The 57671-nt window shown below is 60.5% G+C and carries 50 protein-coding genes and 1 pseudogene (2 of these 51 cut by a window edge); 28 read left to right on the plus strand and 23 right to left on the minus strand.

All coding sequences use genetic code 11. From position 1 onward, the window contains the following. The 4 genes from fhuC to hrpB all read right to left on the minus strand — a co-directional run. Positions 1-546, minus strand: the 5' portion of a protein-coding gene (gene fhuC, locus ACORQT_RS20600) for a Fe3+-hydroxamate ABC transporter ATP-binding protein FhuC (RefSeq protein ID WP_033644707.1). The gene continues 252 nt to the left of window position 1, outside the view; only the first 546 of its 798 coding nucleotides appear in the window; the start codon lies at positions 544-546; its stop codon lies off the left edge, out of view. Positions 547-593: 47 nt separating this feature from the next. Next, a complete protein-coding gene (gene fhuA, locus ACORQT_RS20605; RefSeq protein ID WP_033644706.1) occupies positions 594-2792 on the minus strand; it encodes a ferrichrome porin FhuA in 2199 nt (732 codons plus the stop codon). A gap of 251 nt (positions 2793-3043) precedes the next feature. Then, on the minus strand, positions 3044-5536 hold the full coding sequence (mrcB, locus tag ACORQT_RS20610; protein ID WP_033644705.1) for a bifunctional glycosyl transferase/transpeptidase: 2493 nt from the start codon (positions 5534-5536) through the stop codon (positions 3044-3046). A 118-nt stretch (positions 5537-5654) separates the two neighbouring features. Continuing rightward, a complete protein-coding gene (gene hrpB / locus ACORQT_RS20615) occupies positions 5655-8093 on the minus strand; it encodes an ATP-dependent helicase HrpB (RefSeq protein WP_204317241.1) in 2439 nt (812 codons plus the stop codon). 190 nt (positions 8094-8283) lie between these two features. Here hrpB and thpR point away from each other — a divergent pair, with 190 nt between their 5' ends. From thpR to folK, 6 genes are all read left to right on the plus strand, one after another. Then, a complete protein-coding gene (gene thpR / locus ACORQT_RS20620) occupies positions 8284-8826 on the plus strand; it encodes an RNA 2',3'-cyclic phosphodiesterase (RefSeq protein WP_164057082.1) in 543 nt (180 codons plus the stop codon). Then, positions 8823-9530, plus strand: a complete 708-nt coding sequence (gene sfsA, locus ACORQT_RS20625) for a DNA/RNA nuclease SfsA (RefSeq protein ID WP_004937572.1) — start codon at positions 8823-8825, stop codon at positions 9528-9530. The genes thpR and sfsA overlap by 4 nt, the downstream gene beginning before the upstream one ends. Positions 9531-9713: 183 nt before the next feature. Continuing rightward, positions 9714-10169 (plus strand): RNA polymerase-binding protein DksA, encoded by a 456-nt coding sequence (dksA, locus tag ACORQT_RS20630; protein ID WP_004937569.1) that lies wholly within the window; start codon positions 9714-9716, stop codon positions 10167-10169. A 195-nt stretch (positions 10170-10364) separates the two neighbouring features. After that, positions 10365-11276 (plus strand): tRNA glutamyl-Q(34) synthetase GluQRS, encoded by a 912-nt coding sequence (gene gluQRS / locus ACORQT_RS20635; RefSeq protein WP_033644703.1) that lies wholly within the window; start codon positions 10365-10367, stop codon positions 11274-11276. Between the two features lie 61 nt (positions 11277-11337). Beyond that, entirely contained in the window at positions 11338-12885 is a 1548-nt protein-coding gene (gene pcnB / locus ACORQT_RS20640; RefSeq protein WP_164057114.1) for a polynucleotide adenylyltransferase PcnB, read from the plus strand. After that, the gene (folK, locus tag ACORQT_RS20645; RefSeq protein WP_164057081.1) at positions 12885-13385 is read left to right on the plus strand and encodes a 2-amino-4-hydroxy-6-hydroxymethyldihydropteridine diphosphokinase; all 501 of its coding nucleotides are present in this window, start codon (positions 12885-12887) and stop codon (positions 13383-13385) included. The genes pcnB and folK overlap by 1 nt, the downstream gene beginning before the upstream one ends. 5 nt (positions 13386-13390) lie before the next feature. Here the strand turns inward: folK and qseC are convergent, their stop codons facing one another. Both qseC and qseB read right to left on the minus strand, forming a co-directional pair. Then, positions 13391-14749: a quorum sensing histidine kinase QseC gene (qseC, locus tag ACORQT_RS20650; RefSeq protein WP_042785354.1), complete on the minus strand. Its 1359-nt coding sequence runs from the start codon at positions 14747-14749 to the stop codon at positions 13391-13393. Continuing rightward, on the minus strand, positions 14746-15408 hold the full coding sequence (gene qseB / locus ACORQT_RS20655; RefSeq protein ID WP_033651337.1) for a quorum sensing response regulator transcription factor QseB: 663 nt from the start codon (positions 15406-15408) through the stop codon (positions 14746-14748). Before qseB ends, qseC begins: the two co-directional genes overlap by 4 nt. A 166-nt stretch (positions 15409-15574) precedes the next feature. On the opposite strand from qseB, the gene panB reads away from it, so the two are divergent. From panB to panD, 3 genes and pseudogenes are all read left to right on the plus strand, one after another. Then, positions 15575-16369 carry a 3-methyl-2-oxobutanoate hydroxymethyltransferase gene (panB, locus tag ACORQT_RS20660; RefSeq protein ID WP_004937548.1) on the plus strand — a complete coding sequence of 265 codons (795 nt, stop codon included), beginning with the start codon at positions 15575-15577 and terminating at the stop codon, positions 16367-16369. Positions 16370-16392: 23 nt separating this feature from the next. Further along, positions 16393-17248: pseudogene (gene panC / locus ACORQT_RS20665) on the plus strand (pantoate--beta-alanine ligase). 145 nt (positions 17249-17393) lie between these two features. Next, positions 17394-17774: an aspartate 1-decarboxylase gene (panD, locus tag ACORQT_RS20670; RefSeq protein ID WP_004937544.1), complete on the plus strand. Its 381-nt coding sequence runs from the start codon at positions 17394-17396 to the stop codon at positions 17772-17774. A gap of 34 nt (positions 17775-17808) precedes the next feature. Here the strand turns inward: panD and ACORQT_RS20675 are convergent, their stop codons facing one another. The 3 genes from ACORQT_RS20675 to ACORQT_RS20685 form a co-directional block, all read right to left on the minus strand. Continuing rightward, a complete protein-coding gene (locus ACORQT_RS20675; RefSeq protein ID WP_164057078.1) occupies positions 17809-19089 on the minus strand; it encodes a polysaccharide deacetylase family protein in 1281 nt (426 codons plus the stop codon). Between the two features lie 177 nt (positions 19090-19266). After that, complete coding sequence (locus ACORQT_RS20680) at positions 19267-20037, minus strand: ABC transporter permease (protein WP_033644696.1); 771 nt, start codon at positions 20035-20037, stop codon at positions 19267-19269. Next, positions 20034-20957: an ABC transporter ATP-binding protein gene (locus ACORQT_RS20685; protein WP_164057077.1), complete on the minus strand. Its 924-nt coding sequence runs from the start codon at positions 20955-20957 to the stop codon at positions 20034-20036. Before ACORQT_RS20685 ends, ACORQT_RS20680 begins: the two co-directional genes overlap by 4 nt. 211 nt (positions 20958-21168) lie before the next feature. On the opposite strand from ACORQT_RS20685, the gene can reads away from it, so the two are divergent. Further along, positions 21169-21825 carry a carbonate dehydratase gene (gene can, locus ACORQT_RS20690; RefSeq protein WP_015379031.1) on the plus strand — a complete coding sequence of 219 codons (657 nt, stop codon included), beginning with the start codon at positions 21169-21171 and terminating at the stop codon, positions 21823-21825. Between the two features lie 37 nt (positions 21826-21862). Here the strand turns inward: can and hpt are convergent, their stop codons facing one another. Beyond that, entirely contained in the window at positions 21863-22399 is a 537-nt protein-coding gene (gene hpt / locus ACORQT_RS20695) for a hypoxanthine phosphoribosyltransferase (RefSeq protein WP_048234659.1), read from the minus strand. A gap of 98 nt (positions 22400-22497) precedes the next feature. Beyond that, positions 22498-24183 carry a multicopper oxidase CueO gene (cueO, locus tag ACORQT_RS20700; protein ID WP_164057076.1) on the minus strand — a complete coding sequence of 562 codons (1686 nt, stop codon included), beginning with the start codon at positions 24181-24183 and terminating at the stop codon, positions 22498-22500. Positions 24184-24402: 219 nt separating this feature from the next. Between cueO and ACORQT_RS20705 the strand changes: the two genes are divergently transcribed. The 3 genes from ACORQT_RS20705 to speD all read left to right on the plus strand — a co-directional run bounded on the left by ACORQT_RS20705 (position 24403) and on the right by speD (position 26559). Next, the gene (locus ACORQT_RS20705) at positions 24403-24750 is read left to right on the plus strand and encodes a YacC family pilotin-like protein (RefSeq protein ID WP_033644927.1); all 348 of its coding nucleotides are present in this window, start codon (positions 24403-24405) and stop codon (positions 24748-24750) included. 123 nt (positions 24751-24873) lie between these two features. Then, positions 24874-25737: a polyamine aminopropyltransferase gene (gene speE, locus ACORQT_RS20710; RefSeq protein WP_016930071.1), complete on the plus strand. Its 864-nt coding sequence runs from the start codon at positions 24874-24876 to the stop codon at positions 25735-25737. A gap of 27 nt (positions 25738-25764) precedes the next feature. Further along, positions 25765-26559 (plus strand): adenosylmethionine decarboxylase, encoded by a 795-nt coding sequence (gene speD, locus ACORQT_RS20715; RefSeq protein WP_004937510.1) that lies wholly within the window; start codon positions 25765-25767, stop codon positions 26557-26559. A gap of 32 nt (positions 26560-26591) precedes the next feature. Here speD and yacL read toward each other — a convergent pair whose 3' ends face one another. The 6 genes from yacL to pdhR all read right to left on the minus strand — a co-directional run bounded on the left by yacL (position 26592) and on the right by pdhR (position 37360). Beyond that, on the minus strand, positions 26592-26954 hold the full coding sequence (gene yacL / locus ACORQT_RS20720; protein ID WP_004937507.1) for a protein YacL: 363 nt from the start codon (positions 26952-26954) through the stop codon (positions 26592-26594). Between the two features lie 139 nt (positions 26955-27093). Further along, positions 27094-29691, minus strand: coding sequence for a bifunctional aconitate hydratase 2/2-methylisocitrate dehydratase (acnB, locus tag ACORQT_RS20725; RefSeq protein ID WP_033644692.1), 2598 nt, complete (start codon positions 29689-29691; stop codon positions 27094-27096). Between the two features lie 515 nt (positions 29692-30206). Continuing rightward, positions 30207-31631, minus strand: coding sequence for a dihydrolipoyl dehydrogenase (gene lpdA / locus ACORQT_RS20730; RefSeq protein WP_033644926.1), 1425 nt, complete (start codon positions 31629-31631; stop codon positions 30207-30209). 232 nt (positions 31632-31863) lie between these two features. Continuing rightward, entirely contained in the window at positions 31864-33753 is a 1890-nt protein-coding gene (gene aceF, locus ACORQT_RS20735; protein ID WP_164057075.1) for a pyruvate dehydrogenase complex dihydrolipoyllysine-residue acetyltransferase, read from the minus strand. A gap of 13 nt (positions 33754-33766) precedes the next feature. Then, a complete protein-coding gene (aceE, locus tag ACORQT_RS20740; RefSeq protein ID WP_033632104.1) occupies positions 33767-36430 on the minus strand; it encodes a pyruvate dehydrogenase (acetyl-transferring), homodimeric type in 2664 nt (887 codons plus the stop codon). Between the two features lie 165 nt (positions 36431-36595). Next, complete coding sequence (gene pdhR, locus ACORQT_RS20745; RefSeq protein ID WP_004937490.1) at positions 36596-37360, minus strand: pyruvate dehydrogenase complex transcriptional repressor PdhR; 765 nt, start codon at positions 37358-37360, stop codon at positions 36596-36598. Between the two features lie 631 nt (positions 37361-37991). On the opposite strand from pdhR, the gene ACORQT_RS20750 reads away from it, so the two are divergent. Further along, the gene (locus tag ACORQT_RS20750; RefSeq protein WP_004937488.1) at positions 37992-39368 is read left to right on the plus strand and encodes an amino acid permease; all 1377 of its coding nucleotides are present in this window, start codon (positions 37992-37994) and stop codon (positions 39366-39368) included. A gap of 63 nt (positions 39369-39431) precedes the next feature. On the opposite strand, the gene ACORQT_RS20755 is transcribed toward ACORQT_RS20750, so the two are convergent. From ACORQT_RS20755 to ACORQT_RS20765, 3 genes are read right to left on the minus strand one after another with little or no spacing between them, the layout of a single operon-like run. Then, the gene (locus tag ACORQT_RS20755) at positions 39432-40667 is read right to left on the minus strand and encodes a cytochrome c (protein WP_042785361.1); all 1236 of its coding nucleotides are present in this window, start codon (positions 40665-40667) and stop codon (positions 39432-39434) included. Beyond that, complete coding sequence (locus tag ACORQT_RS20760) at positions 40664-41218, minus strand: (2Fe-2S)-binding protein (RefSeq protein ID WP_015379038.1); 555 nt, start codon at positions 41216-41218, stop codon at positions 40664-40666. The genes ACORQT_RS20755 and ACORQT_RS20760 overlap by 4 nt, the downstream gene beginning before the upstream one ends. Next, positions 41215-44004: a xanthine dehydrogenase family protein molybdopterin-binding subunit gene (locus ACORQT_RS20765; protein ID WP_164057074.1), complete on the minus strand. Its 2790-nt coding sequence runs from the start codon at positions 44002-44004 to the stop codon at positions 41215-41217. The genes ACORQT_RS20760 and ACORQT_RS20765 overlap by 4 nt, the downstream gene beginning before the upstream one ends. Positions 44005-44212: 208 nt before the next feature. Between ACORQT_RS20765 and ACORQT_RS20770 the strand changes: the two genes are divergently transcribed. Continuing rightward, a complete protein-coding gene (locus ACORQT_RS20770; protein WP_047573692.1) occupies positions 44213-44797 on the plus strand; it encodes a nucleotidyltransferase family protein in 585 nt (194 codons plus the stop codon). Positions 44798-44805: 8 nt separating this feature from the next. Beyond that, the gene (locus tag ACORQT_RS20775) at positions 44806-45858 is read left to right on the plus strand and encodes an XdhC family protein (RefSeq protein WP_108681985.1); all 1053 of its coding nucleotides are present in this window, start codon (positions 44806-44808) and stop codon (positions 45856-45858) included. On the opposite strand, the gene ACORQT_RS20780 is transcribed toward ACORQT_RS20775, so the two are convergent. Both ACORQT_RS20780 and fumA read right to left on the minus strand, forming a co-directional pair. Next, on the minus strand, positions 45782-46648 hold the full coding sequence (locus ACORQT_RS20780; protein WP_042785365.1) for a helix-turn-helix domain-containing protein: 867 nt from the start codon (positions 46646-46648) through the stop codon (positions 45782-45784). The two genes, ACORQT_RS20775 and ACORQT_RS20780, sit on opposite strands and share 77 nt — an antisense overlap. Before the next feature lie 152 nt (positions 46649-46800). Beyond that, positions 46801-48447: a class I fumarate hydratase FumA gene (gene fumA / locus ACORQT_RS20785; RefSeq protein ID WP_033644683.1), complete on the minus strand. Its 1647-nt coding sequence runs from the start codon at positions 48445-48447 to the stop codon at positions 46801-46803. Positions 48448-48796: 349 nt separating this feature from the next. Between fumA and ACORQT_RS20790 the strand changes: the two genes are divergently transcribed. The 6 genes from ACORQT_RS20790 to ruvX all read left to right on the plus strand — a co-directional run bounded on the left by ACORQT_RS20790 (position 48797) and on the right by ruvX (position 53001). Further along, positions 48797-49309: a SprT family zinc-dependent metalloprotease gene (locus tag ACORQT_RS20790; RefSeq protein ID WP_164057073.1), complete on the plus strand. Its 513-nt coding sequence runs from the start codon at positions 48797-48799 to the stop codon at positions 49307-49309. A gap of 101 nt (positions 49310-49410) precedes the next feature. Next, the gene (endA, locus tag ACORQT_RS20795) at positions 49411-50106 is read left to right on the plus strand and encodes a deoxyribonuclease I (protein WP_025304243.1); all 696 of its coding nucleotides are present in this window, start codon (positions 49411-49413) and stop codon (positions 50104-50106) included. Between the two features lie 69 nt (positions 50107-50175). Then, positions 50176-50907, plus strand: a complete 732-nt coding sequence (rsmE, locus tag ACORQT_RS20800) for a 16S rRNA (uracil(1498)-N(3))-methyltransferase (protein WP_025304244.1) — start codon at positions 50176-50178, stop codon at positions 50905-50907. 10 nt (positions 50908-50917) lie between these two features. Further along, positions 50918-51868: a glutathione synthase gene (gshB, locus tag ACORQT_RS20805; RefSeq protein ID WP_164057072.1), complete on the plus strand. Its 951-nt coding sequence runs from the start codon at positions 50918-50920 to the stop codon at positions 51866-51868. Between the two features lie 147 nt (positions 51869-52015). Then, on the plus strand, positions 52016-52579 hold the full coding sequence (locus tag ACORQT_RS20810; protein WP_004937452.1) for a YqgE/AlgH family protein: 564 nt from the start codon (positions 52016-52018) through the stop codon (positions 52577-52579). Continuing rightward, positions 52579-53001: a Holliday junction resolvase RuvX gene (gene ruvX / locus ACORQT_RS20815; protein ID WP_015379046.1), complete on the plus strand. Its 423-nt coding sequence runs from the start codon at positions 52579-52581 to the stop codon at positions 52999-53001. The genes ACORQT_RS20810 and ruvX overlap by 1 nt, the downstream gene beginning before the upstream one ends. Here the strand turns inward: ruvX and ACORQT_RS20820 are convergent. Continuing rightward, a complete protein-coding gene (locus tag ACORQT_RS20820) occupies positions 52998-54020 on the minus strand; it encodes a type IV pilus twitching motility protein PilT (protein ID WP_164057071.1) in 1023 nt (340 codons plus the stop codon). The two genes, ruvX and ACORQT_RS20820, sit on opposite strands and share 4 nt — an antisense overlap. 20 nt (positions 54021-54040) lie before the next feature. Between ACORQT_RS20820 and ACORQT_RS20825 the strand changes: the two genes are divergently transcribed. The 6 genes in view from ACORQT_RS20825 to hemW are tightly spaced (at most 31 nt apart) and all read left to right on the plus strand, a layout consistent with a single transcriptional unit that may run on beyond the window. Beyond that, a complete protein-coding gene (locus tag ACORQT_RS20825) occupies positions 54041-54748 on the plus strand; it encodes a YggS family pyridoxal phosphate-dependent enzyme (RefSeq protein ID WP_033644673.1) in 708 nt (235 codons plus the stop codon). Positions 54749-54767: 19 nt separating this feature from the next. After that, entirely contained in the window at positions 54768-55589 is an 822-nt protein-coding gene (proC, locus tag ACORQT_RS20830) for a pyrroline-5-carboxylate reductase (protein ID WP_033651322.1), read from the plus strand. Between the two features lie 31 nt (positions 55590-55620). Continuing rightward, positions 55621-56175: a YggT family protein gene (locus tag ACORQT_RS20835; RefSeq protein WP_042785370.1), complete on the plus strand. Its 555-nt coding sequence runs from the start codon at positions 55621-55623 to the stop codon at positions 56173-56175. Continuing rightward, positions 56172-56462: a DUF167 family protein YggU gene (gene yggU / locus ACORQT_RS20840; RefSeq protein ID WP_004948014.1), complete on the plus strand. Its 291-nt coding sequence runs from the start codon at positions 56172-56174 to the stop codon at positions 56460-56462. Before ACORQT_RS20835 ends, yggU begins: the two co-directional genes overlap by 4 nt. A gap of 17 nt (positions 56463-56479) precedes the next feature. Continuing rightward, complete coding sequence (locus ACORQT_RS20845) at positions 56480-57073, plus strand: XTP/dITP diphosphatase (protein WP_033651321.1); 594 nt, start codon at positions 56480-56482, stop codon at positions 57071-57073. Then, a protein-coding gene (gene hemW / locus ACORQT_RS20850; protein WP_033651320.1) for a radical SAM family heme chaperone HemW crosses the window boundary here: on the plus strand, positions 57066-57671 show its 5' portion. 537 nt of this gene lie beyond the right edge of the window; 606 of the gene's 1143 nt are visible here — the first part of the coding sequence; the start codon lies at positions 57066-57068; the stop codon falls past the right edge of the window. The genes ACORQT_RS20845 and hemW overlap by 8 nt, the downstream gene beginning before the upstream one ends.

Here is a 57671-nt window from a genome sequence, read left to right on the forward strand (position 1 = left end):
GTGCGCGATGTCCAGCGCCGACGTCGGCTCGTCGAGCAACAGGCAGCGGCTGTCCTGCGCCACCATCATCGCCAGCCAGGCGCGTTGGCGCTCGCCGCCGGAAAGGCTGTCCACCAGGCGGTGGGCGAACGGCTTCAGCCCCACCAGTGCGATGGCCTCTTCCACCTGTTGGCGATCGTTGGCGCCAAAACGTCCCAGCGCGCCATGCCACGGATAGCGGCCGACGGCCACCAGCTCGCGCACCGTCATGCCTTCCGCCGCCGGCAACTGCTGCGGCAGGTAGGCCACCTGGCGGGCGAAGGATTTGCTGTCCCACTGCGCCAACGGCTGCCGATTGAGCAAGACCTGACCGCCGCTGGGCGCATGGTGCCGCCCGAGCAGTTTCAACAGGGTGGATTTACCGGAACCGTTATGGCCGATCAGGCCGCAGACTTTGCCCTGAGGAAAACGGAGCGACAGCGGTTGCAACAGCACCCGGCCGGGAACGGCGAAGCTGGCGTTATCCAGCGCGAACGTCGCGCCGGGATTAAGAAGTTTGTCCTGCATAGATCCTGCTTTTTCCGGGGCGACGCGCCGCCGCCCCGGCTATCCGGTTAGAAACGGAAGGTTGCGGTGGCGACCACCTGGCGTTCTGCGCCCCAGTAGCAGGCGTAGTCGCGGTAGCAGCTCGATACGTAAGTCTTGTCGAACAGGTTGTTGATGTTGACGCCCACGGACGAGCCCGGCAGGCCAAAGCGCGCCAGATCGTATTTAATGGTGGCGTCCACCAGCGTGTAGTCCGGCACCTTGAAGGTGGTGTTATCGCTGTTGAAGCTCGAGCTGGAGCCAACGTAACGCACGCCGGAACCCAGCGTCAAACCGCTCACCGCCGTTTCGTGGAAGGTATAATCCGCCCACAGCGACGCCATGTGTTTCGGCACTTCGACGGTCGGTTTGCCCTGATAGGTGTTGTCCTTGGTGTACTTCGCATCGGTGTAGGTATAGGAGGCGATCAGGTTGACGTTGGCATTCAACGCCGCCTTGGCTTCCAGCTCCACGCCGCGCGAACGGATCTCGCCACTCTGCACGCTGAACTGCGCGTTATCCGGATCCGGTGTCAGGTTGTTGTTCTTGGTCAGCTGATACAGCGCGCCGGTCAGCACGATTGGGCGATCCTTCGGCACGTATTTCACGCCGGCTTCATACTGCTTGCCGATCGAAGGTTTGAACGTACTGCCCCCTTGCGTCGTGCCCAAATTCGGCTCAAACGACTCGCTGTAGCTGAAATACGGCGTCACGCCGTTGTCGAACAGATAGTTCAGGCCGCCGCGCCAGGTGAACTGCCGGTCGGTCTGCTGGCTCGTCGAACTCGCATCACGGTTGTAAGCGGAGGTCTTCGCCCAGTCATAGCGCCCGCCCAGCGTCAACAGCCACTGATTCCACTCCCCTTGCTCCTGCACATACAGGCCGGTTTGCTCCTGACGGTTCAGATAATGGTAGGGGAAGTTGATGTTGACCGCGTCATTCCCGTATTGCGGATGGGTCATGCTCAGCCCGTCCGCTGTGCCAAATGCGGCATTGATATCGTTACGCATGCGCATGTAGTCCACGCCGAACAACAGCGTGTGGTCGATATCGCCGGTTTTCACCTTCGCCTGCGCCTGAGTATCCACCGAGAAATTGTTCAGGTGCTCTTTCGACTGAACATAGGCGCGGTTAATCGTCGTCGGCGTCGCAGCAGAAACGCCACTGCCATAAATACTCTTCATGTCGGTGTCCAACTGCAGATAGCGCAGGTTCTGGCGCACCGCCCAGGTATCGTTGAAGGCGTGTTCGAAGCTGTACCCGATCATCCGCTGCTTGCGGGAGGTATAGTTGCTGGCTTCGCCTTCGTTGAAATCGGTCGGCAGCTTACCGCCGTTCGGCAACGGGATCAGCGTGCCCTGCTTCGGCAGCCAGCCGTAATAACCGGTATAGGGATCGTTTTGAATGTTGGCCAACAGCGTGAAGTTGGTCTTGTCATCCGGGCGCCAGCTAAAGGACGGCGCGATCGCATAGCGCTTCTCTTTGCTCATGTTTTGCTGCGCATCGCTGTCTTTCGCCAGGCCGGTCAGGCGATAGGAGTAGATGCCCTGATCGTCCAGCGCGTCGCTGAAATCGAAACCGGTTTGGAACAGGTTATCGGTGCCCATCTTGAACTGGATTTCGCGCAGCGGCTCGGTGGTTGGCCGCTTGCTGACCAGGGCGACCAGGCCACCCGGGTTGCTTTTGCCGTACAGCACCGAGACCGGGCCGCGCAGCAGCTCGGCGCGCTCGAGGAAATAAGGATCGATGGACGCTTCGCTGTAGTTGTCGCCCAGCAGCCGCAGGCCATCCAGATACTGGGTGGTGTTGGTGGCCGGGAAGCCGCGGATCGCCACCGCGTCATAGGTCGTGGAGCTGCCGCGGCTGGCGAATACGCCCGGCGCATAGGCCAGCGCGCCTTTCACCGTATCCGGCTGGCGCATGTCCATCTCTTCACGCGTTACCACGGAAACGGACTGCGGGTTCTTCTCGATCGGCGTATCGGTTTTGGTGCCGGTGGCGCTGCGCTTGGCGACATAGGTGCCGACCGGCCCCCAGGCGCTTTCCTGCTGGGCGGTGTTGCTGCTGCCCACAACGGTAATCGTGTCTTCCTTGGCGGCCGGCTTGGCGTCGGCGGAAAAAGCCGGCATCGCCAGCGTACCCAACGCCGCAGCGACGGTGATCGCTAACGCGCTGACGGGGAGACGGCCCTGCTTGGCCGCGGATGATGAAAGACGCTTGGTCAGCATGATTTATTTCTCTGATGAATTATTAAATGACGAATGTAAACGATAATAATTATTATAAGCGTCGCATTTTATGCAGAAGCCAAATTAAACTGCAAGCCGAATTCATAGGGCAAATAGGTTAAGGATTAGGCGTTTAGCCTTGCAGTTAACAGGGAAATAAAACGAGCGGAAAAATAAAAAAGCCCGCAACCAAGGTTACGGGCTTAATAACAAAGCAAAAATTTTCGCCGGGGCCGACGCCCCGGCAGCGATTACTGACCGAACATATCCTTGATCCAGCCGGCGACGCCATCGCCATCTTTTTGCTCACCCGCCGCCGGTTGCTGCTGTTGCTGCACCGCCGCCTGGCTGGCCTGACACAGTCCCTGCGGATTGTCGGTCCAGACCGGGATGGTGCGCCAGCTGCCGCCGCCGCAGATAAAGTTGCCGGCGGAGTCGATGCTCATCTGGTTAATGCCTTCCGGCGGCTGCAGCATCAGCGGCAGCGGCGTCTGATTTTCCAGATAGCGGCGATACAGGGTCAACGCGCCGTTGGCGCCGGTCAGCTTGGCCGGGCCGTTGTTATCGCGCCCGACCCAGGCGATCGCCACTTCCTTGCCGTCGATGCCGGCGAACCAGCTGTCGCGCAGATCGTTGGTGGTACCGGTTTTCGCCGCCAGGTTGTAGTTCGGGAACTTCACTGACAGCGAGCGGGAGGTCCCGCGCGCCACGCCCTGCTGCATCGCGTACAGCGTCAGGTAAGCGGCCTGCGCCGGCACCATGCGCTCCGCCTGCGGGAAGCTCTGGTACAGCACCGTGCCGTCTTCGGCGATCACCGAACGCACCGCCGACAGCGGCGCACGGTTACCGCCGCTGGCGATGGTCTGGTATTCCTGCGCCACTTCCATTGGCGTCAGGCCGATCGCCCCCAGCAGCATCGAAGGCACCGGATTGATCTCCGCTTTCGGGATCCCCAGGCGTTGCAGCGTGGCGCTGATCTGATCCAGCCCAACCGACAGGCCGAGGTTCACCGTCGGCACGTTCAGCGAGTTGGCCAACGCATCCACCAGCATCACCTGACCGCGGAATTTGCGATCGTAGTTGTTCGGCTGCCAGACGGCGCCGTTCGGCTGTTTCAGCGACAGCGGCGCATCCGCCAGCCAGGTGTTGAGGCGGTATTTGTCCGGCTCGGACAGCGCGGTCAGGTACGTCGGCGGTTTGGCCAGCGAGCCGACCAGGCGTCGCGCCTGCATGGCGCGGTTGAAACCGGCGAACTGCGGGTTGGCGCCGCCGACCATGGCGCGCACTTCACCGCTGAAGCGATCGACGATCACCATCGCCGCTTCCAGATCCTGCAGGTGACGCGCAGCGCGCAGCGCCGGGATGCCGTCTTCAACCGCTTTTTCCGCCGCGTCTTGCGACACCGGATCCAGCGTGGTGAAGATCTTCACGCCGGACAGGTCATTCACCTTATCGCCCAGCTTGGTCTGCAGTTCCTGACGCACCATCTGCATAAACGCCGGCTGCGGCGTAATGACGCCGCCTTTCGGCTGCACGCCCAGCGGACGCGCGCTCAGCATGTCATACAGCTCGCCGTCGATCACGCCCTGGTTCTGCAGCAGTTTGAGCACCAAATTGCGGCGTTCCAGCGCCAGTTTCGGGTTACGCCACGGGTTGTACAGCGACGCGCCCTTGACCATGCCGACCAGCAACGCCTGTTGATCGAGGCTCAGCTCATCCACCGGGCGGCCGAAGTAATACAGGCTGGCCAGCGGGAAGCCGCGGATCTGGTCGCTGCCGCTCTGGCCGAGGTATACCTCGTTCAGATACAGCTCCAGGATGCGGTCTTTGCTGTAACGGTAATCCACCAACAGCGCCATATAGGCTTCGTTGGCCTTACGCCACAGCGAACGTTCGTTGGTCAGGAACAGGTTCTTCACCAGCTGCTGCGTCAGGGTGCTGCCGCCCTGCACCGCGCGGCCGGCGGTCAGGTTGGCCAGCACCGCGCGGCCGATGGAGTACGGGCTGATGCCGTCATGCTCATAGAAGTGGCGGTCTTCCGTGGCGATCAACGTATCCACCAACAGATCCGGGAAACCGGAGCGCGGCACGAACAGCCGCTGTTCGCCGTTCGGCGACTGCAGCATGGTGATCAGACGCGGGTCGAGGCGGAAGAAGCCGAAGCTGCGGCCGCTGTCCAGGTTTTCGATCTTCGCCAGGCGGTTATTCTGGAAATCGAGGCGGGCGCGGATCTGCCCTTCTTTACCATCCGGGAAGTCGAACGGACGGCGCAGCATCTCGATGCTGTTGGCCTGCACGGTAAACTCGCCCGGACGCGTCATGCGGCTGACCTGGCGGTACTGCATGCCTTCCAGCAGGTTAACCATCTCCTTCTTGCTGTACGGCATGCCCGGTTCCAGGTTGACCATGCGGCCGTACACCGCCGCCGGCAGCTGCCAGACTTTGCCGTCGATGCGGCTGCGGATCTGCGAGTCCAGGTAGACGCCATAGATCGCCAACAGGACGGCGAGCACCAGGATCAGTTTGATAAACAGGCCGAGCCAGCGGCGTTTTTTACGCGGCGGAGTCGCTTTCACCTTACGCGGCATGCGTTCCTCCTCCTCTTCATACTCGTCATCGTCATACTCGTCTTCTTCGTAATCGTCATAATCGTCGTCTCGGCGACGGCGCGGCGGCTTGCGCGACGCGGTGCTTTTTGGTTGTTTTCCTTTGCGCCCGATGGGCTCGCGGTCATCCCCAGCCATGGCTGTTGTTCTCCGAGCTTGCCGACACTGCCGGCCATAATGAGTCGCTTAATCTGTGCCGACGCCGTGGCGCTGAACAGAAGAAACATCTGAATTCCAAACCTTAAACGATCGCGGCCTACTGATATTTCTTCGTTCGGCGCGTCGGGGCCGCCGTGGCCGGATCGTCCGGCCACACGTGTTTCGGATAGCGGCCCTTCATCTCTTTTTGCACCTCGCGGTAGGCGCCTTGCCAGAAGGCCGCCAGATCGCCGGTGATTTGCAACGGCCGGTGCGCCGGTGAGAGTAACTCAAGCACTACCGGGATGCGACCCTCCGCCAACATCGGGCTGCGCTGCTCGCCGAACATTTCCTGCAAACGCACCGCCAGCGCCGGCGGTTTGCCGGCCTCATAACGGATCGGCAGGCGGCTGCCGGTCGGCACAGTGTAATGAGTGGGTAATGCATTATCCAGCCGCTGTTTTTGCTGCCAGTCCAACAGCCGGGACAACGCCTCGGCGAGGTTGACCTGCTTCAATCCGCGCAGATCGCGCACGCCGTTCAGCGACGGCAGCAGCCACTGCTCCAGCGCCGCCAGCAGCGGTTCTTCGTCCATCGCCGGCCACTCCGCCTCCGGCAGCCAGGCTTGCGCGCACTGCAGGCGTACCCGCAGTTGTTCAGCTGCACCCTCCCAGTTGAGCACCGCCAGTCCCTGCGCGCGCACCCAGTCGAGCAGCGCCTGCTGCAGCTCTTCGTCCGCCGGCTTGGCCAGCGGCTGCGCGCGCAGCGTCAGACGGCCGATCTGCTGGCGTTTCCAGGCGCGCAGCGTCCCCTTCTCTTCATCCCACTCCACCGCCGTGCGTTGCATGACCATCGCCGGCAGCTGCGCCGCCAACGCCTCGATATCGACCGGCAACGCCAACAAAATACGCGCATCCGGGCTGTTGTGGCCCTGCAACAGGTTGGGGACAATCAACCAGGGCGCGCGCGACAGCGCCTCGTCCTGGTTCATCGCCGCGCCCAGGCCGTTGGCCAGCAGGTAGCGGCCATCCTGACCGCGACGCTGGGCGATGCGATCGGTAAATGCCAGCGCCAACAGCCGCGGCGCCAAATCGGCGTCAACTTGCCCCGCACGTTGCGGCAGACGTTTGGCCAACTGCGCGGCGCGCTGCCGCCAGTTCGGCTGCGGGCGGCTCAGCCAATAACCGATATCCATCTGTCCGCCGCGCGGCAGTTCTTCCAGCAATGCCGCCAGCAACGCGGCCGTCGCCAGGCCGTCGGCGCTCAGCGCCGCGCCGGCGACCAGCATCGCCGCCAGCCGCGGTTCACATCCCAGAGCGGCCATTTGGCGCCCCGGCGCGGTGAGTTTGTCGCCGTCATCCGTGGCCCCCAGCCGGTGCAGCAACGCCCTGGCCGCCGCCAATGCCGCTGCCGGAGGCGCGTCAAGCCAGATCAGCTGCGCCGGATCATGGCACCCCCACTGCAGCAGCTCGAGCCAGAAGCCGGTGAGATCGCTCTGTAAAATTTCCGGCTCAGCATGTTCCACAGCGCGCTCCGCCTGCTCTTTGGCGAACAGATGCCAGCAAATGCCCGGTTCCAGACGCCCGGCACGCCCGGCGCGCTGCACCATCGAGGCCTGACTGATGCGCTGTGTCGCCAGCCGCGTCAGACCGTTGCGCACGTCGTAACGCGCCACGCGTTCCAGGCCGCTGTCCACCACCAGCCGAATGCCCTCGATCGTCAGGCTGGTCTCGGCGATGTTGGTCGCCAACACCACTTTGCGGCGGCCCGGCGCCGCCGGCTGAATCGCTTTTTGCTGTTGCGCCAGAGGCAGAGCGCCATACAGCGGGCAAAGATCGGTATCACTCGCCACTTCGCCGGTCAAACGCTCCAGCACCCGATTGATCTCCGCTACGCCCGGCAGGAACAGCAGCAAAGACCCCGGCTGTTCGGCCAGCATGCGCTTCACCGCCGCCGCTACGCCATCCTCCAGCCGCTGATGGCTGGCCAACGGCTGATACAGGCGTTCAACCGGGAAACTGCGCCCCTCGGACACTACCACCGGCGCCTGCGGCAGCAGCTGCGTCATACGGGCGTTATCCAGCGTGGCCGACATGATCAGCAGTTTCAGATCGTCGCGCAGCCCTTGCTGCACGTCGAGCAGCAGCGCCAGCGCCAAATCGGCCTGCAGACTGCGTTCGTGAAATTCATCGAGGATCACCAGCGACACGCCCTGCAGCTCGGCATCCTGCTGCAGCATGCGGGTGAGAATGCCTTCCGTCACCACTTCCAGCCGGGTCTGCGGCCCGCTTTTGTTTTCGGCGCGCATGCGGTAGCCCACGGTCTGGCCGGGCTCCTCCCCCAGTTGCTGCGCCAGGCGATAGGCGACGTTTTTCGCCGCCAGCCGCCGCGGCTCCAGCATGATAATGCGCCCCGGCAACCCGGCCTTAGCCATGATTTGCAGCGGCAGCCAGGTGGATTTACCGGCGCCGGTCGGGGCGTGCAACAGCACCTGCGGGGCAGACTGCAGCGCAGCCAGCAACTCATCGAGCACTGCGCTGACGGGCAATGAAGACACTGAATTCTCCGTAGTGGTTAGCGTTAAACGGCGTACAGTGTAGCATTAGCTTTATCCCCGTAACCTTTCAAACTGTTGCCGCGTTAGCTATAGTACGGAGCTCATTCGTGCGCCGCGCCCCTCGCGGGGCCGCTGCCAGTAACGTTTACCGCTGTTCCCGACCGTATTGTCATGCATTTGCCGAGCCCTTATGTCCAATTCGCGCCGCCTGTTTTTCGCCCTGTCCTTGCCTGACGCCCTGCAACAGCAGGTGGTCCGCTGGCGCGCCAAGGCGTTTGCACCGGAGGCCGGTCGGCCGGTGGCGGCGGCCAATTTGCACCTGACGCTGGCGTTTCTCGGCGAAGTCAGCGCACAGAAAGAACTGGCGCTGCGTAAGTTGGCCGGCCGTATCGCTCAACCCGGCTTCAGCATGCGGCTCGACGATCTCGGCCATTGGCCGCGCCCCGGCGTGGTCTGGCTCGGCACCCGCCGCGCGCCGCGCGGGTTGCTGCAGCTGGCCGAGCTGCTGCGTTCGCAGGCCGCACGCAGCGGCTGCCATCAAAGCGCGCTGCCGTTCCATCCGCACATCACGCTGCTGCGCGCCGCCACCCAGCCGGTGGCGATCCCGCCGGCGACGCCGGGCTGGGCGTTCAGCGCCGACGCCTTTTCCTTGTATGAATCGGTGTTCGAAAACGGCCGCACCCGTTACCAACACCTTGAACAGTGGCCGCTGGCCAAGCAGGCATCCCCATGATTTTTTCTCCACCGCTGCGCTCCGCCACGCTGATCAAACGTTACAAACGCTTTCTGGCTGACGTGATCACCCCGGAAGGGGAAACCTTTACGCTGCACTGCGCCAATACCGGCGCCATGACCGGCTGCGCCACGCCCGGCGACACCGTGTGGTACTCCACCTCGGACAACCCCAAACGCAAATACGCCCACAGCTGGGAGCTGACCCATACCCAACAGGGGCACTGGATCTGCGTCAATACCCTGCGCGCCAACGCGCTGGTGCGCGAGGCGATCGAACACAATTTAATCAATGAATTATCCGGTTACAGTAAAATTAGCGGCGAAGTGAAATACGGCGGTGAAAACAGCCGTATCGATTTGTTATTACAGGCAGAAAATCGGGTTAACTGCTATATTGAAGTTAAGTCAGTCACATTACTGCAACAACAACGTGGTTACTTTCCTGATGCGGTAACGCTCAGAGGGCAAAAGCACCTGCGTGAGTTGCTCAGCGTGGTTGAAAGCGGGCAACGGGCGGTATTGTTCTTTGCCGTGTTACACAGCGGTATTGAGCAGGTCGCACCGGCACATCATATAGATGAGCGCTATGCGGCGCTGTTGGCACAGGTCCGGCAGTTGGGAGTGGAAGTGGTTTGCTATGGGGCAAAATTATCACCTGACGGTATTTATCTCTGCGATAAGCTGCCGTTTTTTATCGATTAGCGCAGCCGGGTCCCTATAAATAGACAACCGGCCAGCACGATCGCCAAATACGCCTTCCTTCACACGATTGTCAAGCGGGCGACAGGAATAATTGCCAACCTACCTTCCTTCTGTTATTTATAGCGGCCTGTTTTTCCCCCGCATTGGGGATTCGATAGTGCGTGTGTATGTAGGAGAAGCAACATGCAAGAAGGGCAAAACCGTAAAACCTCGTCCTTGAGCATTCTCGCCATCGCTGGGGTGGAGCCGTACCAAGAGAAGCCGGGCGAAGAGTACATGAACGACGCCCAGTTGTCGCATTTCAAGCGCATTCTTGAAGCGTGGCGCAACCAGCTCAGGGACGAAGTGGACCGTACTGTATCGCATATGCAAGAAGAGGCAGCCAACTTCCCTGATCCGGCCGACCGCGCTACTCAGGAAGAAGAGTTCAGCCTTGAACTGCGTAACCGTGACCGTGAACGCAAACTGATCAAAAAGATCGAGAAAACGCTGAAGAAAGTGGAAGACGATGATTTCGGCTACTGCGAATCTTGTGGCGTGGAGATCGGTATTCGTCGCCTCGAAGCGCGTCCGACCGCCGATCTGTGCATCGACTGCAAGACGCTGGCTGAGATCCGCGAAAAGCAGATGGCCGGCTAATACCGCTACTCTACATGATTGGAACTGCATCAAGGCGGCAAGAATGCGCATGCCGATGAGCTTACTCAAGTAAGTGATTCGGGTAAGCAGGCGCAGCTAACACAGATGCAGTTTCAAGCATAACGAGTATGTTACCGCTGCGGCGTGCGCATCCGCGTGCGCCGCACAGAGAAAAGGGAACCCCTCCCCTCTGATATGCAAGAAAGTCATTATGTGGGGCGCTTTGCCCCATCGCCTTCCGGGGATCTGCATTTCGGCTCGCTGATTGCCGCTCTGGGAAGCTACCTTCAGGCTCGCGCCCAACGCGGGCAGTGGCTGGTTCGCATCGAAGATATCGACCCGCCGCGCGAAGTCCCCGGCGCCGCCGCTCGCATCCTGTCCGCGCTGGAACATTATGGTCTCCACTGGGACGGCCAGGTCATCTATCAATCCCAACGTCACGACGCCTATCGCGCCGCGCTGGATCTGTTGCAGCGCCAGGGGCTCAGCTATTACTGCACCTGCACCCGCAGCCGCATCCAGCAAATCGGCGGATTGTACGACGGCCACTGCCGCGATTTGCAGCTCGGCCCACAGGGCGCCGCCATCCGCTTGCGTCAGACCGCGCCCGTTTACCGGTTTCACGATCGCCTGCAGGGAGAATTGCACGCCGATCCGGCGCTGGCGGGTGAAGACTTTATCATTCGCCGCCGCGACGGGCTGTTCGCTTACAACCTGGCGGTGGTGATCGACGACCATTTTCAGGGCGTGACCGAGATTGTCCGCGGCGCCGATCTGATCGAACCGACGGTGCGCCAAATTGCCCTTTACCGCCAGCTGCAGGCGCCGGTGCCCGCCTATGTGCATCTGCCGCTGGCGCTGGGCGCCAACGGCATCAAACTGTCGAAGCAAAACCATGCGCCGGCGTTGCCCGCTGGCGATCCGCGGCCGGTGCTGATCGCCGCGCTGAAATTTCTGCGCCAACCGCTGCCGGAAAGCTGGCAAGATCTTGACCTGCCATTATTATTGAGCTGGGCGATCGAACACTGGCGGTTGGAAAACGTGCCGCGTCAGGAGGCTATCCCTCTGGATGAAAACACGCCGGCATTCTCAAAGGAGCCATGGTGAGCTATGATTAGCCGCTATTTTTTGTTAGCTCCATTTTTATCAGTCACTATCGAGGTGTACCATTTTTACCCGAGTAGCCAACTTCTGTCGTAAGGTACTGACCCGCGATGACAAGCTGCCCCGCGACGACGCGGCGGCCGGCGATAAAAACGTAGTCCGCGAAGAGCGTGCCGCGGCGCCAAGCCGCCCTGCGCCGCAGCCGCGCGCCGCCGATAACGGCAGCAACGCCCCTGCCCGCCGCTCAACGCCGCGCAAGCGTCCGCCTTTCCCCCTCGCCGAGAGCAACGACTCGATGACCGTGATCCCGCGCGAACAGCACTCGATTTCGCGCAAAGACATCAGCGAGAATGCGCTGAAAGTGCTTTATCGCCTGAACAAGTCAGGCTACGAGGCTTATCTGGTCGGCGGCGGGGTGCGCGATCTGTTGCTCGGCAAAAAGCCGAAAGACTTCGACATCACCACCAACGCCACGCCGGAGCAAGTGCGCAAGCTGTTCCGCAACTGCCGCCTGGTCGGCCGCCGCTTCCGTCTGGCGCACGTGATGTTCGGGCCGGAGATCATCGAAGTGGCCACCTTCCGCGGTCACCACGAACAGAATCAGGAATCCGACAAGAATTCCTCCCAGCAGGCGCAAAACGGCATGCTGCTGCGCGACAACATCTTCGGTTCGATCGAGGAAGACGCCCAGCGCCGTGATTTCACCATCAACAGCCTGTACTACGGCGTGGCGGATTTCACCCTGCGCGATTACGTCGGCGGCCTGAACGATCTGAAACAAGGCGTCATCCGCCTGATCGGCGATCCGGAAACCCGTTACCGTGAAGATCCGGTGCGCATGCTGCGCGCGGTGCGCTTCGCCGCCAAGCTGGATATGCGCATCAGCGAAGAAACCGCCGAGCCGATCCCGCGTCTGGCCTCGCTGCTGCATGAGATCCCACCGGCGCGTCTGTTCGAAGAATCCCTCAAGCTGCTGCAGGCGGGTTACGGTTTCCAGACCTATCTGAAGCTGTGCGAATATCAGCTATTCCAACCGCTGTTCCCGCTGATCGCCCGCAACTTCACGCCGAACCACGATACGCCGATGGAGCGCATTCTGGTGCAGGTGCTGAAGAACACCGATCATCGCCTGCAGAACGACATGCGCGTCAACCCGGCCTTCCTGTTTGCCGCCATGCTGTGGTACCCGCTGCTGGAGCACGCGCAGAAACTGGCGCAGGAAAGTGGTCTGGCGTACTACGACGCCTTCGCGCTGGCGATGAACGATGTGCTCGACGAGCAGTGCCGCTCGCTGGCGATCCCGAAACGCATTACCACGCTGGTGCGCGATATCTGGCAGCTGCAGCTGCGCCTGTCTCGTCGTCAGGGCAAACGCGCGCACAAACTGATGGAACATCCGAAATTCCGCGCCGCCTATGATTTGCTGGCGCTGCGTGCGGAAGTGGAAGACAATCAGGATATGCTGCGTCTGGCCGAGTGGTGGGGTGAGTTCCAGGACGCCACGCCGGCGCGGCAGAAAGCCATGTTGAGCACCCTGGGTGACGATCCGGCGCCGCGTCGCGCGCGTCAACGCCGTCCTCGTCGCCGGGCACCGCGTAAAGAAGGGGCATAATGATCCGCGTTTATATCGCGCTGGGCAGCAACCTGGCGCAGCCGCTGCAACAGGTTAACGCCGCGCTGGAGGCGCTGGAGCATCTCCCGCGCACCCGGCTGATCACCTGTTCTTCGTTTTACCGCACCAAGCCGCTGGGGCCGCAAAACCAGCCGGACTTTCTCAACGCGGTGGTGGCGCTGGATACCCTGTTGCCGCCCGAACAGCTGCTCGACCATACCCAGGCGATAGAACGCAATCAGGGGCGCGTGCGCAAGGATGAACGTTGGGGGCCGCGCACGCTCGATTTAGACATCATGCTGTACGGCGACAAGGTGATCCATACCGATCGCCTGACCGTACCGCATTACGGCCTGAAAGAGCGCGAATTCATGCTCTACCCGCTGGCGGAAATCGCCCCCGATCTGATTTTCCCCGATGGCGAACCGCTCGCCAGCTGCCTCAAGCGCGTGCCGGAAAACGGCATGGCGCTGTGGCACTCGTCAAAACCGAAATCCTGACCCGCCTACAGCGCCAGCCGCGCGACGAACCCGCCTGTCGGGCGATTGGCGAAACTGACCTGTAAACCATGCAAGCCGGCGATACGCTGCACGATCGATAACCCCAGCCCGCTGCCGGTTTGCTCCTGTCCCGGTGGGCGATAGAAGCGTTCCCCCAACCGCGCCAGATGCTCTGTCGTCACCCCCGGCCCCTCATCCTCTACCGTCAGCGAGCGCTCGCTCAACGTCACGGTGACCGCGCCGCCCTGCGGGGTGTAACGCACCGCGTTGTCCAGCAAGTTGCGCAATAACAGTGACAGCAGCAAGGTCTGCCCCTGACGCACCGGCGGCGTTCCCTGCTGTTCATAACGCAGCGTCACGCCCGCCGCATGAGCCAGCCGATCCTGTTCCGCCAGGGTCATCATCACCAGTTCGTTCCAGTCAATGGGCGCCAGCTCGGCCAGATCCGACAGCGAATCCAGCCGCGACAACGTCAACAGCTGATCCACCAGCCGGGTGGCGCGATCGATGCCGACCGTCAGATTGTCCAGCGCGTGCTCGCGCATCGGCGCATCGTCCCCCGCCAACTGCACCACTTCGGTCTGCACCCGCAATGCCGCCAGCGGGCTGCGCAATTCGTGCGCGGCATCGGAGGTGAAACGCCGCTCCCGCACCAGCAACGCATTGATGCGGGCGAACAGCGCGTTGAGCGCATCCACCAGCGGGCGCACCTCGGTTGGCACCTGGCGCGCATCCAGCGGCGTGGCGTCATCGGGCGCGCGCCGACGCAAACCGGCGGCCACCGCACGCAGCGGCCGCAGCTCGCGCCCGACCATCAGCGCAATCAGCAACATCAGCACAGGCAGCGTCGCCAGCCAGGGCACCAATTGGCCGGTCACCATGCCCAGCGCCATATCGCGCCGGTAATCCCACTCCTGGCCGACCACGATGCGGTAGCGCCCGTCGGGGCTGGTCAACCATACCAGGCGCCAACTGTCGTCATCGCCTTTGCGTTCGCCGTCGGTAAAACCTTCACGCTCCCCGTCAAACAGGAAGTCGGCACCGTTCTCGCCGTCGTTGAGCAGCATCTTGCCTTGGCGATCGAAGATGGCGAACGCCAGCGCGTCATCATCTTGCTCGCCCCGTTTGCCATGATGCACCAGCTTCTTGGTTTTCGGCAGGCTGCGCGCGCTTTCATCGGCCAGCAGATCGCCGAGGTTGGCGGTCGCCAGCCGCTTGGCGAACAGCATCTGCTGGGTGTCGAACACTTCGTTGATGGTATTGCGCGACATCACCCAGGCCACCACGCTGGCAGTGCACCAGGTCAGCAGCGCCAGCAGGCTGAAAATCAGGATCAGACGCAGCCGCAGGCTGAGGCGCTTCACGGGGCATCCCCCAGCGTATAGCCCACACCGTGGATAGTACGGATGAAGCCGTTGCCCAGCTTGCGCCGCAGGTGGTGAATATGCACCTCCACCGCGTTGCTGCTCACCTCGTCGTCCCAGTTGTACAGCTTCTCCTGGATCAACGGCCGCGCCAACACGCGCCCTTTGTTGTGCAGAAACAGCTCCAGCACCGCCAATTCGCGCGGCGTCAGCGTCACCGGTTCGCCGTTGCAACTCACGCTGCGGGTGGCGCTGTCGAACACCACGTTGCCGTGCGTCAGCTGTGGCATCAGTTGGCCGTGACGACGGCGGATCAGCGCCTGCAGGCGCGCCGCCACTTCGGCCAGCGCGAACGGTTTGCACAGATAGTCGTCGGCGCCGCTTTGCAACCCGCTGACCCGTTGCTCCAACGCATCGCGGGCGGTAAGGATCAGCACCGGCACATCCTGCCCGGCCTGGCGCCACTGGCGCAGGAGATCCAGTCCATCGAGGCCCGGCAGGCTGAGATCGAGGATCACCGCGTCATACGGCGCGCTGCCCAGGGCGTTTTTACCAACCGCGCCGTCGGTGAACCAGTCCAGATTGAAGCCGAGTTTGGTCAGCCCGGCCTTGATGCCGTCCCCGATCAGTTTGTCATCTTCGATCAGCAGAATTCGCATGAGTATCCCTTTTGAGTCATGACGCCATTGCACCACAAGGTTCTTAAGAACCGCTTAAGCATGGCGATCCGCGCTACCCACCCCGATCGGGTTACAGTAGAATGGCTGCACTTTTTTGCAGCCTGGGCCTGCGTAAGCCGCACGGCCCGTTTCAGGAGACGTTGTGATGAAACCCACCACCGTGACCCATTTGCGCCAGTGGAAACAGGAGCAGCGCAAGTTTGCTACCCTTACCGCCTACGATGCCAGCTTTGCCAAACTGTTTGAAGAGCAAGGCATCAAAGTCCTGTTGGTGGGTGATTCGCTGGGCATGACGCTGCAGGGCCACGACTCCACGCTGCCGGTCACCGTCGCCGACGTGGCCTACCACACGCGCGCCGTGCGCCGCGGCGCGCCGGCCTGCCTGCTGCTGGCCGATCTGCCGTTCATGAGTTACGCCACCCCGGAACAGACCTTCGCCAACGCCGCCGAGCTGATGCGCGCCGGCGCCAACATGGTGAAACTGGAAGGTGGCAGCTGGCTGTGCGACACGGTGAAAATGCTCGCCGAGCGCGCCGTGCCGGTGTGCGGCCACCTGGGCCTGACGCCGCAGTCGGTCAACGTGTTCGGTGGCTATAAGGTGCAAGGGCGCGACGAACTGGCCGCCAAACAGCTGCTGCAGGACGCGCAGAATCTGGAACTGGCCGGCATTCAGCTGCTGGTGCTGGAATGCGTGCCGACCGAGCTGGCGCGCCAGATCACCGAAGCGTTGTCCATTCCGGTCATCGGCATCGGTGCCGGCAACGGCACCGACGGCCAGATCCTGGTGATGCACGACGCCTTCGGCATCACCGGCGGCCATACGCCGAAGTTCGCCAAGAACTTCCTGGCGCAGAGCGGCGATATCCGCACGGCGGTGCAGCACTACATTCAGGAAGTGGAGCAAGGCCTCTACCCGGCGGCTGAACACTCTTTTAACTAAGCGATGGTTCCAGGAGTCACCCAATGATTATTATCGAAACCCTGCTGATGCTGCGTCAGCGAGATCCGCCGCTGGCGCCAGGAAGGCAAACGCATCGCGCTGGTGCCGACCATGGGCAACCTGCACGACGGCCACATGACGCTGGTCGATGAAGCGCGCGCCCGCGCCGACGTGGTGGTGGTGAGCATCTTCGTCAACCCGATGCAGTTCGATCGGCCGGACGATCTGGCGCGCTACCCGCGCACGCTGCAGGAAGACAGCGAGAAGCTGACCCGCCGCGGCGTCGATCTGGTGTTCGCCCCGGCCCCGGCCGCGGTCTATCCGCAGGGGCTGGAGCAGCAGACCTACGTCGACGTGCCCGGCATCTCCAGCATCCTGGAAGGCGCAAGCCGGCCGGGCCACTTCCGCGGCGTTTCCACCATCGTCAGCAAGCTGTTCAACCTGGTGCAGCCTGATTTAGCCTGCTTCGGCGAGAAGGATTACCAACAGCTGGCGCTGATCCGCAAAATGGTGGCGGACATGGGTTACGACATCGATATCATCGGCGTGCCGACCGTGCGCGCCAAAGACGGCCTGGCCCTCAGCTCGCGCAATGGCTACCTGACCGCCGAAGAGCGCAAGATCGCGCCGCAGCTGAGCAAGATCATGAACGCGCTGGCGCAGCAGTTGGCCAATGGCGAACGCCATGTTGAAACGCTGCTGGAGCAGACCGCCGAGCAGCTGCGCGCCGCCGGCTTTACGCCGGATGAGCTGTTTATTCGCGACGCCGACAGCCTGCAGCCGCTGACGGTAGATAGCCAGCGGGCGGTGGTGCTGATGGCCGCCTGGCTGGGCAAGGCGCGTCTTATCGACAACCAGCAGGTCGACCTGACGCTGTAAGCCGTTTTTTATACTATCGTCACCCTGAATCCCAGACCATTGGTAGACAATGGCGGGGCAATCGGTGACCATAGAGATTGCAGGGATGCAGGAGAGATGTTCAACCCCAGCGCCTGTGAAGGCCGATATTCAGTTAGGTAAAGCTATGATACGTACTATGCTGCAAGGCAAGCTGCATCGCGTCAAAGTCACTCAGGCTGACTTGCACTATGAAGGGTCCTGCGCCATCGACCAGGATTTCCTGGAGGCCGCCGGCATTCTGGAATATGAAGCGATCGATATTTACAACGTGGATAACGGCCAGCGCTTCTCCACCTACGCCATCGCCGCCGAGCGCGGTTCGCGCATCATTTCGGTCAACGGCGCCGCCGCGCGCTGCGCCTGCGTGGGCGACAAACTGATCATCTGCTCCTATGTGCAAATGACCGACGCCGACGCCCGCCAGCACCACCCGAAAGTCGCCTATTTCGAAGGTGACAACAACCTGCAGCGCAAGGCGAAAGCCGTGCCGGTTCAGGTCGCCTGACACTAAAACGGGCGCCTTGCGCGCCCGTTCTTCCTTACTGCACCACCACCGTGCCCGGCTTGTTGGCGATCCGATCCGCCATGGTTTGGATCGAGTCGGTGCGCAGAATATACAGCCGCTTCAGCGTATAGGGGTTATCCCCCGGTTTAACCTTGCCCTGCACCGTGGTCACCGCCAGATGGAAACCGGCGTCCTGCGCCGCCTGAATCGCCCGCTGGTTGTAGCCGCCGAACGGGTAGGACAGATACAACACGTGCGGGTTGAACTGCGACAGCGCGCGGCGCGAGCGCTCAAAATCGAACTCAATGTTGTGCAGCGAACGGCTCAGCAAAATCGGCTGGCGATTGCCGTCGGTGCGGTGCAGGAAGTGGGTGTGCGACTGCACGTCGAACACGTCCTGAATCTGCTTCAGCTCCGAGACGCTCATAAACTGCAGCGAGTCCGGGTTCCATTTCTGCGGATGGCGCTTGATGCGCGAAGAGATGATGAACGCCGTCGCGCGGAAACCGTAATCCTTCAGCACCGGGTAAGCGTAGCGATAAACCGACTTCAGCCCGTCGTCGAAGGTCAGCACGATCGCCTTGCCCGGCAGGTTGATCTGGTTCTTCAGGTAGGCTTCCAGCTGATACAGCGAAATGGTGTCGTAACCCGCCTGCTTCAGGTAGGTCATCTGGTTGCTGAACGCCACGTCTGAGGTGGTGGTCGAGGTGTGGCGGAAGCGTTTATTCTCTTCGTTTTTCAGCAGGTGGTGGTAAGTCAGCACCGGGATGCCGTTATCGATCTCACAGTCCAACTCATTGACGAACCCCAGCCGATCGCCGATGTTGACCTCGTACCAGGTGTTGTTCAGCCGGTCCTTCAGCTTGCCGATGATCGGATAGCGCAGGTTGCCTTCCAGCGTGCCGAAGACCTCGCTGTCCTTGTCCGCCGCGGTGTAAACGTCGATCGCTTTTTGAGTGATCAGATTCTGGTTGGTCAGCGGTTTGTTCAACTCGCCCAAATCGTCTTGCACCTTGCGCGACTTCTTCAGCTCACGCACGTCGTCTTTATCGATAAAGCCGGTGCCGTGCCCGAATTTTAATTCATAGTATTCCGCATCCGCCGGGAACACCTGAATCAGCTGCCCGCGCTTCACTTCCCCTACCGGGATCACATGCTCGCCCACCAGCGAATAGACTTCGCTGTCGCGCTGCGCTTCCATGTATTCAGATTTAACCGCGCCGTCTTCCGACAGCAGATTCGCCAGGCTCACAGGGGAAACCAACGACATCAGAATGCCGAGTAACCCAGTCGCCAACTTGTATTGAGGCCGCATGATGATGTTCTGCTTACGAGTGCGTAATGACAAAAATGAAGGAAATGTGGAGCGCCAGCATAGCACGATTTGAACAGCGGGGAACTAGCGGTTATTTGAGCGATTCTATTGATTTACGCGCCGCCTGCGCCAAATCGGGAAAAGCGCCCCCGCCGGGAAAACGAGGGCGCATCAGGATCAGCTGCGCAGGCCGCGGCCGCGTTCGATCAGGTACCAGGACAGCAGGTAGAACACAGTGATAAACGCCACCAGCACCGCCATGGTGAACGCCAGCGGCACGTCGTTGATGCCGAGGAAACCGTAGCGGAAACCGCTGATCATATAGACGATCGGGTTCAGCTTCGACACCGCCTGCCAGAACGGCGGCAGCAGCGACAGCGAGTAGAACACCCCGCCCAGGTAAGTGAGCGGCGTCAACACGAAGGTCGGGATCAGGCTGATGTCGTCGAAAGTGGTGGCGAACACCGCGTTGATCAGCCCCGCCAGCGAGAACAGGATCGCCGTCAGCAACAGCGTCAGCGCAATCACCCACCAGGCGTGCACCTGCAGCGGCACGAAGAACAGCGAGATGATGGTCACCAGCACGCCGACGCAGATACCGCGCGCCACGCCGCCGCCGACATAGCCGGCGATCACCACGTGGGTCGGCACCGGCGCCACCAGCAGTTCCTCAATGTTGCGCTGGAATTTGGCGCTGAAGAACGACGACGCGACGTTGGCGTAAGAGTTGGTGATCACCGCCATCATGATAAGGCCGGGCACGATGAACTGCATGTAGCTGAAGCCGTGCATATCGCCGATGCGCGAACCGATCAGATTGCCGAAGATGATGAAGTACAGCGTCATGGTGATCACCGGCGGCACCAGGGTCTGGATCCAGATGCGCGCGAAGCGGTTCACCTCTTTGGCCCAGATGCTCTGTAAGGCCACCCAATACAAACGCGTCATGCTTTCTCTCCATTGCCGTTAACCAGGGTGACAAACAGCTCTTCCAGGCGGTTCGCCTTGTTGCGCATGCTCAGCACCTGCACGCCCTGCGCGCTCAGCTGGGCGAACAGGCCGTTCAGCCCCTGTTCACGCATCACCTCCACTTCCAGCGTCGAGGTATCCGTCAGGCGGCTGAGGTAACCGTCCAGCTTCGGCAGCGGGCTTTTCGCCGCCAGATCGAGGATAAAGGTTTCCGACTTGAGCTTGGCCAGCAGCCCCTTCATCGAGGTGTTTTCCACCAGCTCCCCGTTCTGGATGATGCCGATGTTGCGGCACAGCATCTCCGCCTCTTCCAAATAGTGGGTGGTGAGGATGATAGTGGTGCCCTGGGCGTTCAGCTCTTTCAGGAAGCCCCACATCGAGCGGCGCAGCTCGATATCCACCCCGGCGGTCGGTTCATCGAGGATCAACAGCTTTGGTTGGTGCATCAACGCGCGGGCGATCATCAGACGGCGCTTCATGCCGCCGGACAGCATGCGAGCACGCTCGTTGCGCTTGCCCCACAGGTCCAGCTGATTGAGGTACTTTTCGGCGCGCGCCATCGCTTCACGCCGCGTGACGCCATAGTAACCCGCCTGGTTCACCACGATCTGCAATACGGTCTCAAACGGGTTGAAGTTGAACTCCTGCGGCACCAGGCCAAGCTGGCGCTTGGCGTTGACGATGTCTTTATCGATGTCGTAACCGAACACCCGCACGCTGCCGGCGGTTTTGTTCACCAGCGAGCTGATGATGCCGATGGTGGTGGACTTTCCGGCGCCGTTTGGCCCCAGCAGGGCATAAAAATCCCCCGCCTCGACGCTCAGGTCGATGCCGCGCAGCGCCTTGACGCCACCGGCGTAAGTCTTGGTCAGCTGCGCTAATTCCAGTGCATAATTCATATGTAAAATAGTACCTTATAACGATGAGTATGCCGCCGCGCCCCCTGTTTGCGAGGCTTGAAACAATAACAATAATCCTAGCATCGACGGCGTTTTCACTGCGTCGAATCCGTGCGGTAAATGAGGTTGCACCACTGTTCCGATTTCCAAATTGTGACGCTTACCCTATATTACCCCAACGCAATCTGTTCGTTACGGGTCAATCACCTCCATGAAAGAAATCGAAGAGCTTATCGCCAACAACCAGGCCTGGTCGGCCAATATCAGTCAGGAAGACCCGGATTTTTTTGAACGTTTAGCCCAGGCGCAAAAGCCCCGCTTCTTATGGATTGGTTGCTCTGACAGCCGCGTTCCCGCAGAACGCCTGACCGGCCTCGAGCCGGGTGAACTGTTCGTCCATCGCAACGTGGCGAACCTCGTTATCCACACCGATCTTAACTGCCTGTCGGTGGTGCAGTATGCGGTAGATGTGCTGGAGGTCGAACACATCATCATCTGCGGCCACCTGGGCTGCGGCGGCGTGCAGGCCGCGGTGGAAAACCCGGAGCTGGGGCTGATCGACAACTGGCTGCTGCACATTCGCGATCTGTGGTACAAGCACAGTTCGCTGCTGGGCGAGCTGCCGCCGGAACAGCGTTTCGACATGCTGTGCGAGATCAACGTCATTGAGCAGGTATACAACCTGGGCCACTCCACCATCATGCAATCGGCCTGGAAACGCGGCCAGAAGGTGATGATCCACGGCTGGGTGTACGGCATTCAGGACGGCCGTCTGCGCGATATGGAAGTGCTGGCGACCAGCCGCGAGAGCCTGGAGATGGGCTACCGCAAAGCGATAGCCAAACTGAAGCAGGATAAAGGCGTATAATCCCGCCGCGGGCGCGGCAGGCCGCGCCCCACATCAATTACTCGTCCAGCAGCACCACTTTGCCGACGTACGGCAGGTGACGGTAGCGCTGGGCGTAGTCGATGCCATACCCCACCACGAACTCATCCGGGATCGAGAAGCCGACATATTCGACCGGCACCTGCACTTCACGGCGCTCAGGCTTGTCCAGCAAGGTGCAAATCGCCAGCGATTTCGGCCCACGCAGCGCCAAAATCTCGCGCACTTTGTTCAGCGTGTTGCCGGAATCGATGATGTCTTCCACGATCAGCACGTCTTTGCCGCGAATGTCTTCGTCCAAATCCTTGAGGATCTTCACGTCGCGAGTGGTGGACATGCCGCTGCCGTAGCTGGAAGCCGTCATGAAGTCGACTTCATGCGGCACGTCAATCGCGCGGCACAGATCGGCCATGAACATGAAGGAGCCGCGCAGCAGCCCGACCAGCACCATGTCACTGCCGCTGTCGCGGTAATGTTCGGTGATCTGGCGGCCAAGTTCGGCGATACGGGTCTTAACTTCCTGCTCGGAAATCATTACGTCTACAGTGTGTTTCATAGTATTCAGGTCAGTTGCCGGAAGAAAGGCGCAGAGTTTAGCATAGCCTTTCGCCGGTGGCGACGCGAGCGCACCGCCACCTGAGCGATAGGCCGCGATCAATCGGCGACGGTAAAGCCCATCATCATGCCGGTATCTTCGTGTTCCAACAGGTGGCAGTGGGCCATATACGCATGTTCGCTGCTTGCCGGATGATCGAAACGCACCAGCACTTCGCTGCGCCAACCTTCGACGCGCACCGTGTCCTTCCAGCCGCTGCGATGCGCCGCCGGCGGTTTGCCGTTTTCCGACAGGATACGGAACTGGGTGCCGTGAATGTGGAACGGGTGCAGCATCATGTCGCCCTCGCCGGAAATGGTCCACTTTTCATACTGGCCCCGTTTGGCGGCAAACATCGGTTTGGTCATATCGAAGGCCTTGCCGTTGATCATGTTGCCGTGGCTGAAGTCGAACGGTTTGGCGTTGCCCTGCGCGCCGCCATGATCCATCCCGGCCATCTGGCCATGATCCATGCCTTTCATGCCTTTCATGCTGCTCATGTCGCCGTGGTCCATGCCCTGCATGCCGCCCTTCTCCATGCCCTTCATGTTACCGTGGTCCATGCCTTTCATGTTTCCAGCGCCCGTCGCGCCATGATTCATGCTCATGCCTGCCATCGCCTGATGACCATAACGATCCATCAGCGCCTGCATGCCGAGCATATCCAGCTGCGGATCCATCATCAGCTGCAGCCAACGCTCCTGGATGCCGGCGGTGGCAGGCAATGTCGGCAGCTTCACCAGGCTATCCGGCATGGTTTTGATGCCCTGCGCCAGCGACGGCTGAATGCGCAACACCGGCAGCGGCCGATCGAACGGCGCCAGCGTCATGCCCATCTGTTTCACCGGCAACGTCACGATGTCGAACGCTTTCCCGTCGGAGGCATCGACCAGCACTTCAAAGCGCTCGCCCATCAGCATCGGCAGCTCAGTCAGCTTCACCGGCTCCGTCAGGAAACCGCCGTCGCTGGCGATGACGTACAGCGGGCGGTTGTCACTGGCCGCCAGATTCAGCGAGCGGGCGTTGCAACCGTTGAGGAAACGCAAACGCAGCCAACCGCGCGGCGCCAGATGTTGCGGGTACTGCGCGCCGTTGGTAAACATGCGATCGCCAAACCAACCCACCGCCGCGCTCATCACGTCCAGGTGATATTCGATCTGGGCATCTTTGCCCAGCCGCTTATCCTGCAGGATCACCGGAATGTCATCCTGCCCCCAGGTTTTCGGCAGCGGCAGTTTGGCGCTTTCATCGTCTTCCAGCAGCACCAGCCCCGCCAGCCCCATCATCACCTGGCTGCCGGTTTTACCGTGGGTATGCGGGTGGAACCAGCAGGTGGCCGCCGGTTGATCGACGGTGAAATTCACCGTGCGCGTTGCGCCGGGATGGATCAACGCCTGCGGGCCGCCATCGACGTCGCCGGGGATTTCCAGGCCGTGCCAGTGGACGGTACTGGCTTCCGCCAGGCTGTTTTTGATATCGACCGTCACCGGCTGACCCCGCTGCAGCTTCACCGCCGGCCCGAGCAGCGCGCCGTTGAATCCCCAGGTTTTGGTGGCGGCGCCGGGCAACCAGCGGGTTTCCCCCGCCTGCAGCGCCAGCGCAATCTTTCCCTGCGCGTCGGGCGTTAACAACGGGGGCACCGGCAGGGCCGGCCGCTCGGCCGCTAAGGCGGCCCGGCTCCATAACGGCAATGCGCTCACGGCGCCCAATGCAGCGGTCAATTTAATAAAATCACGGCGTAACATCGCTGACTCCCTTTTCTCAGTGACATAACTCAACGCAGTCAGCCTAAACCTTCCCCCAGGCGGAAGGTCAAGCCTTTCCTGGCGGTATTTTAAGCTATGCCTCACAATCAAGAGCGCGCCGTGGGTGAGCGCTATGGCAGCGCCCGTCAGCAATAAAATTTGGTGCCTTTACAGGCAAGTGTGGTAACGTCTGCAGACGACAAACAGGCCTATTTCATGATGAAAAAAACAACGTTAACGATGCTGTTGCTGGCGATGCTGGGCTTCTCCAACGCCAGTCTGGCGCTGAATGAATCCGAGGCGGAAGATCTGGCCGATCTGACGGCGGTATTTATTTATTTGAAAAATGATTGCGGCTACAACGATTTGCCAAATGCGCAAATCAAGCGCGCCATCGTCTATTTCGCGCAACAAAACCGCTGGGATTTGAGCAACTACAACAGCTTTAACATGAAGGCGCTGGGCGAAGACAGCTATCGCGATCTGAGCGGCATCGCCATTCCAACGCCCAAGAAGTGCAAATCGCTGGCGCGCGACTCCCTGAGCCTGCTGGCCTACGCCAATTAATCTTCCCCCTCGCCCGTCCGCCCTCCGCTCTCTCTGTCTGAAATTCAACCGTGCATCGCCAGGCAGAGTTAGCTATGATGTTGCGCCGATTTTTCATGGCTGTTATTACGGAGTTTCCCGCACATGACCCAGAAAGAAATTTGGTACGAAACGCTGCATACGGGCTTCGGCCAGTACTTTTCGGTAGAGAAGGTGCTTTACCGCGAGAAGACCGATCATCAGGATCTGGTGATCTTCGAGAACCCGGTGCTGGGGCGCGTGATGGCGCTCGACGGCGTGGTGCAAACCACCGAGCGTGACGAGTTCATCTATCACGAAATGCTGACCCACGTGCCGCTGTTGGCACACGGCCAGGCGAAGAAAGTGCTGATCATCGGCGGCGGCGACGGCGGCATGCTGCGCGAAGTCAGCCGGCATCCTGGCGTTGAGCAGATCACCATGGTCGAAATCGACGCCGGCGTCGTCGAGTTCTGCCGCCAGTACCTGCCCAACCACAGCGCCGGCGCCTATGACGATCCGCGCTTCAAGCTGGTGATCGACGACGGCGTCAACTTCGTGAATCAAACCGACGAAACGTTCGATGTGATCATCTCCGACTGCACCGATCCGATCGGCCCCGGCGAAAGCCTGTTCACCTCGGCGTTTTATGAAGGCTGCGCCCGCTGCCTGAATGAGGGCGGCATTTTCGTCGCGCAAAACGGCGTCTGTTTCCTGCAGCAGGACGAGGCGGTCAACAGCCACGCCAAACTGAGCCGCTACTTTAGCGACGTCAGCTTCTATCAGGCGGCGATCCCGACCTATTACGGCGGCATCATGACCTTCGCCTGGGCGAGCCAGAACCCGGCACTGCGCCAGCGCGATCTGCCAACCCTGCAACAGCGCTTTAACCAAAGCGGCCTACACTGCCGTTATTACAACCCGGCAATTCACGTCGGCAGCTTTGCCCTGCCGCAATATTTGCTCAATGCCCTGAACGTAACACGTTAAGCGAGAAGATAAAGGAGGTGGCCCAAATTGCATAAGCTAAAACTGCACGGCTTCAACAACCTGACCAAGAGCCTGAGTTTTTGTATTTACGATATTTGTTACGCCAAAACCGCGGACGATCGCGACGGCTATATCGCCTACATAGACGAACAATATAACGCCAACCGGCTGACCGAGATCCTGAGCGAAACCTGCTCGATCATCGGCGCCAATATTCTGAACATCGCGCGTCAGGACTACGAGCCGCAGGGCGCCAGCGTCACCATCCTGGTCAGCGAAGAGCCGATCGATCCGAAAGACGTCGATACGTCGGAACACCCCGGTCCGCTGCCGAATACGGTCGTCGCGCACCTGGACAAGAGCCATATCTGCGTGCACACCTACCCGGAAAGCCATCCGGAAGGCGGGCTGTGCACCTTCCGCGCCGATATCGAGGTCTCGACCTGCGGCGTCATTTCGCCCCTCAAGGCGCTGAACTACTTAATTCACCAGCTGGAATCCGACATCGTCACCATGGACTATCGCGTGCGCGGTTTTACCCGCGACGTGAACGGCGTGAAACATTACATCGATCATGAGATCAATTCGATCCAGAACTTTATGTCGGAAGACATCAAGGCGCTGTACCACATGATGGACGTGAACGTTTACCAGGAAAATATCTTCCATACCAAGATGTTGCTGAAGGATTTCGATCTGAAGCACTACCTGTTTAACGCGGAGCCGGAGGCGTTGAGCGCAGCCGAACGCAAGCAGATCACCGATCTGTTATGGAAAGAGATGCAGGAAATCTATTACGGCCGCAATATTCCGCATCTGTGATGGAAAGGGCGCGGCGCGCCGCGCCCTGATGCTTAGTACTTCAGCATGAAAGAACGATAGGCCTTCAACACCAGCAGGAAATCCTCAACGCCGCAGAATGAGAGGCTTTCTTCGTCGTAGTAGTTCATCCCCTCTTCCATTTCGTCGCCCTCGAACTCCAGCTGATTGGCGCGGATCATCACTTCTTCACCATCCATCAGCAGCGTATATTCATGGCCTTCCAGCTGCCATTGGCGCTCGCTGCCTTTGACCTCGGCCGCGCCGGCTTCAATGCGGTCCAGCAGGTTGAAATCGCCTTTGACTTCTTCGTTGATCCAGTGGCCAATCGCTTCATGCCCCATCGAAAATCTGACGATCACCTGACCGGTGACGTCACGCAGAAATTCGTAATCCATAGCATGCCCTCCTGAGCCCTTTTTCTTAGTGTAAACATAAATGGCGGACTAACTCAGTGAGCGCTCGCAAAGTTGGCAACTGAGCAAAATAAAACGGGAGGCCAAGGCCTCCCGTTAAACAGTTGCGCAATATAGCGGCTTACACGGCGGTTTGGAAGATCACGCCGTCGGCTTTTTCGGTGTACTGGCCCAGCTGGTCAAAGTTCAGGTAGCGGTAGGTATCCGCCGCCGTCTTATCGACCTGCGCCATATAGGTCTGGTACTCGTCCGGCGTCGGCAGGCGGCCCAGCAGGGACGCTACCGCGGCCAGTTCGGCAGACGCCAGATAGACGTTGGCGCCGGTGCCCAGACGGTTCGGGAAGTTACGGGTTGAGGTGGAAACCACCGTCGCGCCGTCCGCCACGCGCGCCTGGTTGCCCATGCACAGCGAGCAGCCCGGGATCTCGATACGCGCGCCGCTCTTGCCGAAGACGCTGTAGTAGCCTTCTTCAGTCAGCTGAGCCGCATCCATCTTGGTTGGCGGCGCCACCCACAGACGGGTCGGCAGCTGGCCCTTGTGCTGATCCAGCAGCTTGCCCGCCGCGCGGAAGTGGCCGATGTTGGTCATGCAAGAACCGATGAACACTTCATCGATTTTGCTGTTGGCCACGTCAGACAGCAGTCGCGCATCGTCAGGATCGTTCGGCGCACACAGGATCGGCTCTTTGATCTCGTTCAGATCGATGTCGATCACCGCTGCGTATTCCGCATCCGCATCGCCTTCCAGCAGTTGCGGATCCGCCAGCCATTTTTCCATGCCCTGAATACGGCGCTCCAGCGTACGGCGATCGCCGTAGCCTTCGGAGATCATCCACTTCAGCAGCACGATGTTGGAGTTCAGGTACTCTTCAATCGGCGCCTTGTCCAGCTTGATGGTACAACCGGCGGCAGAACGTTCGGCGGACGCATCGGTCAGCTCAAACGCCTGCTCGACCTTCAGATCCGGCAGGCCTTCGATCTCCAGAATGCGGCCGGAAAAGATGTTTTTCTTGCCCTTCTTCTCGACGGTCAGCAGACCCTGCTGGATCGCGTAGTAAGGGATGGCGTGCACCAGATCGCGCAGGGTGATGCCCGGCTGCATTTTGCCTTTGAAGCGCACCAGCACCGACTCAGGCATATCCAGCGGCATCACGCCGGTCGCGGCGGCAAACGCCACCAGGCCGGAACCGGCCGGGAAGGAGATGCCGATCGGGAAGCGGGTGTGGGAATCGCCGCCGGTGCCGACGGTGTCAGGCAGCAGCATGCGGTTCAGCCAGGAGTGGATCACGCCGTCGCCCGGGCGCAGCGAGACGCCGCCGCGGTTCATGATGAAGTCAGGCAGCGTGTGGTGCGTGGTCACGTCGACCGGTTTCGGGTACGCAGCGGTGTGGCAGAACGACTGCATGACGAGATCGGCGGAGAAGCCGAGGCAGGCCAGGTCTTTCAGCTCATCGCGGGTCATCGGGCCGGTGGTGTCCTGAGAGCCGACGGAGGTCATCTTCGGCTCGCAGTATTCGCCAGGGCGAATGCCGGCGACGCCGCAGGCGCGGCCGACCATTTTCTGCGCCAGCGAGAAGCCTTTGTTGCTGGCGGCTACCGGTTTGGCGATGCGGAACACGTCGCTGTGCGGCAGACCCAGCGCTTCGCGCGCCTTGGTGGTCAGGCCGCGGCCGATGATCAGCGGGATACGGCCGCCGGCGCGCACTTCATCCAGCAGCACGTCGGTTTTCAGCTCGAAGTTGGCGATCAGCGCGCCGGTTTCGTGGTTGCGCACTTCACCTTTGTACGGGTAAACGTCGATCACGTCGCCCATGTTCAGCTCGGACACGTCCACTTCGATCGGCAAGGCGCCGGCATCTTCCATGGTGTTGAAGAAGATAGGCGCAATCTTGCCGCCCAGCACCACGCCGCCGCCGCGCTTGTTCGGCACGTGCGGGATGTCGTCGCCCATGAACCACAGCACCGAGTTGGTGGCGGATTTACGGGAGGAACCGGTGCCGACCACGTCGCCGACGTAGGCCAGTGGGAAGCCTTTCTTGTTCAGCAGCTCGATCTGTTTGATCGGGCCGACGCTGCCCGGCTGATCCGGCACGATGCCTTCACGTTCGTTTTTCAGCATCGCCAGCGCGTGCAGCGGGATATCCGGGCGCGACCAGGCGTCCGGCGCCGGGGACAGGTCATCGGTGTTGGTTTCGCCGGTCACTTTGAACACGGTGACGGTGATCTTTTCCGCCAGCTCCGGGCGCGACAGGTACCATTCGGCATCGGCCCAGGACTGCATGATCTGCTTGGCGTGCGCGTTGCCAGCTTTCGCCTTCTCTTCTACATCGTAGAAGTTGTCGAACATCAGCAGCGTGTGGGACAGCGCTTTGGCGGCGATCGGCGCCAGCTTTTCGTTGTCCAGGGCTTCGATCAGCGGATGAATGTTATAGCCGCCCTGCATGGTGCCTAACAGTTCAATGGCTTTCTCGGGGGTAACCAGGGGGGATGTCGCTTCACCTTTGGCGATGGCCGCCAGGAAACCTGCTTTGACGTAGGCGGCTTCGTCGACGCCCGGTGGAACACGGTTGATCAGCAGGTCTAACAGGAATTCTTCTTCGCCTTTTGGCGGATTCTTCAGTAGTTCGACCAGCGCGGCCATTTGGGTGGCGTCTAGCGGCTTAGGGGCGATGCCCTCAGCAGCACGCTCGGCTACGTGCTTACGGTATTCTTCTAGCACGACGTTCTCCTCGCTCTCATTGTCATTTATTGTGCCTGGCGTATATGCAAACCGGGTTTATACCCTTTGGGTTTCACTCTGTGGCTAGGCGATCGGCCCGTAAAGGCCCCGAAACGGTGATTGGGGCAAACAAGCACGGTCAAACAGCGTTACAGCATGAAAGACTGATGGGTAGAGCGCACGGCGATATTGATGCCATCTATCCTGACGGGGCACTGCTGTCGATGTCCTGGACTGTAAGGTACAGTGCCCGGTTCCGCTCAGCCAGCATATCAGGATTTGAAACGGTTGTTAATTCGTTCACATAAAAGCAACATTAAATCTTTGCTGAATCGTTGAGCGCAGCGTAATCGGCTGCCGGACAAACAGGGCATTATATCCACATAATTAAAATGGATATAAGCATGAGGATCGGAATTTGGCGCAGCGGCCACAAAAAACCGCGTTCTGCATCTGAGCAAAAAAAAAGCGGCCCCTTCTCAGGAGCCGCTTGTTAACCGGTCAAACCAGCAGAATTACTTCTTCTTGGCTTTCGGGTTAGGCAGGTCGGTGATGCTGCCTTCGTAGATTTCCGCCGCCAGGCCCACGGATTCGTGCAGGGTCGGGTGAGCGTGGATGGTCAGCGCGATGTCTTCCGCGTCGCAGCCCATCTCGATAGCCAGACCGATTTCACCCAGCAGCTCGCCGCCGTTGGTGCCGACAATCGCGCCACCGATGATGCGGTGAGTTTCTTTGTCGAAGATCAGTTTGGTCATGCCGTCTGCACAGTCGGAAGCGATCGCACGGCCGGAAGCCGCCCACGGGAAGGTGGAGGTTTCGTAGCTGATGCCTTTCTCTTTCGCTTCTTTCTCGGTCAGACCCACCCACGCCACTTCCGGCTCGGTGTAAGCGATGGATGGGATCACTTTCGGATCGAAGTAGTGCTTCATGCCGGCGATAACTTCTGCGGCGACGTGGCCTTCGTGCACGCCTTTGTGCGCCAGCATCGGCTGACCGACGATGTCGCCGATGGCGAAGATGTGCGGCACGTTGGTGCGCAGCTGTTTGTCGACGTTGATGAAGCCACGCTCGTCAACTTCAACACCGGCTTTGCCGGCATCCAGCAGTTTGCCGTTCGGCACGCGGCCGATCGCCACCAGCACCGCGTCGTAACGCTGTGGCTCTGCCGGCGCTTTTTTACCTTCCATCGTGACGTAAATGCCGTCTTCTTTGGCTTCTACCGCGGTCACTTTGGTTTCCAGCATCAGGTTGAACTGCTTGCTGATACGTTTGGTGAAGACTTTCACCACGTCTTTATCTGCCGCCGGGATAACCTGATCGAACATTTCAACGACGTCGATCTGTGAACCCAGCGCATGGTATACGGTGCCCATTTCCAGGCCGATGATGCCGCCGCCCATAACCAGCAGACGCTCTGGGACGGTTTTCAGCGCCAGCGCATCGGTAGAATCCCACACGCGTGGATCTTCATGAGGAATGAATGGCAGTTGGATCGGACGAGAACCTGCAGCGATGATGGCGTTGTCGAAGTTGATGGTGGTTGGGCCGTTTTCGCCTTCAACAACCAGGGTGTTAGCGCCGGTGAACTTGCCCAGGCCGTTGACCACTTTCACTTTACGGCCTTTCGCCATGCCAGCCAGACCGCCGGTCAGCTGAGTGATGACTTTTTCTTTCCAGACGCGCACTTTGTCGATGTCGGTTTTCGGCTCGCCGAAAACGATGCCGTGTTCGGCCAGCGCTTTGGCTTCTTCGATCACTTTGGCAACGTGCAGCAGTGCTTTGGAAGGGATACATCCCACGTTCAGGCAAACCCCGCCCAGAGTGGAATAACGTTCAACCAGAACGGTTTCAAGACCTAAGTCAGCGCAACGAAAGGCTGCAGAGTAACCTGCCGGGCCCGCCCCAAGTACCACGACCTGAGTTTTAATTTCAGTACTCATCATGACCTCTTAATTGATTGTCCGGCGGGTCAGACGTCATTTTTATTGCTAATCGATCTCATAACGCCCTTCATCCACCGGGACGCTTACACCGCGAGCAGTTTACAGAATTGTTAATAATCTGCAAAGCGTGTTCGAGTGACCCGTGTCTCAACAATTTTGTCGAGTTATGCAAAATCCGACAAAACTGCTACAGAATCGTCAGGGGCGCAGCATGCTGCGCCCTTTTGCATTACATCACCAGACGGCGAATGTCGGACAACATGTTGTTGATGATGGTGATGAAGCGCGCACCATCGGCACCGTCGATAACGCGGTGGTCGAAGGACAGCGACATCGGCATCATCAGGCGCGGCATGAACTCTTTACCGTTCCAGACCGGCTCCATCGCAGACTTGGAGACGCCCAGGATAGCCACTTCCGGCGCGTTGACGATCGGCGCGAAGTGAGTCGTCCCGATGCCGCCCAGGCTGGAGATGGTGAAGCAGCCGCCCTGCATCTCGCCCGCGGTCAGCTTGCCGTCGCGCGCTTTCTTGGAGATGGTCATCAGCTCGCGAGACAGCTCGGTGATGCTCTTCTTGTTCACGTCCTTGAACACCGGAACCACCAGGCCGTTCGGGGTATCTACCGCCACGCCGATGTTGATGTATTTCTTCAGCGTCAGCTTCTGACCGTCTTCGGACAGCGAGCTGTTGAAGCGCGGCATCTGCTCCAGAGCGGCAGCGACGGCTTTCATGATGAACACGACAGGCGTGAACTTCACGTCCAGCTTGCGCTTGGCCGCTTCTTCGTTCTGCTGCTTGCGGAACGCTTCCAGATCGGTGATGTCGGTTTTGTCGAAGTGAGTCACGTGCGGGATCATCACCCAGTTGCGGCTCAGGTTCGCGCCAGAGATCTTCTGGATGCGGCCCATTTCGACTTCTTCGATCTCGCCGAACTTGCTGAAGTCCACTTTCGGCCACGGCAGCATGCCTGGCAGACCGCCGCCGGCAGCAGCCGGGGCCGCTTCAGCGCGTTTCACCGCGTCTTTCACGTAAGCCTGAACGTCTTCGCGCAGGATGCGGCCTTTACGACCGGTGCCTTTCACTTTCGCCAGGTTAACGCCGAATTCACGCGCCAGACGACGAATGACCGGAGTCGCGTGCACGTAGGCCGCGTTCTCGGCGAACTCGCCTTTGTCTTCAGCTTTCGCAGCCGGAGCGGCGGCTTTAGCGGCGGCCGGCGCCGGCGCAGCGTCCGCTTTAGCGGCTGGAGCGGCGGCAGCGGCAGCGGCAGGCGCAGCGCCTTCCACTTCGAACACCATGATCAGGGAGCCGGTTTTCACTTTGTCGCCGGTCGCGATCTTGATCTCTTTCACGGTGCCCGCGAACGGCGCCGGCACTTCCATGGAGGCCTTGTCGCCTTCCACGGTGATCAGAGACTGCTCGGCGGCAACCTTGTCGCCCACCTTGACCATCACCTCGGTCACTTCGACTTCGTCACCGCCGATATCCGGCACGGCGACGTCTTTAGCCGCAGAGGCCGCAGGCGCTGCAGCGGCAGCCGGTGCTTGCGCCGCAGCCGGGGCCGCAGCGGAAGCGGCGCCGGCCACTTCGAACACCATGATCAGGGAACCGGTTTTCACTTTGTCGCCGGTCGCGATCTTGATCTCTTTCACGGTGCCCGCGAACGGCGCAGGGACTTCCATGGAAGCCTTGTCGCCTTCCACAGTGATCAGGGACTGCTCGGCTTCCACCTTGTCGCCCACTTTCACCAGGATCTCGGTCACTTCGACTTCGTCGGCGCCGATATCCGGCACGGCAACGTCTTTGGCCGCAGCGGCAGCCGGGGCAGCTGCTGCCGCCGCCGGTTTTTCTTCCGCTTTCGCCGCCGGTGCAGCTTCCGCTGCGCCTGCCGCTTCGAAGATCATGATCAGTTTGCCGGTTTCGGTTTTATCGCCGACCGCCACTTTGATCTCTTTCACCACGCCCGCCTGCGGGGAGGGCACTTCCATGGAAGCCTTGTCGCCTTCCACGGTGATCAGCGATTGTTCCGCTTCAACTTTATCGCCGACCTTCACCAGAATCTCGGTGATTTCGACTTCATCTGCACCGATGTCCGGTACGTTGATTTCGATAGACATTATTCAGTACCTCTTAGGCCAGACGCGGGTTAACTTTTTCCGGGTTGATGTCGAATTTCTTGATTGCATCAGCAACCACGGAAGCTTCGATCTCACCGCGTTTAGCCAGTTCACCCAGAGCAGCAACCACCACGTAGGACGCATCGACTTCGAAGTGGTGACGCAGGTTTTCGCGGCTGTCCGAACGACCGAAGCCGTCGGTGCCCAGTACGCGATAATCGCTGGCCGGCACATAAGTACGAACCTGTTCGGCGAACAGTTTCATGTAGTCGGTAGAGGCTACCGCCGGCGCGTCGTTCATCACCTGAGCGATGTAAGGCACGCGTGGCGCTTCGGTTGGGTGCAGCATGTTCCAACGCTCGCAATCCTGGCCGTCGCGCGCCAGTTCGGTGAACGAGGTCACGCTGTAGGTGTCGGAACCCACGCCGTAGTCCTTCGCCAGGATCTGCGCAGCTTCGCGCACGTGGCGCAGGATGGCGCCGGAGCCCAGCAGCTGCACCTTGCCTTTGCTGCCTTCCAGCGTTTCCAGCTTGTAGATACCCTTGCGGATACCTTCTTCCGCACCCTGCGGCATCGCAGGCATGTGGTAGTTTTCGTTCAGCGTGGTCAGGTAGTAGTACACGTTTTCCGGGTTGTCGCCATACATGCGCACCAGACCGTCGTGCATGATCACCGCCACTTCGTACGCGTAAGCCGGATCGTAAGAGATGCAGTTAGGGATGGTCAGAGACTGAATGTGGCTATGGCCATCTTCGTGCTGCAGACCTTCACCGTTCAGGGTAGTACGGCCCGAGGTCCCGCCGATCAGGAAGCCGCGCGCCTGTTGGTCGCCCGCTGCCCAGCACAGGTCGCCGATACGTTGGAAACCGAACATCGAGTAGTAGATGTAGAACGGAATCATCGGCAGATCGTTGGTGCTGTAGGACGTCGCTGCGGCCAGCCAGGAAGAGGCTGCGCCCAGTTCGTTGATGCCTTCCTGCAGGATTTGGCCTTTCTCGTCTTCTTTGTAGTAAGCAACCTGTTCACGGTCCTGCGGGGTGTACTGCTGGCCGTTCGGGCTGTAGATACCGATCTGACGGAACAGACCTTCCATACCGAAGGTACGCGCTTCGTCGGCGATGATTGGCACCAGGCGATCTTTGATCGACTTGTTCTTCAGCATCACGTTCAGGGCACGCACGAAAGCGATAGTGGTGGAGATCTCTTTGTTCTGCTCTTCCAGCAGCGAGCTGAAATCTTCCAGCGCCGGCATTTCCAGCTTCTGGGTGAACTCCGGCAGACGGGTAGGCACGTAGCCTTTCAGCGCCTGGCGACGTTCGTGCAGGTATTTGTACTCTTCGGAATCTTTCTCGAAGGTGATGTACGGCAGTTTTTCGATGTCAGCATCGGCAACCGGCACGTTGAAACGATCGCGGAAGTGGTGAACCCCTTCCATGTTCATTTTTTTCACCTGGTGAGCGATGTTTTTACCTTCCGCGGTTTCACCCATGCCGTAACCTTTGATGGTGTGGGCCAGGATAACGGTCGGTTTGCCTTTGGTGTCCTGCGCTTTTTTCAGTGCAGCGAAGATTTTCTTCGGATCGTGACCACCACGGTTCAGCGCCCAGATTTCGTCGTCGGTCATGTCTTTGACCAGCGCCGCGGTTTCCGGGTAACGGCCGAAGAAGTGCTCGCGCACGTAAGCGCCGTCTTTGGATTTGAAGGTCTGGTAGTCGCCGTCCAGGGTCTCGTTCATCAGCTGAACCAGTTTACCGCTGGTGTCTTTGCGCAGCAGCTCATCCCAACGGCCGCCCCAGATCACTTTCAGCACCTGCCAGCCTGCGCCGGAGAAGATGCCTTCCAGTTCGTTGATGATCTTGCCGTTACCGGTGACCGGGCCGTCCAGGCGCTGCAGGTTGCAGTTGATGACGAACACCAGGTTGTCCAGCTTCTCGCGGGTGGCGATGGTGATGGCGCCTTTGGATTCCGGCTCATCCATCTCGCCGTCGCCCAGGAAGGCGTAAACGGTCTGCTCAGAGGTGTCTTTCAGGCCGCGGTGTTCCAGGTATTTCAGGAACTTCGCCTGATAGATGGCGCTGATTGGGCCCAGGCCCATGGATACGGTCGGGAACTGCCAGAATTCCGGCATCAACTTAGGATGCGGGTAAGAGGACAGGCCGTTGCCGTGCACTTCCTGACGGAAGTTGTTCATCTGTTCTTCGGTCAGGCGGCCTTCAAGGAAGGCGCGCGCGTAAACGCCCGGAGAGATGTGGCCCTGGAAGTAGACCAGGTCGCCGCCGTCTTTCTCGTTGCGTGCGCGGAAGAAGTGGTTAAAGCAGACTTCATAGAAGGTCGCGGAAGACTGGAAGGAAGCCATGTGGCCGCCCAGCTCCAGGTCTTTCTTGGATGCGCGCAGAACGGTCATGATCGCGTTCCAACGGATCGCAGAGCGAATGCGGCGTTCAAGATCCAGGTTGCCTGGGTAAGCCGGTTCGTCTTCTACCGCGATGGTGTTGACGTAGTTGTGCGCTGCAGCACCGGCCGCAACGTTAACGCCGCCTTTGCGGGCTTCTCCCAATACCTGATCAATCAGAAACTGAGCTCGCTCAACACCCTCTTCACGGATGACCGATTCGATCGCCTGCAGCCAGTCGCGGGTTTCGATCGGATCCACGTCATTGTTTAAACGTTCTGACATGGTGGTATTCCTTATCTGTCTAATGGTTTGTTTGGAGCCTGTCTTCCTGTGCTCTGTGAAAAAACACACGAAGACAGGCCCATCAGTTTAGTTGCCGCTTAAGTACTTAACTAAGTACCTCGAACTTAACCCCCGCAGGCTGGTGTACCCTGAAGAGGACAGCTCTTAATCCTTGCGTTGCTGGAGACGCCGCAGCGATCTCTCGCGCCGAGTATGCTCCCGGCTGAGATCCAGCAAGATTTCCTCGATAAACGCCAAGTGGCGATGCGAGGCTTCACGGGCCTTTTCCGGCTCGCGTGCCACAATCGCCTCAAAAATTCCGGCGCGGTGGCTGCTCACTTTTGCCAACATCTCACGGCGCGAGTAGAGCAATTCAAAGTTCTGACGCACGTTCTGTTCCAGCATCGGCCCCATGCAGCGTAGCAGGTGAAGTAACACAACGTTGTGAGCGGCTTCAGTCACGGCGATTTGATACTGCATGACCGCATCGGCTTCGGCGTCGAGATCGCCGCTGTCTTGAGCCTGTTGAATCACGATGTGGCAATCGCGGATGCGCGCCAGATCTTCATCGGTGCCGCGCAGCGCCGCGTAATAGGCGGCAATGCCTTCCAGCGCGTGACGGGTTTCCAGCAGATCGAACTGTGATTCGGGATGGTCGGCCAGCAACTCGGCCAGCGGATCGCTGAAGCTCTGCCACAGATTAGTTTGCACGAAGGTGCCGCCGCCCTGACGGCGCAGGAGCAGCCCTTTCGCTTCAAGGCGCTGAATGGCCTCTCTCAGAGAAGGACGGGAGACATCAAATTGTTTCGCCAGCTCGCGCTCCGGAGGCAGTTTTTCGCCTGGGCGCAGTGTCCCCTCGAGGATCAGGTATTCGAGCTGTTGCTCGATAACATCTGACAACTTGGGTTGGCGGATTTTGCTGTAGGCCATGAGTGAATTCTTCTCTGCGAATGGCGCGGAGTCAATTGGTAATACCAATTTCAAAAACGTGACGGTAAAGTAACAAAGTATTCACCTCCTGTCCATACGGGCCTTGATCGAAATCAGGTTACCCGCACATTTTAACACCCCGCTGAAAACCCCGCTGCAAACCGGTAACGCCGTGATGGTATTACCATTTACGCGGCGGGTTTGGGATTTAACTTTTACCAAACCTTACGCAAGGCAGAGTGCAAACTTTTTGCCCGAGTTTTATTGCATGGTTATTACGCTTTAATGAATGGCTATTTGGCGAGCAGCGCAACGGCGGTTCGTTCATTATTTGAACGCGGCCCACCGTTCAGATCTACGTTATTTTTGCGCATTATGTGATTTGTTGCTTATTTCATGCACTGAATCCCCCCTGCCGTCACACAACCCGCATTTTGTTTCCTAAACTGCTGCAATCTTAATCACTCACACGACAAAGCAGGTGCAAACCGACGCGCATAACATTATTCTCTGCCAAACGGTAGCGGCGCCGTGGAATTAATAGCTATAACGCCGTAAATAAAACAAAACACACATCGTAACCACTGCTTTACAGGCAGGTGGGCATTCACAACGACAGAGGGTTAGATTGATGGATGGTCAACAGCATGGTGACCAGCTGAAGCGCGGCCTGAAAAACCGCCATATTCAGCTCATCGCCTTAGGTGGCGCAATCGGCACCGGGTTATTTCTCGGTATCGCTCAAACAATAAAAATGGCCGGCCCGTCAGTGCTTCTCGGCTACGCCATCGGCGGCTTCATCGCGTTTCTGATCATGCGCCAGCTGGGGGAAATGGTGGTGGAAGAGCCGGTCGCCGGTTCCTTCAGCCACTTCGCCTACAAATACTGGGGCAACTTCGCCGGCTTTGCCTCCGGCTGGAACTATTGGGTGCTGTATGTCCTGGTGGCGATGGCGGAGCTGACGGCGGTCGGCATCTACGTACAGTACTGGTGGCCGGAGATCCCCACCTGGGTTTCCGCCGCGGTATTCTTCCTGGCGATCAACGCCATCAACCTGGCCAACGTGAAAGTTTACGGCGAGATGGAGTTCTGGTTCGCCATCATCAAAGTGGTGGCGATTATCGGCATGATCGTGTTCGGCGCCTACCTGCTGTTCAGCGGCATGGGCGGCCCGGAAGCCACCGTCACCAACCTGTGGGCGCAGGGCGGGTTCTTCCCGAACGGCGTCATGGGCCTGGTGATGGCGATGGCGGTGATCATGTTCTCCTTCGGCGGCCTCGAGCTGGTCGGCATCACCGCCGCCGAAGCCGACAACCCGCAAAAAAGCATTCCGAAAGCCACCAATCAGGTGATCTACCGCATCCTGATCTTCTATATCGGTTCACTGGCCATTCTGCTGTCGCTGTACCCGTGGGGCAAAGTGGTTGAAGGCGGCAGCCCGTTCGTGCTGATCTTCCACGCGCTGAACAGCAACCTGGTGGCGACCGTGCTGAACATCGTGGTGCTCACCGCCGCGCTGTCGGTCTACAACAGCTGCGTCTACTGCAACAGCCGCATGCTGTACGGCTTGGCGCAGCAGGGCAACGGCCCGAAAAGCCTGCTGAAGGTCGACGGCCGCGGCGTGCCGGTGGTGGCCATCGGCATTTCCGCCCTCGCCACCGCGCTGTGCGTGCTGATTAACTACCTGATCCCGGGCCGCGCCTTCGAACTGCTGATGGCGTTAGTGGTATCGGCGCTGGTGATCAACTGGGCGATGATCAGCCTGGCGCACCTGAAATTCCGCGCCGCCAAAAACCGCGAAGGCGTGGTGCCGAAGTTTAAAGCGTTCTGGTACCCGTTCAGCAACTACCTGTGCCTGCTGTTCATGGCCGGCATCCTGGTGATCATGTACCTGACGCCGGGCATTCAAATCTCGGTGCTGCTGATCCCGGTATGGGTGGCGATCCTGGCCGTCGGTTACGCCATCAAACAGCGCAGCCAACGTGTCGACGGCGTCACCAGCCGTTGAATCCCGTGACCGTGCAATAAAATGGCCCGCATCTGCGGGCCATTTTTTTCGTCTGTACGCCGCTTACTTGCGCAGCGCTTTCACCTGCTCGGCGGTGACGTCCGCCGGCAAACCGCCCCAGGTCACCCGCAGGTAGTTTACCAGTTCCGCCACGTCGGCATCGCTCAGACGCTCGCCGAAGCCCGGCATGCTCTGCATGCTTTCACCGTTCGGGAACTGCTGGGCCGGCAGGCCGTCCAGCACCGACACGATCAGGTTCTTGCCGTCCGCCTGGCGCAGCGTGGCGTTATCGCGCATCGCCGGCGCGACGTGCGGTTTGCCTTCGCCTTCGCGCGCATGGCAGCCGGCGCACTGATCCAGATAGGTCATGCGCCCGGCATCGCTGCCCTGCCCCATTTTCACCGGCACTGCCGCCGGCGGCTGCTCGCCCATCAGATACAGCGCCAGCGCCTGATGGTCTTCCGGCGTCAAATGACGGGTGCTGAGATCCACCACCATATGCATCTCACTGAAGGCCGAACCCTGCGGCGCGAGGCCGGTGCCGAGGAAGCGGCTGACGTCCTGCGGCGTCCAGCCGCGCTGCGCCAAGCCGTGCGGCGTAATGTCCGGCGCCATGAAGCGGCCGAGATCGCCGCCCTGCATCGGCTTGCCGAGATCCATCTGTCCCAGCGCGCCGCGCGGCGTGTGGCATTCGCCACAGTGGCCCAGCACGTCGGCCAGATAGCGGCCGCGCTGCCATTGCGGCGAGCTGCCCTGCGAACTGGCCGGCAGCGGATCCTGGCTGCGGAACAGCAGATTCCAGCCGATCAGCGCCATGCGCTGGTTGAACGGGAACGGCATCTCGTTGGCCGGAATGGCCACGTCCACCGCCGGGCGCGTCATCAGGTAAGCGTAGATGTCATCGGCGTCCTGACGCGAAATGCCCTTGTACGAGGTGTAAGGCATCGCCGGGTACAGGTGCCGTCCGCCCGGCGCCACGCCCTGCGTCAGCGCCAGGAAGAAGTCGTCCTTGCTCCAGCGCCCGATGCCGTGGTCGGCCGACGGCGTCAGGTTGCTGCCGTAAATCGTGCCGAACGGCGTGTCCAGCGGATAGCCGCCGGCCAACGGCGCCCCGCCGCTGGCGGTATGGCAGGCGGCGCAGTCGGCGGCCTGCGCCAGATAGCGGCCGCGCGCAATCTGTTCGGCGCTGGCGGTCACCTGCTGCACCGGGCCGTCGTAACGGCGGTTTTCCCGCCACCACAACAGCGCAATCACCACGATCGCCACCAACACAATCAACACTGCGAGACGTTTTTTCATTGCGCCGTCTCCTTCAGCAGGCCCGGCGTTTTCAGCACCACGTCGCGCACCGCTTCGTAGTAGCGCACGTAGCCGGTGCAGCGGCAGATGTGGCTGTCCAGCGCCTGCTCGATGGCGTTCTCCAGCTGATCGCGGGCGATCGGCTCACGCTTGAGCTTTTCCACGAAGATGGTGGCGGCGTTGACGAAGCCTGGCGTGCAGTAGCCGCACTGGAAGCTGTAGTGCTCCAGAAACGCCTGCTGGATCGGCGACAGCTCAACCACCTCCCCCTGTTCGTCCACCCTGGCGTGGCCTTCGACGGTGCGCACTTTCTTGCCGTTGAAGAAATGCGCGCCGGTGATGCAGGTGCGCACCTCTTCGCTGGTGCCGCTCGGGTGATCGACAATAGCCACGCAGGCGTGGCAAATGCCCTGCCCGCAGCCGAGGCGCGAACCGGTCAAATCGAGATACTCGTGCAGGAAATCGATCATCATCAAGCCTTCCGGCACCTCGATCGGGCCGTACTGTTTCTCGTTGATGGTCAGGGAAATCGGCTGGGTTTTAATGCTCATTGTAATACCTCACGAATATTTTCTGCACGAACGGGCAAATCACGGAAACGGTGGCCGGTGGCGTCGGCAATGGCGTTGACCAGCGCGGCCACGATCGGGATCATCACCACTTCCGCCATGCCTTTCGGCGGATCGGTTTCCGACAGCGCCGGCAGGATGTCGCCGCTCTGTTTCCATACCGCCACGTCGCTGGCGCGCGGCAGGTGGTAACGGTTGAAGTTCCAGGTGCCGTTGCCCGGGCCGTCTTCGTACAGCGGTAAATATTCGTGCAGCGCATGGCCGATGCCCATCGCCAGCCCGCCCTGCAGTTGGCCGGAAACCAGTTCCGGCACGATGAGGTTGCCACACTCCATGATCGAGTGGTGATTCAGCAACTCCACCTGGCCGGTGGCGATATCCACCGCCACTTCCGCCAGCGTGCCGACGGCGCTGTAGTAGGTCACCGCCGCATTGTTGCGCTGAGTCGGCGGGTAGTAGACCTGCCCGCGCGCCAGCGGTTTGAATTCGCCGCCGGCGTTGCGCAGCGCCATGCCGTCGATCGGCAGGCGTTCGCTTTTGCCGTTCAACGTAAAATCGGCCTCCGCCCACTGCCAGCGGTTGAACACATGCACCGCCGCGCCGGTGACGCCGCCCATCTGATAAGCCGTCTTGGCCAGCAGCTCGAGGCTCAGCACCGACATGCCCGCCGCCGTCAGGCCGCCTTCGACCCAACGCGCATCTTCGCGCCGCACCACCAGCGGCGCCGCCTGGCCGCCGCCGATACCGGCCTGCCACAGCGCCATCGCCGCCGGCCACAGGCCGTGATCGAAGATCAGGCGCGCCGCTTCGCGGGTGCTGTGCGAGAAATAATAGGCCGAGTTGCTGGCGCTCGACGGCGAACAGTAGCTCGGCGTCCAGTTGGGGTTGGTTTGCAGCTTATCCTGCTCTTCCTGCGACATCAGGTAAGGATCGCCGCTGGTGACCATCGGCAATACCGACCAGTCGGTGACCGAGAAGTGCGCTTCGTCGGCCGGTTTGCCCAGCCACTGCGCGCACAATACCGACTGCGAGGTCGACATGCCGGTGCCCATCTCCGCGCCGCTGTGATGCAGGGTGATGCTGCCGTCTTCGCTCAGCTCCACCCGGGCGAACGAGGTTTCCGCCCCGGTGCCGAAGTCTTTCTGCACGCAGCCGAAGCCGACGCCATAGCGCTTGCCGGGATGGCGGCTCTCAAACTCGGCCTTGCGTTCGGCGCGCTTAAGCCATATCTCATGCTTCGCCGCCTTTTCCAGCACTTCATCGGCGCGGATCGCACCGGCCGGGATCGCCCCCTGGGTGTTTTTCATGCCGGATTTCAGCACGTTGCGCAGGCGGAACTCGATCGGGTCAATCTTCAGCTCGGCGGCCAACTCATCCACCATCATCTCGGTGGCGGCCATGCTCTGCAGCGTGCCGTAACCGCGCGCCGAACCGGCGTCGATGGCGCGTGAAGCCAGCCCGACCGACGACAGATCGCTTTTCGGGAAGTAGTAAATCGACTGGGCGGCGGTTGCGCCGACCATCACCACTGAAGGGGTAAAGTTGCTGCGGCCGCCGCCGTCCGCGGTCATGTCACCGAGGAACGACTGCATGACGCCGGTCTGCTTATTCACCGCGATGCGGTAGTTCATGTCGAACGCGTGGCGCTTCAACGCCGTCTGGAACTGTTCGAAGCGATCGTTGGCCAGGCGCACCGGGTGGCCGTCGCCATACATCGCCGCCACCGCGCCGTAATACGGGAAGTTGTAGTGGTCTTTCGAGCCGTAGCCCACGGTATAGCACGGGTGCAGGATCAGCTGTTTCACCGGCGGATTGCGCTTGGCCAGCATGCGCGGCATCTCGTCGGCCACTTCCTGCGGCGACTGAGTCGGCACCACCAGATGCAAGGTTTGCGTCTGCGCGTCGAACCAGCCGTTGGCGTTGTCCGGCTCCAGCGCCGAGGTGTCTATCGACTGCGTGGTGTAGCGGCGCGACATTACCAGCCAGTCGGCCGGCGGATTCGCCAACTCGTCGGCGATCATCCCTGCATAGCGCATGCCTTCCTGATCCAGCTTGCCGCCCTCGCGCCCTTCCGGCCACACCGGCAGGTGTTTTTTCATCGACACCGGGAAGATCGGCGTGTCCTTCAGGCTGGAGAAACGATCGTCGTCGAACGGTTGTTCTCCCCCCACCCGCACATAGCGGAAGCTGCCCCAGGGATCGCGCTCGAGCGGGCCGGTCACCGCGCCGTATTTGATGGTTTCTTCGCGGAATTTCAGCTTGTCCTTGGCGAAGCGGAAACGGGCGAAGTCGTGATAGATCAGGATCGCCACCGCCTGGCCGAGGTAGGCCGGGGTTTTGCCGCTCGGCAGCAGCATGTCGTCACCGTAGAACGCCGGAAAGGCCAGGCCGTCGCGCGCCAGATCTTCCGCCGTCACCAGGCGATCCGGTTGCAGATCGTCCCCCAACAGCGACAGATCGACCCCTTCGAACAACCGGTCGGCTTTGGTCACGCGCAGAATGAAGGCGTGCGCCTGTTTCTGCGGCCAGTGCGGCATGTCCACCGCGCGGATATCGCGCGCGAACACCTTCTGCCCCATGACCTTGGCGCGGCCGTCGATACGGAAACGCACGCGCTTGGCCTGCGGATCCCAATTGGGCGACTGGAGGATTTTTTGCTCGAACAGCGCGGCGTAGGCGCGGCTGTACAGGGGCGCGAGGTACACGGATACCCCCGCAATCACGGCGCTTTTGATAAAGCGACGCCGCGACGGGTTGAAATTGCTCATAAATAAGTCCTTCACGTCTTTCTTGTAATTGGTTTTTGTTCGCGGTGTTGTTGCGCAAACGCTGACGACCTTGCCGTAGACGTCATAAGCATATGCTTATAACTAAAATTATGTGATGATTAACAGGCTGTTTTCAACAAAAAAACATTTGCAAAACACATAAGGTTTGTACGCTAATAAATAATTTGCGCAAACGCGGGCTTGAACCATGATCACGGGCATCATTATTACCGCCGCCGGACGCGGGGAGCGCTTTATTCGGGCCGGCGGCCAGGGCAACAAACTGAACGCCGGGTTTGCCGATGCGGCGGGCGAGCGGCGTTCGCTGTTCGAACACACCCTGCGCCAGGCGCTGGCTTCCGAGCTGCCGGTGCAGGTGGTGACCCGTCCGGATAATCTGCCGGTGCTGGCAGCCTGCGCCGCCAATCAGGTGCCGGTTACCCTGCTCGCCAGCGCGGGCCTAGGCGACTCGATCGCCGCAGGCGTTGCAGCCACGCCGCACTGGCAAGGCTGGCTGATCCATCTGGCCGATATGCCGTTCGTCGGCGCCGACGTTTTCCGGCAGGTGGCGAGCGCCTTACGGCAACACGCGATCGTACGCCCCAGCTATGCGCAACAGCCCGGTCACCCGGTCGGCTTTTCCGCCCTATTGCGCAAACAACTTTGCCAACTGCGCGGCGATAATGGCGCCCGTGGGCTGCTGCAAGGCGCAGCGGTGCACCTGTTGCCACTTGAGCACCCCGGCGTCGTGCAGGATATTGATCTTCCATCGCAACTTCCGGCCAGCGAGTAAATTCACCTATGCAACATCTTGATGTCACCGTGGTCAGCCAGGCGATAAGCTGGCTGCAACACCAGCCGGTCTGGTTATGCACCGTCCTCAGCACCTATGGTTCTTCGCCGCGCTCGCCGGGCGCGCTGATGGCGGCGACCCGCGACGGCCGCTACAGCGGTTCGTTGTCGGGCGGGTGCGTGGAGGAGGACTTTCTGCGCCGCGTGGCCGCCGGGGAGTATCAGGCGGCCAGCCAGGTGATCCGTTACGGCGAAGGCGGTATGACGCCCAACGTGGCGCTGCCGTGCGGCGGCGTGCTGGACGTGCTGATCGAGTATCTACCGGCGGGAGAAGCCAGCGTCGCTTACCTGCGACGCATCGCCGGCGCGCTGGAAGGGCATCACGCGTTGATCAAACGCCTGACGCTGCCCCACGCCTGCCACAGCCTCGAGCAGAGTCATTTCACCAGCGCCACCCAGGTGGAACGCCGGCTCGAACAGATTACTCTGCATATCGCGGCCGCGCCGCGCCTGCTGATCGCCGGGCTGTCCAGCGTGGCGCTGTACTGCGCCGATTTCGCCGTGGCGCTGGGGTTTGAGGTGCTGGTGTGCGAGAATCGCCCGGAGGCGCTGGATAACTTCGCCGCCGAGTTAAAACCGGGCGTGACGCTGCTGCGCCAGTTTCCGGCCAAGTTCATTGAGGACGGCGGTTGCCACGCCAATACCGCCGTCGTGGCGCTGACCCACGATCCGCGTATGGACGATCTGACGTTGATGGAAGCGATCCACACTCCGGCGTTTTACATCGGCGCCATGGGATCGCTGAGAAACAGCGCGCGGCGGCGCCAGCGGTTGCAGCAGATTGCCGAATTCACGCCGCAGGAGTTGGAACGCATCCATGCGCCGATCGGCCTGCCGCTGGGCAGCAAAACGCCGGCGGAGATCGCCCTGGCGGTGATGGCGGCGATCGTGCAGCAAAAAAACCGGCGGCCGGCCGCCGACGGGATCAGTGCAGCGGCACCACCGGCACCAGATGCTGCAGCTCCAGGTGCAGCTCCTCTTTCCCGCTCAGCGAATAGCTGAACATCGTCATGTCCGGCCCGTCACCGCGGGCCAGCCCCATTTCGGGCAGCACCTGCGTGTAAATTTTAATGATGTGATCATTGAGCGCCACCGGCTTGCCGGAATAGCGAAAACGGCAAAACTCGCCGTGGATCTCCGGCAGCGGCTCCAGCGCCACGCCTTCACGCAGCGGATAGTCCGTCGTCACGCCCAGGGTATAGTCGACCCTGACCCGCTCGCCGTCCGGCACCAGTTGGGTAAACGAATAGGTTTGCGTCGGGCGCTCGCCCAACAAGGTGTAAAACTGCGCCCGCAGCGCGCTGCGCTGCGGCAGATGCGACTTATCCAACCTCTCTATGTCCAGGTGGTAAGCGTACTGCTTGCCGTGAAAAGCGTATTGCCCTCTGGCGATGCTGACGCGTTCAACCTCAATATCGCCGGGCTGGCTGGCCGCGAGTGAACGCACCAGATTGCTGAAGTCCTGTTTGCGGGCATGACGATAGACGCTGGGCGACTCGGCGAAGTGTTTCTTGAAACAGCGCGAGAACGTCTGCTGATTATCGAATTGATATTCAACCGAAATGTCCAAAATGCTCTTCTGCGTGAAGCGCAAGGCGAAGGCGGCGAGGTAGAGGCGACGAGCGCGGATGTAGGAGGCTAACGATAATCCGGTCTGCTTCTTGAACATGCGCTGCAGGTACCATTTCGTATAGCCTGACTTGGCGGAAACGATATCCAACGACAGCGGATTGGTCAGGTTGTCTTCAATCCAGACCAGCAATTCCCTGATGTGACTTTCCTGCGTACCCATGTGCTTGCCGAACCTTATGTTGCCGATATTCCATTAGTCGAATTTTAGTGCTATTCGCGTAGGGTATACAGGTTAAAACTCGACGTCCAGCAAGCTACAGGACTTTACACAATCCCCTCCACCGCCCGCGAGCGGTGGAGGGGGAGCAGCGATTATTTCAGGCAGCTGGCGCATTGGCCGGCCTGGATCTTCTGGAAGAAGTCATTGCCTTTGTCATCCACCAGGATAAACGCCGGGAAATCTTCCACTTCGATTTTCCAGATCGCTTCCATGCCCAGTTCAGGGTACTCCACGCACTCCAGGCTCTTGATGCTCTGCTGCGCCAGCACCGCCGCCGGGCCGCCGATGCTGCCGAGGTAGAAGCCGCCGTGCTTGTGGCAGGCATCCGTCACCTGCTGGCTGCGGTTGCCTTTCGCCAGCATGATCATGCTGCCGCCGTGAGATTGCAGCAGGTCGACGTAGGAATCCATACGCCCGGCGGTGGTTGGCCCCAAGGAACCGGATGCATAGCCTTCCGGCGTTTTAGCCGGGCCGGCGTAGTAGATCGGGTGATCCTTGACGTACTGCGGCAGGCCCTCACCGCGATCCAGGCGCTCTTTCAGCTTGGCGTGCGCGATATCGCGGCCAACGATGATGGTGCCGCTCAGCGACAGGCGGGTGGAAACCGGGTACTGCGACAGCTGTTTGAGGATCTCGGCCATCGGACGGTTGAGATCGACCTTGATCGCCTCGCCTTCCCCGGCCTGGCGCAGCTCCTGAGGAATGAATTTACCCGGATTGTGCTCCAGTTTTTCCAGCCAGATGCCGTCGCGGTTAATCTTGCCTTTGATGTTGCGGTCCGCCGAACAGGAAACGCCCATGCCGACCGGGCAGGAGGCGCCGTGGCGCGGCAGACGCACCACGCGGATATCATGCGCGAAGTATTTGCCGCCGAACTGTGCGCCCAGCCCCAGGTTCTGCGCTTCTTGCAGCAGTTCCGCTTCGAGTTCCAGATCGCGGAACGCCTGGCCATGCTCGTTGCCTTCGGTCGGCAGGCCATCGTAATACTTGGTCGAGGCCAGCTTGACGGTTTTCAGCGTCGCTTCCGCCGAGGTGCCGCCGATGACGAACGCCACGTGGTACGGCGGGCAGGCCGCAGTGCCCAGCGTGCGCATCTTGTCGACCAGGTAGTTTTTCAGCTTGCCCGGCGACAGCAGCGCCTTGGTTTCCTGATACAGATAGGTTTTGTTGGCTGAACCGCCGCCCTTGGCGATGCACAAGAACTTGTATTCTTCGCCGTCAACGCTGTAGAGATCGATCTGCGCCGGCAGGTTGCTGCCGGTATTGACCTCTTTGTACATATCCAGCGCGGCGTTCTGCGAATAGCGCAGGTTCTCTTCGATGTAGGTGTTGTACACCCCACGCGACAACGCTTCTTCATCGCCGCCGCCGGTCCAGACGCGCTGGCCCTTTTTGCCGACGATGATCGCCGTGCCGGTGTCCTGGCAGGTCGGTAAAATACCCTTGGCGGCGATTTCTGAGTTACGCAGAAATTGCAGCGCAACGTACTTGTCGTTTTCGCTGGCGTCCGGATCTTTGAGGATATCGGCCACCTGCTGTTGGTGCGCCGGGCGCAGCATGAACGACGCGTCGTGGAACGCATGCTGGGCAAGCAGGGTTAACGCTTCAGGGGCAACTTTCAGTATTTCCTGGCCTTCAAACTCGCTCACGGAAACGTGGTCGCGGCTCAGCAGGTAATATTCGGTATCGTCTTTCTTCAGCGGGAACGGATCTTGATAGTGGAACGGTTTATTCGACATTGATCTCTCACTTGCAACATCAGCTGCGTTAAATTCACACTTGTGGCGCGCGAGGCGGCGCCTTGTCAAAAAACTGCCTTCACCTTACGTATTTTTAATCAGTCAGTTATTGCGCCAAATCGCAAAATAACCGCTCTTTGCGTAAGGGATTGCCACAGGCGGCGTTTCAACCTTGCTCGGTGAGAACTGCGGGTACAGGCTCATCATGCACGCTTTATTATCCCGCAGTTAACACATTGATTACAATCCATCGGTGGCGATCGCTTTATCAATGTGGCGAAAAAGCGCCGGATGCGATTTGCGCCGGTGCGTATTGTCAGCCGCCGCGCCATTGCTTAAGCTAGCCGCAATGAACAAACCGAGAATCCCCATCGCGCTGCAACAAGCGGTGATGCGCTGCCTGCGAGAAAAGCTGCAGTTGGCCCGCCAGCATTTTGCCGTCGAGTTCCCCGAACCCAGCATCGTCTATCAGCAACGCGGCACCAGCGCGGGCACCGCCTGGCTGCAAAGCTGGGAAATCCGCCTGAACCCGGTGCTGCTGCTGGAAAACCAACAGCCGTTTATCGATGAAGTGGTGCCGCACGAACTGGCGCACCTGCTGGTGTTTCGCCAATTCGGCCGGGTGGCGCCGCACGGCCGCGAATGGCGCTGGATGATGGAAAGCGTGCTGCTGACGCCCGCCAGCCGCACTCACCGTTTCGAAACCGCCTCGGTGCAAAGCAAGACCTTCCCCTACCGCTGCGCCTGTGGGCAGCACCCGCTCACCATTCGCCGCCATAACCGCGTGCTGCGCGGCGAAAGCGAATACCGCTGCCGCCGGTGCGGCGAAAAACTGAAATTTCTTGCTAGCGAGAACCTTTAGTTAAACGATTTATACGTTAAAACAAGCAAATATCGCCATTTGCCACTACCGGCAAGTTCCGTTACCCTGCCTGCTTTTCCAATTTTGAGCTGTTTTGGAATATGCTTCGCAGAATTTTGTTTATGGCGGTTTTCGCCGCAGGCGCCGTACAGGCACACGGCATCAATAACTTCTCTCAGGCCAAAGCGGCGGCGGCCAAGATTAACCAGGATGCGCCGGGCAGCTTTTACTGCGGCTGCCGCATCGACTGGCAAGGCAAGAAGGGCATCCCGGATCTCGCCGGCTGCGGCTATCAGGTGCGTAAAAACGCCCAGCGCGCGCAGCGCATCGAGTGGGAACACGTGGTGCCGGCCTGGCAGTTCGGCCACCAACTGCAGTGCTGGCAAGACGGCGGACGCAAAAACTGCAATAAGGACGCCACCTATCGCCAGATAGAAACCGATCTGCACAACCTGCAGCCGGCGATCGGCGAAGTGAACGGCGACCGCAACAACTTCATGTACAGCCAATGGAACGGCGGCGCAGGCCAATACGGGCAGTGCCCAATGAAGGTGGACTTCAAGAATAAACAGGCGGAGCCGCCCGCCCGCGCCCGCGGCGCCATTGCCCGCACCTACTTCTACATGCGCGATCGCTACCAGCTGCGGCTGTCACGCCAGCAAACCCAACTGTTCGAGGTGTGGAACCGGCAATATCCGGTGAGCCAATGGGAATGTCAGCGTGAAGCACGTATCGCCAAGGTGCAGGGCAACCACAACCCCTATATTCAACAGGCTTGTCAGCAGCGGAAAAGCTAACCTACTATAGCCTTTATCTTTCATGGCGCCGCCAACCCGCGGCGCCGTTTCGTCAGGATCAGACTACCCATGCGCATACCCCGCATTTACCATCCGCAGCCGTTGACCGACCGGGCGGAGATCGCCCTCAGCGAGGACGCCGCCAACCACGTCGGGCGCGTGCTGCGCATGAGCGCCGGCCAGGCGCTGCAGCTGTTCGACGGCAGCAACCAGGTGTTCGACGCCGAGATAGTCCGGGTGGACAAAAAGAGCGTGCTGGTGCGCCTTGGCGACGGCCGCGTGGAGGACATCGAATCGCCGCTCAACCTGCATCTGGGCCAGGTGATCTCGCGCGGCGAGAAGATGGAGTTCACCATCCAGAAATCCATCGAGCTGGGCGTCAACGTCATCACCCCGCTGTTTTCCGAGCGCTGCGGCGTCAAGTTGGACGGCGAGCGTCTGGCGAAGAAAATCCAACAATGGCAGAAGATCGCCATCGCCGCCTGCGAACAGTGCGGCCGCAACCGCATTCCCGAAATCCGCGAGGCGATGTCGCTGGAGGCCTGGTGCGCCGAGCAGGACGGCAGCCTGAAACTCAACCTGCACCCGCGCGCCAGCCACAGCATCAACACGCTGCCGCAGCCGGTAGACCGCGTTCGCCTGCTGATCGGCCCGGAAGGCGGTTTGTCCGCCGACGAAATCGCCATGACCACCGACCACGGATTTACTGATATTCTGCTGGGACCACGCGTTCTGCGTACCGAAACCACAGCGCTCACCGCCATTACCGCTCTGCAGGTCCGCTTCGGCGACCTGGGTTAAAGGAGAAAAGATGATTAAGCTCGGCATCGTGATGGATCCTATCGATTCCATCAACATCAAGAAAGACACCAGCTTCGCCATGCTGCTCGAAGCGCAGCGCCGCGGTTACGAATTGCACTACATGGAGATGAACGATCTCTATCTGCACGCCGGTGACGGGCGCGCCCGCACCCGCCTGCTGAGCGTGAAGGAAGACAAGGAGAGCTGGTTCAGCTTCGGCGCCGAGCAGGATCTGGCGCTGCACGATCTGGACGTGATCCTGATGCGCAAAGATCCGCCGTTCGATACCGAATACATCTACGCGACCTACATTCTGGAACGCGCCGAAGTCAAAGGCACGCTGGTGGTCAACAAGCCGCAAAGCCTGCGCGACTGCAACGAGAAGCTGTTCACCGCCTGGTTCTCGGAACTGACGCCGGATACGCTGGTCAGCCGCAGCGCCGCGCACATCCGCAAATTCCACCAGCAGCACGGCGACATCATCCTGAAACCGCTGGACGGCATGGGCGGCGCGTCTATCTTCCGCGTGAAGCAGGACGATCCTAACCTGTCGGTGATCATCGAAACCCTGACCGAACACGGCAGCCGTTTCTGCATGGCGCAGAACTTCCTGCCGGCGATCAAGGACGGCGACAAGCGCATCCTGGTGGTGGACGGCGAGCCGGTGCCTTACTGCCTGGCGCGCATTCCGGCGCAGGGTGAGACCCGCGGCAACCTGGCGGCCGGCGGCCGCGGCGAAGCGCGCCCGCTGAGCGAAAGCGACTGGAAAATTGCCCGCGCCGTCGCCCCGACGCTGAAAGAGAAAGGGCTGCTCTTCGTCGGCCTGGACGTGATCGGCGATCGCCTGACCGAAATCAACGTCACCAGCCCAACCTGTGCGCGCGAGATCGAGGCGGCATTCCCGATTTCGATTACCGGCATGCTGATGGACGCCATTGAAAAGCGCCTGGCGGCGAAGTAATGCGTCATGCGGGCGGCATGCCGCCCGCTATCCTGTATCGCGCCCGCCAAAGCCCGCCTTTCCGGCAGCGGCTTGAAAGGCGGCGGGTATAGCCGCATACTGGCGGCTGTTTATTTTCTCACCCATTGATTACCTTATACTAACGCCATGAATTTACAGCACCATTTTCTGATCGCCATGCCAACGCTGCAGGATCCTCGCTTCAAGCGCTCGGTGATTTACATTTGCGAGCACAATGAAGAAGGCGCCATGGGTTTGGTGATCAATAAACCGGTGGAGCAGTTCACGGTAGCCACGGTGCTGAGCAAGCTGAAGATCATGCCGCCTGCGCGCGATCCGGCCATCAGCCTGGACAAGCCGGTGTTCGCCGGCGGCCCCTTGGCGGACGATCGCGGATTTATCCTGCATACGCCGCGCCACGGCTTTGGCGCCAGCATTCAAATTTCCCCCAACACCATGATCACCACCTCGAAAGACGTGCTGGAAACGCTCGGCACGCCGGAGCAACCGGACGACGTGCTGGTGGCGCTGGGTTATGCGGGTTGGGAAAAGGGCCAGTTGGAGCAGGAAGTATTGGAAAACGCCTGGCTGACCATCGAAGCCAACACCGACATTTTGTTCCGCACGCCGATCGCCAGCCGCTGGCGCGAGGCGGGGAACCTTTTGGGTATCGACATTCGCAGCATCGCCAACCACGCAGGACACGCCTGATGAGTAACCGCACCATTATCGCCTTCGACTTTGGCACCAAAAGCATCGGCGCGGCCGTCGGCCAGGAGTTGACCGGCAGCGCCCGCGCCCTGCCGGCTTTCAAAGCGCAGGACGGTTCGCCGGACTGGCTGAAAATCGAAAAACTGCTGAAGGAGTGGCAGCCGGATTTGGTGGTGGTCGGCCTGCCGCTGAACATGGACGGCACCGAACAGCCCGTTACCGCCCAGGCGCGCAAGTTCGCCAACCGTCTGCACGGCCGCTTCGGCATCCAGATCGATCTGCATGACGAGCGTCTGAGCACCGTGGAGGCGCGCGCCAACCTGTTCGATCGCGGCGGCTTCCGCGCGCTTGATAAAGGCAGCGTGGATTCCGCCTCCGCGGTGGTTATCCTCGAAAGCTGGTTCGAACGGCAGCTGGGCTAAACGCCCATTCCCTCCCCCGCGTAATCCCCCAACACACCGGCGTCGATCCGCTGCTGCAAACCTTGCTCAAAGGTTTGCATGCCGGACTGCGCGCCGGTTTGCAACACGCTCGCCAACTGATGCGTTTTCCCTTCACGGATCAGGTTGCTGACCGCCGCCGTCGCCGTCAGCACTTCAAAGATCGCCACTCGTCCGCCGCCGGGGCGCCTCATCAGCTTTTGCGCGATCACCGCTTGCAGGCTGCCCGCCAGCTGGGCGCGCACATAGGGTTTCTCTTCCGCCGGAAACACGTCCACCAGCCGCTCTACCGCCTGCGGCGCGCTGCGGGTATGCAGCGTCGCCAGCACCAGGTGGCCGGTCTCCGCCGCAGTGAGCGCCAGCCGGATGGTGGCGGTATCGCGCAGCTCGCCCAGCAGGATCACATCCGGATCTTCGCGCAGCGCGGCGCGCAACGCCGCATCGAAGCTGTGGCTGTCGCGGCCGATCTCCCGCTGCTGGATCAGCGATCGCCGGCTGCGGTGCAGGAACTCGATCGGATCTTCCAGCGTCAAAATATGCCGCTGCTGGTGCCGGTTGATCTCGTCGATCATCGCCGCCAGCGTGGTGGACTTACCGCTACCGGTGGCGCCGGTGACCAGGATCAATCCGTCGGCGCGCCGCAGCAGCGCCGGGACGATGGCCGGCGCCGCCAGCTCGGCAAGCGAAGGCGATTGCCCGGCGATACGCCGCAACGCGAGAGAAATCCCCGCGCTTTGTTGAAAAACGTTAGCGCGCAACCGCTCCCCGCCCGGCCTGTGCAACGCCAGATCGACCTGCCCCAGCCGCCGCAGGCTCTCGCGCTGCTGCGCATTCAGCAATCCATCGCAGAGGGCCTGCGCGCCTTGCGCCGTCAGCGTTTGTGCCGCCGCCAGCGGCTGCAGTTCACCGTCGATGCGCAACATCGGCGGATGACCGGCACAAAGGTGCAGATCGGAAGCATTATGCTTTACACTAAGGGCCACGAATTCATCGATATCCATATCACTCTCCCGGGTCAATAATGAGCACTATCCAACAGAACCTGCAGGATGTCAGAAACCGCATCGCGGCCGCCGCGCAAAACTGCGCACGGGCGCCGGAAGACGTTGCTCTGCTTGCAGTCAGCAAAACCAAACCTGTGGCGGCGATCGAAGAAGCCATCGCCGCCGGCCAGCGCGCCTTCGGCGAGAACTACGTGCAGGAAGGGGTAGACAAGATCCGGCATTTCGCCGAGTCGTCGCAGGGCGGTGAGTTGGTGTGGCACTTTATCGGCCCGCTGCAATCCAATAAGAGTCGGCTGGTGGCGGAACATTTCGCCTGGTGTCATACCGTGGATCGGCTGCGCATCGCCCAGCGCCTGAGCGATCAGCGCCCGGCCGACATGCCGCCGCTCAACGTGCTGATTCAAATCAACATCAGCGATGAGCAGAGCAAATCCGGCATCGCGTTGAACGAACTGCCGGCGTTGGCCGACGCGATCGCGGCGCTGCCGAATCTGGCGCTGCGCGGCCTGATGGCCATCCCGGCGCCGGAAACGGATTATCAGCGGCAGTTGGCGGTATTCAGCCGGATGAACGACGCATTTCTCGCCCTGCGTCAGCGTTATCCGCAGGCCGATACGCTGTCGATGGGCATGACGGACGATATGGCGGCGGCGATCGCCGCAGGCAGCACCCTGGTGCGCATCGGCACCGCAATTTTTGGCGCCCGCGACTACTCGCAGGCCTGACAAACAGACGAGGGATTTGATGCAACATCGCAAGATTACCTTTATCGGCGCCGGCAACATGGCGCGTGCAATCATCGCCGGCCTGGTCGCGGGCGGCTATCCGGCCAAATCCATCAGCGTCTGCGCCCCTTCGCCGAAAAACCGTGACGCGCTGGCGGCGGACTACGGCATCGTCAGCAGCGGCGACAACGTCGCCTGCGCGCGTGAAGCCGACGTCGTGGTACTGGCGGTCAAACCGCAAATGATGGCCGACGTGTGTCAGCCGCTGCGCGAACAGGTCGATTTCGGCGGCAAACTGGTGCTGTCGATCGCCGCCGGCATTCAGGTCAGCCGTTTCTATCAGTTGCTCGGCGACCAACTGGACATCGTGCGCATCATGCCCAACACCCCGTCGCTGGTCGGCAAGGGCATGAGCGGGCTGTACGCGCCGGCGCAGGTCAGCCAACAGGATCGCGACTACACCGGCGATTTAATGGCCTCGGTCGGTAAAGTTTGCTGGGTAGATGACGAAAATGGCATCAACGGCGTGATCGCCGCTGCGGGCAGCGCCCCGGCTTATTTCTTCCTGTTTATGGAAGCGATGCAAAAAGAGGCCGAACGCATGGGCTTCGACAGCCAGACCGCGCGCGATCTGGTGCAGCAGGCCGCTACCGGCGCCGCCGCGCTGGTTGAAGCCAACCCGGATACGCCGCTGGGCACGCTGCGCGAGCAGGTGACCTCCAAAGGCGGCACCACCGCCGAAGCGCTGCGGGTGTTCAACGAACGCCAACTGCCGGAAACCGTGGCGCAAGCGATGCAGGCCGCCGTTTCTCGTGCGCAAGAAATGGAAAAATTATTTTAAATAACCCCGAGTTAAGGAGAAGGACCACTTCATGCTAACGCTGACTTTCCTGGTCAAGACCGTTATTGATCTGTACGTGATGGTGCTGTTGCTGCGCATTTGGATGCAATGGACGCGCACCGATTTTTACAACCCGTTCTCGCAGTTTGTGGTGAAGATCACTCAACCGGTGGTCGGCCCGCTGCGCCGCATCATCCCATCGCTTGGGCCTATCGACAGCGCTTCGCTGCTGCTGGCGTTCCTGCTGATGACCATCAAGTACCCGCTGCTGCTGCTGATACAAAGCCACGCGCTGTCGCTCAGCCCGTATAACCTGCTGTTCGGCCTGATCTCGCTGGTCAAGTCCGCCGGCTACCTGATCTTCTGGGTGATGATCATTCGTGCGCTGATGAGCTGGGTAAGCCAGGGCCGCAGCCCGATCGACTACGTGATGTACCAACTGACCGAACCGTTGATGGCGCCGATCCGTCGCATCATCCCGGCGATGGGCGGCATCGATTTTTCCGCCATGGTAGTGATCCTGATCCTCTATCTGATCAACTACCTGGGCATGGATGTGTTCGGCGAGATCTGGTTCCTGCTGTGAGCGCAGTCACTCCCGTGCTGGACGGGCTGGCGATCAGGCTATATATTCAGCCGAAAGCCAGCCGCGACCAAATTATCGGCTTGCATGGCGACGAACTGAAAGTCGCCATCACCGCCCCGCCGGTCGACGGTCAAGCCAACGCCCATTTGATCAAGTTTATCGCCAAGCAGTTCAAAGTGGCGAAAAGCAACGTCACCATCGAGAAAGGCGAACTGGGGCGGCATAAACAGTTACGCATCGTGAATCCGCAACAGATCCCCGCCGTGGTCGCGGCGCTCATCGAATAATTTTCAAGGTAGTCATTATGCAAAAAGTCGTTCTTGCCACCGGTAACCCGGGCAAAGTGCGCGAACTCGCCGACCTGTTGGCCGATTTCGGCCTGGACGTGGTCGCGCAAACCGATCTGGGCGTGGAGTCCGCCGAAGAAACCGGCCTGACGTTTATCGAAAACGCCATTCTGAAAGCGCGCCATGCGGCACAGGTCACCGGCCTGCCGGCGATCGCCGACGACTCCGGTCTGGCGGTAGATGCGCTGGGCGGCGCGCCGGGCATCTACTCCGCGCGCTACGCCGGTGAAGACGCCGACGATCGGCAGAACCTCGACAAGCTGCTGGCGGCGATGAAAGACGTGGCGCCGGGCCGGCGCGGTGCGCAATTTCACTGCGTGCTGGTCTATCTGCGCCATGCGCAAGATCCGACGCCGCTGGTGTTCCACGGCAGCTGGGCCGGCGAAATCACCGAACAGGCCGCCGGTGAAGGCGGTTTCGGTTACGATCCGGTCTTCTACGTGCCGGAGCTGGGCCGCACCGCCGCCGAGCTGAGCCGCGACGAGAAGCGGGCGATTTCGCACCGCGGCAAGGCGCTGAAGCTGATGTTGGAAGCCATGCGCAATGCTTAAGCTGCCCCCGCTGAGTCTCTACATCCACATCCCGTGGTGCGTGCAGAAATGCCCGTACTGCGACTTCAACTCCCATGCGCTGAAGGGTGACGTGCCGCATCAGGAGTATGTCGATCATCTGTTGGCGGATCTGGATGCCGACCTGCCGCTGGCCGGCGGCCGGGAAATCAGCACTATCTTTATCGGCGGCGGCACCCCCAGCCTGCTGAGCGCCGAGGCGATGCAAGCCTTGCTGGACGGCGTGCGGGCGCGCATTCGCGTCGCCGACGACGCCGAAATCACCATGGAAGCCAATCCCGGCACCGTGGAGGCCGATCGCTTCAGCGGCTACCAGCGCGCCGGCGTCAACCGCATCTCCATCGGGGTGCAAAGCTTCAGCGCCGAGAAGCTGAACCGTCTGGGGCGCATCCACGGCCCGGAAGAAGCCAAACGCGCGGCGACGCTGGCGACCGGCCTCGGCCTGCGCAGCTTCAACCTCGATCTGATGCACGGCCTGCCGGATCAGTCGCTGGAAGAGGCGCTGGACGATCTGCGCCAGGCTATCGCCCTCAATCCGCCGCACCTGTCGTGGTATCAGCTGACCATCGAGCCGAACACC

It is taken from the genome of Serratia sp. (in: enterobacteria) (assembly GCF_052400455.1).
Lineage (GTDB): Bacteria > Pseudomonadota > Gammaproteobacteria > Enterobacterales > Enterobacteriaceae > Serratia > Serratia ureilytica.

Bases quoted from the DNA above. Each gene is read 5' to 3' on its own strand.
- ACORQT_RS20765 (WP_164057074.1), bottom strand. From the start codon at position 44,004: ATGAGCAATTTCAACCCGTCGCGGCGTCGCTTTATCAAAAGCGCCGTG.
- pdhR (WP_004937490.1), bottom strand. From the start codon at position 37,360: ATGGCCTACAGCAAAATCCGCCAACCCAAGTTGTCAGATGTTATCGAG.
- sfsA (WP_004937572.1), top strand. From the start codon at position 8,823: ATGATTTTTTCTCCACCGCTGCGCTCCGCCACGCTGATCAAACGTTAC.
- ACORQT_RS20820 (WP_164057071.1), bottom strand. From the start codon at position 54,020: ATGGATATCGATGAATTCGTGGCCCTTAGTGTAAAGCATAATGCTTCC.
- rsmE (WP_025304244.1), top strand. From the start codon at position 50,176: ATGCGCATACCCCGCATTTACCATCCGCAGCCGTTGACCGACCGGGCG.
- yacL (WP_004937507.1), bottom strand. From the start codon at position 26,954: ATGGATTACGAATTTCTGCGTGACGTCACCGGTCAGGTGATCGTCAGA.
- gluQRS (WP_033644703.1), top strand. From the start codon at position 10,365: ATGCAAGAAAGTCATTATGTGGGGCGCTTTGCCCCATCGCCTTCCGGG.
- aceF (WP_164057075.1), bottom strand. From the start codon at position 33,753: ATGTCTATCGAAATCAACGTACCGGACATCGGTGCAGATGAAGTCGAA.
- speE (WP_016930071.1), top strand. From the start codon at position 24,874: ATGACCCAGAAAGAAATTTGGTACGAAACGCTGCATACGGGCTTCGGC.
- fumA (WP_033644683.1), bottom strand. From the start codon at position 48,447: ATGTCGAATAAACCGTTCCACTATCAAGATCCGTTCCCGCTGAAGAAA.
- panB (WP_004937548.1), top strand. From the start codon at position 15,575: ATGAAACCCACCACCGTGACCCATTTGCGCCAGTGGAAACAGGAGCAG.
- ACORQT_RS20775 (WP_108681985.1), top strand. From the start codon at position 44,806: ATGCAACATCTTGATGTCACCGTGGTCAGCCAGGCGATAAGCTGGCTG.
- hpt (WP_048234659.1), bottom strand. From the start codon at position 22,399: ATGAAACACACTGTAGACGTAATGATTTCCGAGCAGGAAGTTAAGACC.
- ACORQT_RS20845 (WP_033651321.1), top strand. From the start codon at position 56,480: ATGCAAAAAGTCGTTCTTGCCACCGGTAACCCGGGCAAAGTGCGCGAA.
- ACORQT_RS20685 (WP_164057077.1), bottom strand. From the start codon at position 20,957: ATGAATTATGCACTGGAATTAGCGCAGCTGACCAAGACTTACGCCGGT.
- ACORQT_RS20790 (WP_164057073.1), top strand. From the start codon at position 48,797: ATGAACAAACCGAGAATCCCCATCGCGCTGCAACAAGCGGTGATGCGC.
- lpdA (WP_033644926.1), bottom strand. From the start codon at position 31,631: ATGAGTACTGAAATTAAAACTCAGGTCGTGGTACTTGGGGCGGGCCCG.
- ACORQT_RS20835 (WP_042785370.1), top strand. From the start codon at position 55,621: ATGCTAACGCTGACTTTCCTGGTCAAGACCGTTATTGATCTGTACGTG.
- ACORQT_RS20825 (WP_033644673.1), top strand. From the start codon at position 54,041: ATGAGCACTATCCAACAGAACCTGCAGGATGTCAGAAACCGCATCGCG.
- qseB (WP_033651337.1), bottom strand. From the start codon at position 15,408: ATGCGAATTCTGCTGATCGAAGATGACAAACTGATCGGGGACGGCATC.
- gshB (WP_164057072.1), top strand. From the start codon at position 50,918: ATGATTAAGCTCGGCATCGTGATGGATCCTATCGATTCCATCAACATC.
- mrcB (WP_033644705.1), bottom strand. From the start codon at position 5,536: ATGGCTGGGGATGACCGCGAGCCCATCGGGCGCAAAGGAAAACAACCA.
- can (WP_015379031.1), top strand. From the start codon at position 21,169: ATGAAAGAAATCGAAGAGCTTATCGCCAACAACCAGGCCTGGTCGGCC.
- ACORQT_RS20810 (WP_004937452.1), top strand. From the start codon at position 52,016: ATGAATTTACAGCACCATTTTCTGATCGCCATGCCAACGCTGCAGGAT.
- cueO (WP_164057076.1), bottom strand. From the start codon at position 24,183: ATGTTACGCCGTGATTTTATTAAATTGACCGCTGCATTGGGCGCCGTG.
- dksA (WP_004937569.1), top strand. From the start codon at position 9,714: ATGCAAGAAGGGCAAAACCGTAAAACCTCGTCCTTGAGCATTCTCGCC.
- ACORQT_RS20750 (WP_004937488.1), top strand. From the start codon at position 37,992: ATGGATGGTCAACAGCATGGTGACCAGCTGAAGCGCGGCCTGAAAAAC.
- thpR (WP_164057082.1), top strand. From the start codon at position 8,284: ATGTCCAATTCGCGCCGCCTGTTTTTCGCCCTGTCCTTGCCTGACGCC.
- ACORQT_RS20755 (WP_042785361.1), bottom strand. From the start codon at position 40,667: ATGAAAAAACGTCTCGCAGTGTTGATTGTGTTGGTGGCGATCGTGGTG.
- ruvX (WP_015379046.1), top strand. From the start codon at position 52,579: ATGAGTAACCGCACCATTATCGCCTTCGACTTTGGCACCAAAAGCATC.
- ACORQT_RS20770 (WP_047573692.1), top strand. From the start codon at position 44,213: ATGATCACGGGCATCATTATTACCGCCGCCGGACGCGGGGAGCGCTTT.
- folK (WP_164057081.1), top strand. From the start codon at position 12,885: ATGATCCGCGTTTATATCGCGCTGGGCAGCAACCTGGCGCAGCCGCTG.
- ACORQT_RS20760 (WP_015379038.1), bottom strand. From the start codon at position 41,218: ATGAGCATTAAAACCCAGCCGATTTCCCTGACCATCAACGAGAAACAG.
- endA (WP_025304243.1), top strand. From the start codon at position 49,411: ATGCTTCGCAGAATTTTGTTTATGGCGGTTTTCGCCGCAGGCGCCGTA.
- panD (WP_004937544.1), top strand. From the start codon at position 17,394: ATGATACGTACTATGCTGCAAGGCAAGCTGCATCGCGTCAAAGTCACT.
- aceE (WP_033632104.1), bottom strand. From the start codon at position 36,430: ATGTCAGAACGTTTAAACAATGACGTGGATCCGATCGAAACCCGCGAC.
- ACORQT_RS20705 (WP_033644927.1), top strand. From the start codon at position 24,403: ATGAAAAAAACAACGTTAACGATGCTGTTGCTGGCGATGCTGGGCTTC.
- ACORQT_RS20780 (WP_042785365.1), bottom strand. From the start codon at position 46,648: ATGGGTACGCAGGAAAGTCACATCAGGGAATTGCTGGTCTGGATTGAA.
- ACORQT_RS20675 (WP_164057078.1), bottom strand. From the start codon at position 19,089: ATGCGGCCTCAATACAAGTTGGCGACTGGGTTACTCGGCATTCTGATG.
- fhuA (WP_033644706.1), bottom strand. From the start codon at position 2,792: ATGCTGACCAAGCGTCTTTCATCATCCGCGGCCAAGCAGGGCCGTCTC.
- ACORQT_RS20680 (WP_033644696.1), bottom strand. From the start codon at position 20,037: ATGACGCGTTTGTATTGGGTGGCCTTACAGAGCATCTGGGCCAAAGAG.
- proC (WP_033651322.1), top strand. From the start codon at position 54,768: ATGCAACATCGCAAGATTACCTTTATCGGCGCCGGCAACATGGCGCGT.